We start from the raw sequence: 57,671 nt of genomic DNA on the forward strand, positions 1-57,671 counted from the left end.
CGTTTTGTACTGATCGGGGCCGGCAGATGCAAGCACGTTCGACGCAAACGGCCGGTTTGGCGCGGCAAAAGTTCAGGGTGCCATGGTAAGCTCGCCGCCTCTTTTGCTGCCAATACTGACTCACCGTGCCGCACTCAATCGCCCTTCCCGATGCTTGCCAATGGCTGACCCAGAGCCTTCTGAGCCCCTTGCCCACGCCCTTGACCCTCAACTGGCTATTTGACGAAGGCTCGCTGACGCGACGGCTGACGTGGCTGTCCAACGAGGGTTTCAGCGTGACGCCGCTGTTCGAAGGCTGGCAACCGTTGCGCGATGATGAATGCGCCGCCCTGGACCTGCCGCCGGCCAGTATCGGCTGGGTACGCGAGGTGTATTTGCGCGGGCACGGCCTGCCTTGGGTGTTCGCCCGCAGCGTGGCGGCCCGCAGTGCTTTGCAGGGCGATGGCCTGCACATGGACGAGCTGGGCAGCCGTTCGCTGGGCGAGTTGCTGTTCTGCGACCGCGCCTTCACCCGCCAGGCCATTGAAGTGTGTCACTACCCTCGTGCCTGGCTGCCGACAGCGGACCAGTCCGATAATCTGTGGGCACGCCGCTCGCGCTTCGACCGCGGAGCGCTGAGCGTGCTGGTGGCGGAAGTCTTTTTGCCGAGTTTCTGGCGCGCGTTGCACGATCATCCGGAGAACTGCTGATGTACCAACGTCTGCTCAAGTCCTTGAACCGCCTGAACCCCAGGGCCTGGGACTTCATTCAGTTGACGCGCATGGACAAGCCCATCGGCATCTACCTGCTGCTGTGGCCGACACTGTGGGCCCTGTGGATCGCCGGCAAGGGTTCGCCGTCGCTGATCAATATCGTGATTTTCGTGCTGGGCGTGGTGCTCACCCGGGCCGGCGGCTGCGTGATCAATGACTGGGCCGACCGCAAGGTCGATGGCCATGTGAAACGCACCGAGCAACGCCCGCTGGTGAGCGGCAAGATCAGTTCGAAAGAAGCGCTGGTGTTTTTTGCCGTGCTGATGGGCATCAGTTTCCTGCTGGTGCTGCTGACCAACGCCAGCACCATCCTGCTCTCCCTGGGCGGCCTGGCTCTGGCGGCGAGCTACCCGTTCATGAAGCGCTACACCTATTACCCCCAGGTAGTGCTCGGTGCTGCGTTTTCCTGGGGCATGCCAATGGCGTTTACCGCCGAGACCGGCCATTTACCTGCCACGGCGTGGCTGCTGTACATCGCCAACCTGTTGTGGACGGTGGGCTACGATACCTATTACGCCATGACCGACCGCGATGACGACCTGAAGATCGGGGTGAAATCCACCGCGATTTTATTTGGCGATGCCGACCGCGTGATCATCCTCACCCTGCAAGGCCTGGCGCTGGCGTGCCTGTTGCTGGCCGGCGCACGGTTCGAGCTGGGCGGGTGGTTCCACCTCGGGTTGCTGGCGGCAGCGGGCTGTTTTGTCTGGGAGTTCTGGTACACACGGGACAGGGACCGCATGAAGTGCTTCAAGGCGTTCTTGCATAATCACTGGGCGGGGTTGGCGATTTTTGTCGGGATCGTGGTGGATTACGCGGTTCGCTGAGGATTCTGTGGTGGCTGTTGGGACGCCATCGCAGGCAAGCCAGCTCCCACATTTTGACTGTATTCGCAGATCAAAAAATGGGGAGGGGCTTGCCTCCGATGGATTCAGCAGCGCCGCAGACTTAAGGCTTGATGATGTGCCAAACGCTACCCTTGCCATCACCGGTCTTGTCACCGGCTTTCTTGTCGTCCTTGTAGGTGTAGACAGGCTTGCCTTTGTAGGCCCACTGGCTGGTCTGGTCGTCGCGGGTGATCACCGTCCAATCGCCGGTCTTGGTGTCAGTGGACTCTGCCTTCAGCGGTGGCCAGTTGGTCGCGCACTGGTCCTTGCACACTGATTTGCCATCAGCGTCCTTGTCGAAGGTATAGAGCGTCATCCCCTTGTGATCCACTAACATCCCGTCTTGGGTCATCGCCGGCTCTGCCGCAAACGCCAGGCCTGGCAGCGTCAACACCGCAGATACCAGCAGGGCTTTCCAGGAAACAGTGCTGTAAGTCATCGGAACCTTCCTTTTGTGGTTGTCAGGATTCGGACCCAAAGGGTAGTCCAGAGTGCCGTTAATTGCCCAAGCGACTAAATTACTGTCACACGACTGCAATAATTCCGTTATCTAATGCGGCGCAAGACAGTTAAATGACAAGAGGATTGAGCATGGTTGGCAGGAGCATTCTGATCGTTGACGACGAAGCGCCCATTCGCGAAATGATCGCCGTCGCGTTGGAAATGGCCGGCTATGACTGCCTGGAGGCGGAGAACTCCCAGCAGGCCCACGCCATTATCGTCGACCGCAAGCCGGACCTGATCCTGCTCGACTGGATGCTGCCCGGCACCTCAGGCATCGAGTTGGCCCGCCGTCTCAAGCGTGACGAGCTGACCGGGGATATCCCGATCATCATGCTCACCGCCAAGGGCGAAGAGGACAACAAGATCCAGGGCCTGGAAGTCGGCGCCGATGACTACATCACCAAGCCGTTCTCTCCACGGGAACTGGTGGCGCGCCTCAAAGCCGTGCTGCGCCGCGCCGGCCCGACCGATGGCGAAGCGCCTATCGAAGTCGACGGCTTGATCCTGGACCCGATCAGCCACCGCGTGACCATCGACGGCAAGCCTGCCGAGATGGGACCGACCGAATACCGCCTGCTGCAATTCTTCATGACCCACCAGGAGCGTGCCTACACCCGTGGCCAACTGCTCGACCAGGTATGGGGCGGCAACGTCTATGTGGAAGAGCGCACTGTGGATGTGCATATCCGCCGCCTGCGCAAAGCCTTGGGCGATGCGTACGAGAATCTGGTACAAACCGTGCGCGGCACCGGCTATCGGTTTTCTACCAAAGGCTGAGCCAGTCCCTTCCTCCCTTAACAGCTGACAAGGACGCATGTTTAAGTGAACCAGAACTGGCACGGCACCCTGATCCGCCACATGCTTCTGTTGATCACTGCCTGCCTGCTGGTCGGGCTGATCAGTGGCTATTACGGCTGGAGCCTGGCCGCCGGCATCGCGTTGTACCTGGGCTGGACCCTCAAACAATTGCTGCGCCTGCATGAATGGCTGCGCCAGCACAAACCCGACGAAGCACCGCCCGATGGCTACGGCCTGTGGGGCGAGGTGTTCGACAGCATCTACCACCTGCAACGCCGCGACCAACGGGTACGCGGGCGCCTGCAAGCGGTGATCGACCGGGTGCAGGAGTCCACCGCCGCACTCAAGGACGCGGTGATCATGCTCGACAGCGACGGCAACCTCGAATGGTGGAACCGCGCCGCCGAGACTCTGCTGGGCCTCAAGACGCCCCAGGACAGCGGCCAGCCGGTGACCAACCTGGTACGCCACCCGCGCTTCAAGGAGTACTTCGAGCAGGACAACTACGAAGAAGCCCTGGAAATCCCCTCGCCCACCAACGACCGCGTGCGCATCCAGCTGTACCTGACCCGCTACGGCAACAACGAACACTTGATGCTGGTACGTGACGTGACCCGTATCCACCAGCTGGAACAGATGCGCAAGGACTTCGTCGCCAACGTCTCCCACGAGTTGCGCACGCCCTTGACGGTGATCTGCGGCTACCTGGAGACGTTGCTGGACAATGTCGATGAGATCAACCCGCGCTGGAGCCGCGCCCTGCAGCAGATGCAGCAACAAGGCTCACGCATGCAAACCCTGCTCAACGACCTGCTGTTGCTGGCCAAGCTTGAAGCCACGGACTACCCCTCGGACAACCACCCCGTGGCGGTGCAGAGCCTGTTGCAGACGATCAAGAACGATGCCCAGGCGCTCTCAGGCGAACGCGGGCAGCAGATCACGCTGGAGGCCGACCCAACCGTATTGCTCAAGGGCAGTGAAGGCGAACTACGCAGCGCCTTCTCCAACCTGGTGTTCAACGCGGTGAAGTACACCCAGGACAAGGGCAATATCCGCATTCGCTGGTGGGCCGACGAGCATGGCGCACACCTGAGTGTGCAGGACTCGGGTATCGGTATCGACGCCAAGCACCTGCCGCGCCTGACCGAGCGCTTCTACCGTGTCGATTCCAGCCGTAACTCCAATACCGGCGGCACCGGGCTGGGCCTGGCCATCGTCAAACATGTGCTGTTGCGCCATCGGGCCCGCCTGGAAATCAGCAGCGTGCTGGGGCATGGCAGTACCTTTACCTGTCATTTTCCGCCGGCGCAGGTAAACCGTTCGCGAGCGGTCGAGGCCGATGATTAAGTGGAAGTGAGCACGGCCCACTGTGGGAGCTGGCTTGCCTGCGATGGCGGCGGGTCAGCCAAATTATCGGTAGCAGGCAGACCGCCATCGCAGGCAAGCCAGCTCCCACACGGGTTCTGTGAGACGATTTTGCAGCCCCGCCCGGCAGCGGGCACTAGGCAAGCGCCCCGTCAGCCGCTACATTGGCCGACTTGCGCCTGCCTTTCAGGCCTACCTGTCACCCTTATTGAACACACGGAACCTGCAAAACCCCATCATGGACCCTTCCCCTGGCATTACCCTCGCTACACTCTTCGCCGATTTCGGCATGATTCTTTTTGCACTGATCCTGGTACTGCTCAACGGTTTCTTCGTTGCGGCGGAATTTGCCATGGTCAAACTGCGCGCCACCCGCGTCGAGGCCATCGCCCATAAGAACGGCTGGCGCGGGCAGATCCTGCGTACCGTGCACAGCCAGCTCGACGCCTACCTGTCGGCTTGCCAGTTGGGTATCACCCTGGCGTCCCTGGGCCTGGGCTGGGTCGGTGAACCGGCCTTTGCGCACATCCTCGAGCCGATGCTGGGCGCGGTCGGCGTGCAGTCGCCTGAAGTGATCAAGGGCGTGTCGTTCTTTGCCGCCTTCTTCGTGATTTCCTACCTGCACATCGTGGTCGGTGAGTTGGCCCCAAAATCCTGGGCGATTCGCAAACCCGAGTTGCTGTCGCTGTGGACGGCCGTGCCGCTGTACCTGTTCTACTGGGCGATGTACCCGGCTATCTACCTGCTCAACGCCAGTGCCAACGCGATCCTGCGTATCGCTGGCCAAGGCGAGCCTGGCCCCCACCATGAGCACCATTACAGCCGCGAAGAACTCAAGCTGATCCTGCACTCCAGCCGCGGCCAGGACCCCAGCGACCAAGGCATGCGCGTACTGGCCTCCGCCGTGGAAATGGGCGAGCTGGAAGTGGTGGACTGGGCCAACTCCCGGGAAGACCTGGTGACCCTGGACTTCAACGCCCCGCTCAAGGAAATCCTCGCGCTGTTCCGTCGCCATAAATTCAGCCGTTACCCGGTGTATGACGCGGTGCGCAACGAGTTCGTCGGCTTGCTGCACATCAAGGATTTGCTGCTGGAACTGGCGGCCCTGGACCATATCCCCGAATCGTTCAACCTGGCCGAATTGACCCGTCCATTGGAACGCGTATCGCGACATATGCCGTTGTCGCAACTGCTGGAGCAGTTCCGCAAAGGCGGCGCGCACTTCGCCCTGGTGGAAGAGGCCGACGGCAAGATTATCGGTTACCTGACCATGGAAGACGTGCTGGAAGTGCTGGTGGGCGATATCCAGGACGAACACCGCAAGGCCGAGCGCGGCATCCTCGCCTACCAGCCCGGCAAACTGCTGGTGCGTGGGGACACGCCGTTGTTCAAGGTGGAACGCCTGCTGGGCGTCGACCTGGACCACATCGAAGCCGAAACCCTGGCCGGCCTGATCTACGACACGCTCAAGCGCGTGCCGGAAGAAGAAGAAGTGCTGGAAGTTGAAGGCTTGCGGATCATCATCAAGAAGATGAAAGGGCCGAAGATCGTGTTGGCCAAGGTGCTGCTGCTGGACTAACTGCAGGCGCAGTGCTGCGTGTGGGAGCGGGCTTGCCCGCGATAGCGGTGGGTCAGCCAGCGCATCGTTGACTGAGAGATTGCTATCGCGGGCAAGCCCGCTCCCACATGGACTAAGCGTCGCCTTGAAGGGTCACGCACCCGGCACGAAATGCTTCTGCGCCGTGCCACGGGCGATAAGGCGGGAAATGTAGTCCAGCTTCTGCGCATCCTGGTCGATAAAGCGGAAGGTCAGTTGCAACCAGTCGCTGTCGGGCTTGGGCTCGTAGGCGACGATGGCGTGCAGGTAGCCGTTGAGCCGTGCGACTTCGGCGTTGTCGCCCTGCTCAAGGTCGAGCACGGCGCTTTCCAGCACCTGAGGCAGGACCTCGCCACGCTTTACCACCAGCAACGCTTCCTTGATGCTCAGGGCCTTGATCACGCATTGCTGGGTGCCGCTTGCGAGGCGCAACTGGCCCTGACCGCGACTGCCAGCCGGCGCCGCTGCGGCGGGGGCCTTGACTGGCGGTGTATTGAGCAAACCTTTGCTGGGCGCCGCCACCGGGGCCGGCTTGACCGCTTCGGGTTTGCCGCCGGTCAGGGCGCTCAGGGAGTCGTTGCCAAAGGCTGAGTTCATCTTGGTCGGCGCGCTGGCAATCAGCGCATCGAGGCGACCGATCTTGTGCAGGGCCTGCTTGACCTTGTTCAGCAACTGCTCGTTGGTGAATGGCTTGCTGACGTAGCCGGAAACGCCCGCCTGGATGGCCTGCACCACGTTTTCCTTGTCGCCACGGCTGGTCACCATCACGAACGGCATGGCCTTCAGGTGCGCTTGCTCGCGGCACCAGGTCAACAGCTCAATACCGGACATTTCCGGCATTTCCCAGTCACACAGCACCAGGTCGAAGGTTTCGCGCATCAGGATGGATTGCGCCTTTTTGCCGTTCACCGCATCTTCGATCTTGATTCCGGGGAAGTAATTGCGCAGGCACTTCTTCACCAGGTCGCGAATAAACGAGGCGTCATCCACCACCAACACACTGACTTTACTCATCGACCCTTCATCCTATAAAAACGTCTGCAAAACGCCTGACTGATGGCATTTTGCCAAAACTCGCGGGTCACAGAAGGACTTTATGGCGCCTGCTGTGCAAAAAATTCAGATGCCACAAACGAAAACGCCCGGCCAGAGGCCGGGCGTTAATTTCTCGGGCAACCTTACTTATCGTCAGATTCGCCCGAAACATTAGGGATTAGATCAGCAGTCCCTTCAACTTCGGCTTTCATGCGCTTGAGGCCCATGTGCCGCACATCGGTGCCGCGCACCAGATAAATCACCAATTCCGAGATATTGCGCGCGTGGTCGCCGATACGCTCCAGGGAACGCAGCACCCAGATAATGTTCAAGACCCGCGAGATCGAGCGCGGGTCTTCCATCATGTAAGTGGCCAACTCGCGCAGCGCGGTCTTGTATTCGCGGTCGATGATCTTGTCGTACTGGGCCACCGACAACGCCAGTTCGGCGTCAAAGCGGGCGAAGGCGTCGAGGGCATCGCGCACCATGTTGCGCACCTGATCGCCGATATGGCGCACCTCCACGTAGCCACGGGGGGCTTCACCCTCTTCGCACAGCTGGATGGCGCGGCGGGCAATCTTGGTGGCTTCATCACCGATGCGTTCCAGGTCGATCACCGACTTGGAAATGCTGATGATCAAACGCAGGTCCGAGGCCGCTGGCTGGCGGCGGGCAAGAATGCGCAGGCACTCCTCGTCGATATTGCGTTCCATCTGGTTGATCTGCTCGTCAATCTCACGCACCTGCTGGGCCAGGCCCGAGTCGGCCTCGATCAGCGCGGTGACCGCATCATTGACTTGCTTCTCCACCAGCCCGCCCATCGCCAGGAGGTGGCTGCGCACTTCCTCAAGCTCGGCATTGAACTGCGCGGAGATGTGGTGGGTAAGGCCTTCTTTGCTAATCATGTTGGCGTCCTTGGAGCGTCCGGTAAGGTGCGGAAAACCGCAGCGTCAGTGCAATCAGAACCACAGCTTCCTAGCCGTAGCGACCGGTGATGTAGTCTTCGGTCTGCTTCTTCGCCGGATTGGTGAACAGGGTGTCGGTGTCGCCGAACTCCACCAGCTTGCCCATGTACATAAACGCGGTGTAGTCGGAAACCCGCGCCGCCTGTTGCATGTTGTGGGTCACGATGACGATGGTGAACTTGGACTTGAGCTCGTAGATCAGCTCTTCGACTTTCAGGGTGGAGATCGGGTCGAGGGCCGAGCACGGTTCGTCGAGCAGCAGCACTTCCGGCTCTACGGCGATGGTACGGGCGATCACCAGACGCTGCTGCTGGCCGCCGGACAAGCCGAGTGCCGATTCGTGCAGGCGGTCCTTGACCTCGTCCCACAATGCCGCGCCCTTGAGCGCCCACTCAACGGCTTCATCGAGGATGCGTTTCTTGTTGATACCCTGGATACGCAGGCCGTAGACCACGTTTTCGTAGATGGTCTTGGGGAACGGGTTGGGCTTCTGGAACACCATGCCCACGCGGCGACGCAGCTCGGCCACGTCCTCGCCCTTGCGGTAGATATTGGTGCCGTAGAGGTTGATCGCGCCTTCCACACGGCAACCGTCCACCAGGTCATTCATGCGGTTGAAGGTACGCAACAACGTCGACTTGCCGCAGCCCGACGGGCCGATAAAGGCGGTCACACGCTGTTTTGGGATGTTCATGCTGACGTCGAACAGCGCCTGCTTGTCACCGTAGTACAGACTCAGGCCCGGTACTTCGATGGCCACGGTTTCCTGGGCCAGGCTCAGGCTCTGCTTGTCGCGACCCAGGGCAGACATGTTGATGCCGTGGGATTGGGTTTCGTGTTGCATGGGATGCTCCCTGTGCTACCAATTCATTCGTTGAACCGCCGGGGCGGCTTACTCAAATTCTGTGTCTGTGGGAGCTGGCTTGCCTGCGATGGCATCACTGCGGTCTTACTGATACACCGCGTCGTCTGCATCGCAGGCAAGCCAGCTCCCACATTGGATCGCATTAGCTGTCCAGCGCTTTGTATTTTTCGCGCAGGTGGTTACGAATCCACACTGCCGACAGGTTGAGCGTGGCGATCACCAGTACCAGCAGCAAGGCGGTGGCGTACACCAGAGGCCGTGCCGCTTCGACGTTGGGGCTCTGGAAGCCGACGTCATAAATATGGAAGCCCAGGTGCATGATCTTCTGATCCAGGTGCAGGTACGGGTAGTTGCCGTCCAGCGGCAGCGACGGCGCCAGTTTCACCACACCCACCAGCATCAGCGGCGCCACTTCACCGGCGGCGCGGGCCACGGCGAGGATCATGCCGGTCATCATGGCCGGGCTGGCCATCGGCAGCACGATCTTCCACAGCGTTTCCGCCTTGGTCGCGCCCAGTGCCAAGGAGCCTTCACGCACGGTTCGAGGGATCCGCGCCAGGCCCTCTTCGGTGGCCACGATCACCACCGGCACCGCCAGCAGCGCCAGGGTCAGCGAAGCCCAGAGCAGCCCCGGCGTACCGAAGGTCGGCGCAGGCAGCGCTTCAGCGAAGAACAGACGATCGACCGAGCCCCCCAATACATACACGAAGAAGCCAAGGCCGAACACGCCGTAGACGATGGCCGGTACACCGGCCAGGTTGTTCACGGCGATGCGGATGATGCGCGTCAAGGTGTTCTGCTTGGCGTATTCACGCAGGTACACCGCGGCCAGTACGCCAAACGGGGTCACGATCATTGCCATGATCAGGGTCATCATCACGGTGCCGAAGATGGCCGGGAAGATCCCGCCTTCGGTGTTGGCTTCCCGTGGGTCATCGCTGAGGAATTCCCAGACCTTGCTGAAGTAGAAACCGATCTTGGTCATCGTGCCCATGGCGTTCGGCTGGTAGGCGTGCACCACTTTGCCGATGCCGATTTCCACTTCCTTGCCGTTGCCGTCACGCGCCGTCAGGGCGTCGCGGTTGAATTGGGCATGCAGGTCGGCCAGGCGCGCTTCGATGTCCTGGTAGCGCGCATTCAGCTCGGCGCGGTCGGCGTCCATGTCGGCCTGAGCGGCAGCGTCGAGCTTGCCTTCCAGTTCCAGTTTGCGACCGTGCAGGCGGATGCGCTCCAACCCGGCGTTGATCGCGCCAATATCGGTTTTTTCCAGGCTCTTGAGCTGAGCGGCCAGCTTGTTCACGCGGTCCACGCGAGCTTGCAGCTCCGGCCACGCGGCCTCGCCTTCGGCAATCACCTTGCCGTCCTGCTTGACGTTGACCAGGGTGCCGTAGAAATTGCCCCATTCACGGCGCTCAATGGCCATCAGGTTGGTCGGTTTGGTCTGGTCCTTCAACCATTCGCCGACGATCCAGGTGAAGTCGTTGCCGTTCAAATCGCGGTTGCCGACCTTGATCAGCTCACGGGTCATGAATTCCGGGCCTTGGTCCGGCACTGGCAGGCCCGCGCTTTTCAGACGCTCACGCGGCACTTCTTCTTTCTGGACCACTTCGCCGATGACGATGTGGTTGGCCTGGCCTGGCACGTTGTAGTTGGCCTGGATCAGGTCGGCCGGCCAGAAATGGCCCAGGCCCCGCACCGCAATCACAGCCAGCAAACCAATGGTCATGATGACCGCGATGGACACCGCGCCACCGCTGATCCAGACGCCGGGGGCGCCGCTCTTGAACCATCCATTCAGGGAGTTCTGTTTCACAGACTTCTACCTTTCTTAAAGCGACGAGTATTTCTTGCGCAGACGCTGACGAATCAGCTCGGCGAGGGTGTTCATGATGAAGGTGAACAACAGCAGCACCAGCGCCGAGAGGAACAGCACGCGGTAATGACTGCCGCCCACTTCCGACTCGGGCATCTCCACCGCAACGTTGGCCGCCAGGGTGCGCAGGCCCTCGAACAGGTTCATCTCCATCACCGGGGTGTTACCGGTGGCCATCAGTACGATCATGGTCTCGCCCACGGCGCGGCCCATGCCGATCATCAGCGCCGAGAAGATGCCCGGGCTGGCGGTGAGGATGACCACGCGGGTCATGGTCTGCCACGGCGTGGCGCCCAGTGCCAGGGACCCCAGGGTCAGGCCGCGTGGCACGCTGAACACGGCGTCTTCGGCGATGGAGTAGATGTTCGGGATCACGGCAAAACCCATGGCCAGGCCGACCACCAACGCGTTGCGCTGGTCGTAGGTAATGCCCAGATCGTGGGAGATCCACATGCGCATGTCACCGCCGAAAAACCAGGTTTCCAGGTACGGGCTCATGTACAGCGAGAGCCAACCCACGAACAGGATCACCGGAATCAGGATCGCGCTTTCCCAGCCATCGGGAACGCGCAGGCGGATCGACTCAGGCAAGCGGCTGAAGACAAAGCCGGCGACCAGGATGCCAATCGGCAACAGCATCAACAGACTGAAAATGCCCGGCAGATGCCCTTCCACATACGGCGCCAGGAACAGGCCGGCGAAGAATCCGAGGATCACCGTCGGCATGGCTTCCATCAGTTCGATCACCGGCTTGACCTTGCGGCGCAGGCTCGGCGCCATGAAGTAAGCGGTGTAGATCGCTGCAGCAACCGCCAGTGGCGCCGCCAGCAACATGGCGTAGAACGCGGCCTTCAAGGTGCCGAAGGTCAGCGGGGCCAGGCTCATCTTGGGTTCAAAATCGGTGTTGGCGGCCGTGGATTGCCAGACGTATTTAGGCTCGTCGTAGTTCTCGTACCAGACCTTGCTCCACAACGCGCTCCACGACACTTCCGGGTGCGGGTTGTCGAGCAACAACGGTTGCAGCTTGCCACCCGCCTCGACGATCACACGGTTGGCCCGTGGCGACATGCCGAACAGACCCTGACCGTCGACCACCGGGTCCACCAGCAAGGTGCGATGAGCGGTGCTGTGGAACACGCCGAACTGGCCAGCAGCATCCAGGGCGGTGAAGCCTTTGCGGCGCTCTTCAGCGCTGATTTCGACGATGGGTGCAGTGCCCATCTGGAAGGTGCGGATCTGCTTCAGGCGTTGCTCGCCATCCGGGTCACGGGCCATGAACCACTGGGCCAGGCCGCCTTTGGAGTTACCCAGGATCAGCGAGATGCCGCCGACCAACTGGGTGCTGGCGGTGATTTCCGTGTCGGCGTCTTCCAGCAGCTTGTAGCGCCCGTTGAGGCTCTTGTCGCGCAGGCTGAACACGTCGGCCAGGGCACGGCCGTTGATCACGTACAGCCACTGCTGGCGTGGGTCGATGAAGATCGCCTTCACCGGCTCGGTCATCTGCGGCAGCTCGACACGCTTCTGCTCGCTGGTGACCTCACCGGTCATCATGTTTTCTTCGCGGCTCAGGGTCAGCACGTTCAAGTGCGAACCGGCGGAACCTGCCACCACCAGGGAGGTGTCGGTGGCGTTGAGCGCAACGTGTTCCAGGGGACGACCGGTGTCATCCAGCACGATCGGCGTTTCGCCGTAGGGGTACTCGATCGCTGGGGTGATGGTTTTCTTGCCGTCCGGGTACGACACCTTATAGGTGTGGCGGAACACCAAAGACTGGCCATTGGACAAGCCGAGAATCACCAGCGGGCTGCCCGGCTGATCTTCACCAATGGAAGCAACACTGGTACCGGCCGGAATCGGCAGGTCGACACGCTTGAGCTCGGCACCGGTGTCCACGGCAAAGAACAGCGCCTGGCCCTTGTCGGAAACCCGCATGGCGACCTGGTTCTGTTCTTCGAGGGAGATCATCAACGGCTTGCCGGCGTCCTGCATCCAAGCGGGCGTCAACGCGTCTTCCTTGGTCAACGAGGCGCCCTGGAACAATGGCGCAACCACATAGGCGAGGAAGAAGAAGATCAGGGTAATGGCGGCCAGCACGGCGAGCCCGCCGACCAGCACATACCAACGGGTGAAGCGATCCTTGAGCGCGCGGATTCGGCGCTTGCGTTGCAGCTCAGGCGTATTGAAATCAATGCGCTTGGGAGGGGAAGTCGTCGTCATGGTGGAATTGGCCAGATCATTCATGCGCACACCCTAGCGATCCTGTATGACAGAAAGATGACAGTGCAGTGACGCAACAAATCCGCCGCGAAGCAGGGCTGGCAGCGGATAAAAAATTAGGGATGCAGACTGCTTATGTGGGAGCAGGCTTGCCCGCGATGGCATCAACACGGTTTCAACGCTAAACCGCGTCGCCAGCATCGCGGGCAAGCCCGCTCCCACAGAAAAGCATGCGTCTACATCAGGTATCGCAGGCTTAGTTGCCTTCTTTCAGACCCAGGTCAGCCAGGGCCTTGGCGGCGACTTTGGCTGGCAGTGGGATGTAGCCGTCTTTGACCACCACTTCCTGGCCCTGCTTGGACAGCACCAGTTTCACGAACTCAGCTTCCAGCGGCGCCAGTGGCTTGTTCGGGGCTTTGTTGACATACACGTAGAGGAAACGCGACAGCGGATACTTGCCGTTCAGGGCGTTTTCTTCGGAGTCTTCGATGTAGTCAGTGCTGCCTTTCTTGGCCAATGGCACGGTCTTCACGCTGGCGGTCTTGTAGCCGATGCCCGAGTAACCGATGCCGTTCAGCGAGGAGCTGATCGACTGCACGACCGAAGCCGAGCCCGGTTGTTCGTTCACGTTTGGCTTGTAGTCGCCTTTGCACAGGGCTTCTTCCTTGAAGTAGCCGTAGGTGCCGGATACCGAGTTACGCCCGAACAGTTGCACTGGCTTGTTGGCCAGGTCGCCGGTCACGCCCAGGTCACCCCAGGTTTTCACATCGGCTTTGGCGCCGCACAGACGCGTCGAGGAGAAGATAGCGTCGACCTGTTCCATGGTCAGGTGCTGGATCGGGTTGTCCTTGTGCACAAATACCGCCAGGGCATCCACCGCAACCGGGATTGCCGTTGGCTTGTAGCCGTACTTCTGCTCGAAGGCCGCCAGTTCGGTGTCCTTCATCTTGCGGCTCATCGGGCCCAGGTTGGAGGTGCCTTCAGTCAACGCAGGTGGCGCAGTGGCAGAGCCGGCAGCTTGAATCTGGATGTTGACGTTCGGGTATTCCTTTTTGTAACCCTCGGCCCACAGGGTCATCAGGTTAGCCAGGGTATCGGAACCGACGCTGGACAGGTTGCCCGACACACCAGTGGTCTTGACGTAAGCCGGGATTGCCGGATCAACACCAGCGGCCACCGCGTTGGCGGTCGCAACGCCAGCAGCGACAAAAGTCATTGCCGCCATCAAACGTTTCAGTTTCATGCCTTGCTCCTAGCAGATAGGGATAATTGGATCGGGGCCAAGTATCGGCAGGCCGTGTGAACACTCTATGTCTGAAATATGACAATTAGATGAAAGGCCACTATCTGAATGTGCAGGCTTCAGCGACCGCGTTTCCACAGATACCCGCCCACCAGCATCCCCATCACACACAGGACGGCCACATAGTAAGCCGGGCCCATCGGGCTCTCCTTCATCAGCAGCGACACCGCCAAGGGCGTCAACCCGCCGAACACGGCATAAGCAACGTTGTAGGAGAACGACAGACCGCTGAAGCGCACCACCGGCGGGAAGGCTTTGACCATCACGTAGGGCACCACGCCGATGGTGCCGACAAACAAGCCGGTCAGGGCATACAACGGGAACAGCCAGTCCGGGTGGGCCATCAGGCTGTGATACAGCGTCCAGGAGGTCGCCAGCAGCAGTGCGCAACCGGTGACCAGCACGCGACCGGCACCAAAACGGTCGGCCAGCGCACCTGCGGCGATGCAACCCAGGCTCAGGGTCACGATCGCCAGACTATTGGCTTGCAGCGCAACCGTAGGGCTGAAGTGGTAGATGGTTTGCAGCACGGTCGGGGTCATCAGGATGACTACCACCACGCCGGCCGACAATAGCCAGGTCAACAGCATCGACAGCACAATGGCGCCACGGTGATCGCGCAACACGGCGCGCAAGGGCAGTTCAGCGGCCAGGCTCTTGCGTTGCTGCATCTCGGCGAAGATCGGGGTTTCATGCAGCCAACGACGCAGATACACCGACAGCAGGCCGAATACGCCGCCGAGCAGGAAAGGAATCCGCCAGGCGTAATCAGAGACCTGTTCCGGTGTATAGGCGCTATTGATGGCGGTAGCCACCAACGAGCCCAGCAGAATACCGGCGGTGAGGCCGCTGGTCAGGGTGCCGCAGGCGTAGCCGATGTGGCGCGGCGGCACGTGCTCGGAGACGAACACCCAGGCGCCCGGTACTTCGCCGCCAATCGCAGCGCCCTGGATGATGCGCATCAGCAGTAACAGGACCGGCGCCCACAGGCCGATCTGCGCGTAGGTCGGAAGCAAGCCCATGATCAGGGTGGGCACGGCCATCATGAAGATGCTCAAGGTGAACATTTTCTTGCGGCCCAGCAGGTCACCAAAGTGCGCCATGATGATGCCGCCCAAGGGGCGGGCCAGGTAGCCGGCGGCGAAGATGCCGAAGGTCTGCATCATGCGCAGCCATTCAGGCATGTCGACGGGGAAGAACAGTTTCCCGACCACGGTGGCGAAAAACACAAAGATGATGAAGTCGTAGAACTCCAGCGCCCCGCCCAAGGCAGACAGCGACAGGGTTTTGTAGTCGTTGCGGGTCAGCGGGCGCGAGGGTTGCGCACTGCTTGCAGGCACGGAGGACATGGCAAGGCTTCTCTTATAGTAATCATCGTAAAGGACTGCACGCCCGTGACTTGCGGCGGGTTTGGCAAGATAGCAAATCGCCTGAAAAAGCACAGCGCCAGGAGCACAGTTGCGCGCAAAAGCCCCGATACAGCGTCTATTTACCGACCAAATGAGCGTCGGAAGGTCGTCGTGGCGCCAGGGTCTCGATATACTCGCCGGTGCAAGCGCCAGACCCGCTGTCTTGAGGGGCTGCTGTGCCAAAACGCTGTTGGGTACCATCCAGCCGATTTGGCAGAGTTTCCCTTTAGTTCGCCTTACGAGAAACGCATCGAGCGGTGTATGTTGGTGCTGAAACGTTTTTCTGAGAAGACGGCTATCCACTTGAAATACCCATGAAGCGTCACGGGTCAGAGGCACCCTCGGCATGATCGAACTCGAACAAGAAGATCCTATCCCGCAAGGCGACCTCGCCCTGCAAATCACCGCGCTTCCGCGTGAAACCAACGGTTTTGGCGATATCTTCGGCGGCTGGCTGGTCGCGCAGATGGACCTGGCCGGCACGGCAATGGCCAGCAAGGTCGCCGGTGGGCGCGTGGCCACCGTGGCCATTGATCGCATGGCGTTCCTGGTGCCGGTAGCCGTGGGCGCGCAGCTTTCCTTCTATACCCAGGCCCTGGAAATCGGCCGCAGCTCGATCCAGATGATGGTCGAAGTGTGGAGCGACGATCCGTTGTCCAGCGAATGGCGCAAGGTGACCGAAGCCGTATTTGTGTTCGTCGCCATCGATGGCAGCGGCCGCACGCGCTCGGTACCGTCACGGGCGCGTTAAACCTCGCCGGGTTTTAACGGTCAATTGCCCCATTGCCTGCCACTAAGAGAGCTTTGTCATGCCTACGCCCCACGTTGAGACGGTAAAAATCGACGAGCTGGACTGCTGGCGCATCCGCCACAACGGCGCCGAGTTGATGGTGTCCCACCAGGGTGCGCATATCTTCAGTTACCAGCGCGAGGGCGAACAGCCGCTGATCTGGCCGAACCCTGAGGCCGTGTTCAAGCAGGGCAAAGGCATTCGTACTGGCGTACCGGTGTGCTGGCCGTGGTTCGGGGTGTTCGACCGCAACCCGCAAAGCGTCAAAGCCATGCGTCAGAGTAATCAGCCTGCCGGCGCCCACGGTTTTGTGCGCACCGCCCGCTGGGAATTGGCCGCCACCGAACTCGACGGCCAGACGCTGCGAGTGGACCTGGTTTTGCCGGTGCCGGCTGGCGGCTTTCCAGGCTGGCCCCATCAGGTAGACCTGACGCTGAGCCTGCTGTTGGATGACCAACTGCACATCCGCCTGACCAGCCACAACCGCGGCGCCGACATCGTGACCCTCAGCCAGGCATTGCACACCTACTTCGCCGTGAGCGATGTGCGCAAGGTTCAGGTCGAGGGCCTGGATGGCGTGGCTTACATCGATACCGCCGACGGGTGGGCCGAGAAACAACAAGCCGGGCTGCTGCACTTCAGCGCCGAAACAGACCGCATTTACCTGAATACGCCGGCACAGCTGAATATCGTCGATAGCGATTGGCAGCGCCGTATCCAGCTCACCAGCGAAGGCTCGAAAACCACCGTGATCTGGAACCCCTGGACCGAACGCGCCAAGGCTTTCGACGATATGGCCGATGACGGCTGGCAGGGGATGTTGTGCATCGAGACGGCCAACGTGCTGGACGATGTGGTGAACCTGGCGCCCGGGGAAAGCCACACCTTGGGCGTGAGCATCACGGCCCAGGCCTTGTAAACCCAACCCAATGTGGGAGCTGGCTTGCCTGCGATGCAGACAACTCGATGTGTCAGGAACACCGAGGCGCTGCTATCGCAGGCAAGCCAGCTCCCACAGGGGTTATGCTTTGGGCTTTAGAGATCAGACTCCTGCACCACCCGAACCTTCCCGGCCTCCAGCGCATACGCGGCATCCGCCAAGTCGTTATTGACCTTCTCCACCTTCAACGTGCCCGTGACCCACAGCGGCGTGTAGATATCATCCAGCTTCAGCCCCTTGGGATAGCGCACCAGCACCAGTTGATTAGGCGGCGGTGGCGGCACGTGTATGCAGGCGCCCGGGTAAGGCACCAGGAAGAATAATGTGCTGCGGCCCTTGGCGTCCGTTTCAAGCGGCACCGGATAGCCGCCAATGCGGATATTCTTGCCGTTCATGGCTGCGACGGTCTTGGTGGAATACATCACCGCAGGCAGGCCCTTGCTCTGCTTCAAGCCACCCTTTTCGGTGAACGTGCCTTGAGCTTCGGGAGAGTTATGGTCGATCTCGGGCATGGCTTCGAGAGCTTTCTGATCCGACAGCGGCATCAGGTCCAGCCAGTCGGTTTCCGGCAGTTCGCCAGCGTGCGCCAGGCCAGAGCCCAGCAGAAGAAGCGTTAACAGAAGACGGCGCATGGAGAGGCTCGGCAAATACAAGTGCCGAGCATTCTAGCCCTCTGCGCCTGCGCAGCGCAGAGGACTTTGTCGGCTGATTACTTCTTTTTGATCAGGCCGTAGATCACCAGCAACACGATGGCACCCACCAGCGCGCCGATGAAACCTGCGCCCTGGCCTGCCTGGTAGATCCCCAGGGCCTGACCGCCGTAGGTCGCGGCCAGGGAACCGGCGATACCCAGCAGGATGGTCATGATCCAGCCCATGCTGTCGTCGCCAGGCTTGAGGAAGCGCGCCAGAAGGCCGACGATCAAGCCGATAAAGATGGTTCCGATGATACCCATGGCATTTCCCTCTGATTGGTATGAGTCATGCCAAAGCCTAGTCAGGCTTTGGCATCCTGCAATCAGAGAGACGCAGAACCCCAATGGTTCCCGCCGTGGCCAGGCTTATTGTTCGGCGATCAGTGCTTCAACCTTGAGGATCTGCGCCTGCAGCGTCGCACGATCCTTGCAACGCAGGTTGACGTGGCCGACCTTGCGCCCGGCCTTGAAGGCCTTGCCGTAGTGGTGCACGTGGCAATCGTCGATCGCCATCACACGCTCCACCGGCGGTACAGAGCCGATGAAGTTGAGCATGGCGCTCTCGCCGACCTTGGCCGTGGAGCCCAACGGCAAGCCCGCCACCGCCCGCAGGTGGTTTTCGAACTGGCTGCACTCGGCGCCTTCAGTGGTCCAGTGTCCGGAGTTGTGGACGCGCGGGGCGATTTCATTGGCCTTGAGGCCACCGTCGACTTCAAAGAACTCGAACGCCATCACGCCAACATAATCCAGCTGCTTGAGCACACGGCTGGAATAGTCTTCGGCCAGGGCCTGCAGCGGGTGGTCAGTGCTGGCTACCGACACTTTCAGGATGCCGTTGACGTGAGTGTTGTGCACCAACGGGTAAAAGCGGGTTTCGCCATCACGGGCGCGTACGGCAATCAGCGAGACTTCGCCAGTAAACGGCACGAAGCCTTCCAGCAGGCAGGCAACGCTGCCCAGCTCGGCAAAAGTGCCGACCACATCGGCCGCGGTACGCAGGACTTTCTGACCCTTGCCGTCGTAACCCAGGGTGCGGGTTTTCAACACCGCCGGCAGGCCGATGCTGGCGACCGCGGCGTCCAGGTCTGCCTGGGACTGGATGTCGGCGAAGGCCGGCGTCGGAATGCCCAGGTCCTTGAACATGCTCTTTTCGAACCAGCGGTCGCGAGCGATGCGCAAGGCTTCGGCGCTCGGGTACACCGGCACGAACTGCGACAGGAAGGCCACGGTTTCGGCCGGGACGCTTTCGAATTCGAAGGTCACCAGGTCGACTTCATCGGCCAGTTGGCGCAGGTGGTCCGGGTCGCTGTAGTCAGCGCGCAGGTGTTCACCCAGGGCCGCAGCGCAGGCGTCCGGCGCCGGGTCCAGGAAAGCGAAGTTCATCCCCAGCGGCGTACCCGCCAAAGCCAGCATGCGGCCCAGTTGGCCGCCACCGATTACACCGATTTTCATCAATAACAACCTCAGGCGATGCGTGGGTCTGGATTGTCCAGCACGCTGTCTGTCTGCTCAGCACGGAATTTTTTCAGCACCGCATGAAACTGCGGGTGCTTGGCGCCCAGGATGCTGGCGGACAGCAAGGCTGCGTTGATCGCGCCGGCCTTGCCGATCGCCAGGGTTGCCACCGGAATGCCAGCCGGCATCTGCACGATGGACAACAGCGAATCCACGCCCGAGAGCATCGACGACTGCACCGGCACGCCAAGCACGGGCAGGTGAGTCTTGGCCGCGCACATGCCAGGCAAGTGCGCCGCGCCGCCGGCACCGGCGATGATCACCTCGATGCCACGGGATTCTGCTTCATCGGCATACTGGAACAGCAAATCCGGGGTGCGGTGGGCGGAGACCACCTTCACTTCGTACGGAATGCCGAGTTTTTCCAGCATATCGGCGGTGTGGCTAAGGGTGGACCAATCGGACTTGGAGCCCATGATCACGCCAACCAATGCACTCATCGTCGTGCCTCTTCTCTCTGGGCGCCCGCAGGCGCGTCAAAAAACAACAAGCCACGCGGGAGACCGGCGTGGCTTGGTGTACGAATTAAGGCCGGTTGGACCGGCCGAAGGCCGCGCAGTATACCGTAATAATCCAGATAAACAGCCCCTGGGATGACCATCTGTCTAGCGGCGCAAAGTGGCGGTTTTATTGACTTAAGAGTCAGCGAAAACACCACGAAATCCTGTGGGAGCTGGCTTGCCTGCGATAGCAGTGGATCAGCGCAAAATAGGTTGGCTGACACACCGCTATCGCAGGCAAGCCAGCTCCCACATGTGTTCTGCGCTGGGCTCAAGCGCTTTGCGCCGCCCCACCTTCAAGCTTCCTCCACAACAACCGCACATTCGCCTTGCGCACCAACGCGCAGCGATACAGACGAATCTCCAGCGGCACGTGCCATTGCGGCCCGCCACACACCACCAGTTCGCCGCGCGCCAACTCTGCACGTACGCTCAACTGCGGTACCCAGGCGATTCCCAAGCCTTCGAGCGCCATGCTCTTGAGGCTGTCGGCCATGGCGGTTTCATAGATGGTGGTAAAGCGCAGAGCCCTCTGGCGCAGCAGCAAATTCACCGAGCGGCCAAGGAACGCGCCGGCGCTGTAGGCCAGCAGCGGCACGCTGCCCTCGCCCTCCAGGTCGAACAGCGGCTTGCCCTCGGCATCGGCGGCGCACACCGGGAGCATTTCGGTGTTGCCCAGGTGCAGCGACGGGAAAATCTCGGCGTCCATTTGCATCGCCGCGTCCGGGTCGTAGAACGCCAGCATCAGGTCGCAACCGCCTTCGCGCAGGGCGTGCACGGCGTCGCCGACGTTGGTGGCCACCAGCCGCGTGGCGATATTCAAGCCCTCGTTGCGCAACTGCGCGATCCAGCGCGGGAAGAACCCCAAGGCCAGGGAGTGGGCGGCCGCCACTTGCATGACTTCGCCCTGCCCGCCTTCCAGGTGATGCAAATGGCGCAGTACTTCACCGAGCTGTTCGACCACGGTGCGCGCCGTCACCAGAAACAACTGCCCGGCCGCTGTCAGTTCCACCGGCGTGCGTGAACGGTTGACCAACGTCAGCCCCAACGCGGCTTCCAGGCTGCGGATACGCCGACTGAACGCCGGCTGGGTGACAAAGCGCCGCTCAGCCGCCTGGGAAAAACTACGCGTCGCCGCCAGGGCGCTGAAGTCTTCCAACCACTTGCTCTCAAGGTTCATCACTGCCTCCCACGGAATGCACCATTTTGGCACACACGCCCGCCAAGATAACCGGGTCACATCCACATTATGCCGTTTGTGCATAGGCCAGTGTTTAACAGCATTGGCCCAAAAAGTTCTACAAGCCTAGCATTCGCAGCGTTCCGGCCAGTTCCGGGTCCATATTGAGATGATTTCCGTCATGTCCTCTGCTGCATCATTCCGTACCGAAAAAGACCTGCTTGGCGTACTCGAAGTACCGGCTCAAGCGTATTACGGCATCCAGACCCTGCGAGCGGTGAATAACTTCCGCCTCTCGGGCGTTCCGATTTCGCATTACCCGAAATTGGTGGTCGGTCTGGCAATGGTCAAGCAAGCGGCCGCTGACGCCAACCGCGAGTTGGGCCAGCTCAGCGAAGCCAAGCACGCTGCCATCAGCGAAGCCTGTGCGCGTCTGATCCGCGGCGATTTCCACGAAGAGTTCGTGGTGGACATGATTCAAGGCGGCGCCGGCACTTCAACCAACATGAATGCCAACGAAGTCATCGCCAACATCGCGCTGGAGGCCATGGGTCACCAGAAAGGCGAATACCAGTACCTGCACCCCAACAACGACGTGAACATGGCGCAGTCGACCAACGACGCCTACCCGACCGCGATCCGCCTGGGTCTGCTGTTGGGCCATGACGCGCTGCTGGCCAGCCTCGACAGCCTGATCCAGGCGTTCGCCGCCAAAGGCGCCGAGTTCAGCCATGTGCTGAAAATGGGCCGCACCCAGTTGCAAGACGCCGTGCCGATGACCCTCGGCCAGGAATTCCGCGCCTTCGCCACTACTTTGGGTGAAGACCTGGCCCGCCTGAAAACCCTGGCACCGGAGCTGCTGACCGAAGTGAACCTGGGCGGCACCGCCATCGGTACCGGCATCAACGCCGACCCACGCTACCAGGCCCTGGCCGTACAACGCCTGGCCACCATCAGCGGCCAGCCGCTGGTACCGGCGGCCGACTTGATCGAAGCCACCTCCGACATGGGCGCCTTTGTACTGTTCTCCGGCATGCTCAAGCGTACCGCCGTGAAGCTGTCGAAGATCTGCAACGACTTGCGCCTGCTGTCCAGCGGCCCACGCACCGGCATCAACGAGATCAACCTGCCGGCTCGCCAGCCAGGCAGCTCGATCATGCCCGGCAAGGTCAACCCGGTAATCCCGGAAGCGGTCAACCAGGTAGCGTTCCAGGTCATCGGTAACGACCTGGCCCTGACCATGGCAGCCGAAGGCGGCCAACTGCAGTTGAACGTGATGGAGCCGCTGATCGCCTTCAAGATCTTCGACTCGATCCGCCTGCTGCAACGCGCCATGGACATGCTGCGCGAGCACTGCATCGTCGGCATCACCGCCAACGAAGCGCGCTGCCGCGAACTGGTGGAGCATTCCATCGGCCTGGTCACCGCGCTGAACCCGTACATCGGCTATGAAAACGCCACCCGCATTGCGCGTATCGCTCTGGAAAGCGGGCGCGGCGTGCTGGAACTGGTGCGTGAAGAAGGCTTGCTCGACGACGCCATGCTCGACGACATCCTGCGCCCGGAAAACATGATTGCCCCACGTTTGGTCCCGCTGAAGGCCTAAGCGTTTGTTGCACCGCTCACCAGGTTGAGGGACTAGACACCTCTCACCTTTTGAGGGCCTGAAGGCTCGTTCTTCAGGCCCTTTTTTTGGTTCATCGCGCTTTCCCGGGGAAGGCAGCCTTGATTTTCAGGAAAAAGTATTCCGAGTCCCGAAAACCATAGGCCATACGCTTGATCACCTTGATGCGGTTGTTGACGCCCTCAAGGACGCTGGTATGCATATGGAAGTTGGCACTGGCGAGGATGCCTCGGGCGTATTTGCGCAGGTTGCGAGCGAAGCGCTGTAGCGGCGCGAGGCCGCTGTCCCGGGCGTGCCGCAACCAGGTTCGCCAGCGGCGCCAGCCCTCTCGTACGCTGGGGGCGAACCAGACATCCTTCAGCGCATCCTTGAGGACATAGACCGTAGCCAGCGGCTGGTTGGCCGCGAGTAGTTCTTGAAGCTGCACGGCTTGTCCGTCCTTCAGGTTGTTGCGATTGCGCAGCAGCAGCCAGCGGCTTTGCTTGACCGCCTTTCGTGCCGGCTTGTCTTCGCGCAGGAGGTTGGCCTGGTCAACCCGGATACGGTCGATCACATCCCGACCGTAGCGCGCGACGACGTGAAACAGGTCGTACACCACTTCGGCTTGCGGGCAATGCTTCTTCACCTCCAAATCAAAAGCCGTGTTCATGTCCATGGCCACCGCCTCTATCTGCTGGCAGTGCTTGCCGAGCAATTCAAAGAACGGGCGGACCGCCTCGCGGCTGTTGCCGTGGCCGACCCACAATACCCGCGTTCGCTCGGCATCCATGATGACCGTGGCATAGCGATGCCCTTTGTGCAGGGCGAACTCGTCCATCACCAGGCGGCGGACACCGGTTGAATCGAAGTTGCCTACCTCGGCTTGAAGGCGTCGTTTATCGAGCGTTTTGAGGGTGTGCCAATGCAGGCCGGTGAGCTGGCTGACGTGGCTGATCGGCAGCAGCCGCAGCAAGCTTTCGAGCCATATCCGTAACCGCTGGGTCAGCCGAGATGCTGGCTCCAACCAGTCGATCCGCTCGGTCACCCGCCCACAACTCAGGCAATCGACTCGGCGCACTGGTAGTTGAAGCAGGACGCGCTGATCGAACAGATCACGATCACGCACCAGACGAATCCGGCGATCGTGAATCAACGGGCTGAACTGGCCACAACGCCCGCACTTAGGAAGAGAGCCGGCTTGAGGTTCAAGCTCAATGAGGAGGGTGTTATCGGTAGATGGGCGACAGGTAACGGCGTCGTAGCCTGGCCAGAAAGCGGCAAGATCAATAGGATGCACGGCGACAGCAGGGACAGGTGAAGGGTGTGTTTGGCGACTGCCAATTTACCTGCTTCCCTGACTGTCAACTCGCTCTTCCCCCAGACTCCGCGAAGAACCCTTTTTTTTGCCTTGAGGTTGCTCCATGACGCCCATAAAAAATCTAATATCGCACCGCAAACCTTCCTCGCCTTGCGCGACCGCGCTGAAACCTTTAATCGCCCCGTGCAGACGGATCACGCTCGCCTAGGTATAGTGCCGCCCCTCTTCGCGTCTGCGGCTGTCGGTAACGAGGCCCGGGAACCACGCGAAAGCGCATGAATAACAACACCCGCAAAAGGATGGGGATCGAGCGTCGTGCACTGCCTGGTGCCGAGCGATGCGTCGGACCGTCCTGCGTTTGCCATTAGAAAAATCAGCGAGGAACACTCCATGCTCGAAGTCATCAACGACTTCCTCTCAGGGAAAGTACTGATCGTGCTCATAGTCGGGCTCGGCGGTTATTTCACGATCCGCTCGCGTTTCGTGCAGTTGCGTCACTTTTTCCACATGTTCTCGGTGTTTAAAGACAGCCTCAAGAGCAGCGCCGGCCAACTCAGCTCGTTCCAGGCGCTGATGCTCAGCCTGGCCGGCCGAGTGGGTGCCGGTAACATCGCCGGAGTCGGCATTGCCGTGACGTTGGGTGGCCCGGGTGCCGTGTTCTGGATGTGGGTCACCGCGCTGGTGGGCATGTCTTCGAGCTTTATCGAGTGCTCCCTCGGCCAGTTGTACAAGCGCACCGACGCTGAAGGCACCTACCGTGGCGGCCCGGCGTATTACATCCAGCACGGCCTGCAGAAACGCTGGCTGGGGATGGTCATGGCGTTCCTGCTGCTGGTGACCTTCGGCTTTGCCTTCAATGGCCTGCAAGCCCACGCTGTAACACACTCGTTGAATAACGCGTTTGGCCTCGACACCACCTACACCGGCCTGGCGCTGGCGGTGTTGCTGGGCCTGGTGTTCATTGGCGGGATCAAGCGTATTGCCTCGATTGCCGACCTGCTGGTACCGGTCAAGACTCTGGTGTACATCGCCGTGACCCTGTACGTGATCGTGCTGCAATTCGACCACGTACCGGCCATGCTCGCGACCATCGTCAAGAGCGCGTTCGGCCTCGACCAAGCCTTCGGTGGCCTGGTGGGCAGCGCGATCATCATGGGTGTAAAACGCGGCGTGTTCGCCAACGAAGCAGGCTTGGGCAGTGCGCCTAACGTGGCGGCAGTGGCGTCGGTAGAACACCCTATCGCCCAAGGCGTGGTGCAAGCGTTCAGCGTGTTCCTCGACACCTTCGTGATCTGCACCTGTACTGCGTTGCTGATCCTGCTGTCGGGTTTCTACACCCCAGGCTTTGAAGGCGACGGCATTGCCCTGACCCAGAACTCCCTGGCGGCGGTGGTGGGTGACTGGGGCCGCATGTTCATCTCGGTGGCCCTGGCGTTGTTCGTGTTCACCTCGATCATGTACAACTACTACCTGGGCGAGAGCAACCTGCGCTTTCTGGTCGGCAATAACCGCAAGGTGCTGATGGGCTATCGCGCCTTGGTGCTGGTGCTGATTTTCTGGGGCTCGATCGAGAACCTGAGCACCGTGTTCGCCTTCGCCGACATCACCATGACCATGCTCGCGTTCGTCAACCTGTTTGCCCTGGCGTTCCTGTTCAAGATTGCCATGCGCATCCTCAATGACTACGACAACCAGCGCGCAGCGGGCATCAAGACCCCGGTGTTCGACTCCAGCCAGTTCCCCGACCTGGACCTGGACCGCAAGGCATGGCCAGCCAACCCGGTGAAAACCGAGGCGGCTCCGGCAGCTGAACTGAGCGCTCAAGCGCAACGTTAATCACGGCTAGATGACACGCCGCCCGGCCTTGGGCATGCTCTGGGCCCGGCGGCGTTTTTCGTTCAGGAGATTTTCGATGCAATCAGCTAACAACGTCATGGTGCTCTACACCGGCGGCACCATCGGCATGCAGGCCAGCGCCAATGGCCTGGCGCCCGCGTCTGGTTTTGAAGTGCGTATGCGAGAACAGTTTGCCGACGCAGACCTGCCCGCGTGGCGCTTCCGGGAAATGTCACCACTGATCGACAGCGCCAACATGAACCCCGCCTACTGGCAACGCCTGCGCAGCGCCGTGGTCGAGGCGGTAGACGCCGGCTGCGATGCCGTACTGATCCTGCACGGCACCGACACCCTGGCCTACAGCGCAGCGGCCATGAGCTTCCAGCTGCTGGGCCTCCCGGCGCCGGTGGTGTTCACCGGTTCGATGCTGCCGGCCGGTGTGCCCGACAGCGATGCCTGGGAAAACGTCAGCGGTGCGTTGACGGCCTTGGGCGAAGGCCTGAAGCCGGGTGTGCACCTGTACTTCCACGGCGCGCTGATGGCGCCGACTCGCTGCGCGAAGATTCGCAGTTTTGGGCGCAACCCGTTTGCCGCACTGCAGCGCAACGGCGGTGTCGCCCTGGCAGACAGGCTTCCCGCCGCGCTGGCCTACCGCAACGACAAGGCCCCGGCCAACGTTGGCGTCCTGCCGCTCGTTCCGGGCATTGCTGCCGCGCAACTGGATGCATTGATCGACAGCGGCATCCAGGCATTGGTACTCGAATGCTTCGGCAGCGGCACCGGGCCAAGTGACAATCCGGCCTTCCTCGCCAGCCTGCAACGTGCGCAGGATCAAGAGGTGGTAGTGGTTGCAATCACCCAATGCCATGAAGGCGGCGTGGAACTGGATGTCTACGAAGCCGGCAGCCGCCTGCGCGGCGTGGGTGTACTGTCCGGCGGCGGCATGACCCGAGAAGCGGCCTTCGGCAAGCTCAACGCCTTGATCGGCGCGGGGCTGGACAGCGGAGAAATCCGCCGCCTGGTGGAATTGGACCTGTGCGGCGAGCTGAGCTGACCGGCATGTAACTTGCTCCACTTCCAGCCATCCCCTGGCTGGAAGTTCCCATGCTGCATTCCCACCTCACCACCCTCAATGCCGTGTCCCTGGTGCTGCGTACCTTCGAGGCCGAAGGCTTGCCCCACGAAGCATTGCTGGCGGGCAGCGGCATCTGTGCGGCGGATTTGAGCCGCGCCGACACGCGTATCGCCACACATCAGGAGATGCAAGTGTGCGCCAATGCCGTGGCCCATCAGCGTGATATCGGCTTGATCGTTGGGCGGCGTATGCATGTTTCCTCGTACGGCCTACTGGGCTATGCCCTGCTCACCAGTGCCACTTTCGGTGACGCTTTGCGCCTGGCCCTGCGGTATCCGGCGCTGTTGGGAACACTCTTTGAACTGAGCCTGGACGAAGACGGCGAACGCATCTGGTTCACGGCCGGCGACTACCGCGAAAACCCGGCACTGACTGCCTTCAATGTCGAGCTGTGCCTGGGATCACTGAAGGTCATTTGCGACGACCTGCTCGGCCATCCCCTGCCGTTGTTGGGCGCTCGGTTCGAGCACGAGGCGCCGGATTATCAGGCCCGCTACGCCGAGAGCTTCGACTGCCCGCTCCAGTTTCAGGCGATAGCCAACGCGTTCGCCTTTGATAAACGCTGGCTCGCCCAACCTTTGCCCCTGGCCGACGCGGTCACCCACCAGGCCATGGTCGAACGTTGTCGCAAACAGAACACCGAATTCACCGGGCGCGAGGCCTGGCTGGGGCGAATCCGCCAGTTGCTGGCTGCACAATTGCACGCCGCACCTGGGCTCGATGGCCTGGCCCAGCAGATGAACTGTTCGGCGCGCACCCTGCGCCGGCACCTGCACAACCTGGGTTGCAGCTATCAGGAACTGCTCGATGAGCTGCGCTTCGAACGCGCCAAACAGTTGTTGGCTAACGACCTGTGGCCAATCCACCGGATTGCCGAGACGCTGGGGTTCAGCGAAACGGCGAGCTTCAGGCATGCGTTCGTGCGCTGGAGCGGCGTCACGCCGAGCCAATTTCGAGCATGACGCGCCAATAAGGGGCGAATTGCGGACACACACTTTGGCCATATTTATCTCCTTTTGGCCGCTCCTGTCGTTCTCATAAAGCGCGTGCGCCGCAAGACTGCACTCACGAATACAGCCTGCGGAGAACAACAAATGCTGACGATCTACTCGGACGATCACCACCTGCACCATGGCCGCTGTGAACTGATGGACGGGCAACTGATGCCCTGCTTCGAAATGCCCTCGCGTGCCGATCACGTGCTGCAACGGGTCAAGGACCGTGAACTGGGCCCCGTGCAGGCCCCTCAGGACTTCGGCCTGGCGCCGCTGCAACGTATTCACAGCCGCGACTATCTCGACTTCTTCAAAGGCGCCTGGCAACGCTGGACCGAGTATGGCCAGGACGGCGACCTGTTGCCCTACACCTGGCCCGCTCGTACGTTGCGCCGTGTGCTTCCCACCAGCCTGCACGGCCAATTGGGCTATTACAGTTTCGATGGTGGCGCGCCGATCACCGCCGGCACCTGGCAAGCGGCCTACAGCGCGGCGCAAGTGGCCCTTACCGCGCAGGCCGCCATCGCCCAAGGCGCCCACAGTGCCTTCGCCCTTTGCCGCCCGCCGGGGCATCACGCCGCCAGCGATTTGATGGGAGGTTATTGCTACCTCAACAACGCGGCCATCGCAGCCCAGGCATTCCTTGATCAAGGCTGCAAAAAGGTCGCGATCCTCGACGTGGACTACCACCACGGTAACGGCACGCAGTCGATTTTTTATGCGCGCAGCGACGTGCTGTTCACCTCGATTCACGGCCATCCGGAGGCAGAATTTCCGTTCTTCCTTGGCTACGCCGATGAGCATGGCGAGGGCGCCGGCGTTGGTTTCAACTTCAACTATCCGTTGCCGGCCGGGTCCGGCTGGCAGGCCTGGAGCGCGGCGCTGGAACAGGCCTGCGCCGAGATCGAGCGCTACGCCGCCGATATCATCGTGGTGTCCCTGGGCGTGGACACGTTCAAGGACGACCCTATCTCGCAGTTCAAGCTCGACAGCCCGGACTACCTGGCCATGGGCGCGCGCATTGCCCGTCTGGGCAAGCCCACGCTGTTCGTGATGGAAGGCGGCTACGCGGTGGAGGAAATCGGCATCAACGCCGTCAACGTGCTGGAAGGTTTCGAGGAAGCAGCCCAATGAACATACTCAAGTCGCTCGCCCTGTGCGCCGTGGTTGTCAGCGGCGCAGCCCAGGCCGAAGAAAAAACCCTGAAGGTCTACAACTGGTTCGACTACATCACGCCCAAGGCGCTGGAAGACTTCAAGGCCCAGCACCCGTCGATCAAGCTGGTGTACGACATCTTCGACACCAACGAAGCCCTGGAAGCCAAACTGCTCACCGGCAACTCCGGCTATGACGTGGTGGTACCCTCCAACGTGTTCCTGGCCAAGCAGATCGAAGCCGGTGTGTTCCAGCCCCTGGACCGCAGCCAGTTGCCGAACTGGAACCATCTTGACCCCAAACTGATGAAGCTGATCGAGGCCAACGACCCCGGCAATCAATACGCCGTGCCCTACATGTACGGCACCATCCTGATCGGCTTCAACCCAGCCAAGGTCAAGGCGGCCCTGGGCGACAACGCCCCCGTGGACAGCTGGGACCTGATCTTCAAGGAAGAGAACATCAGCAAGCTCAAGCAATGCGGCGTCGCACTGCTGGACTCGCCCTCGGAGATCCTGCCCCTGGCGTTGCAGCACTTGGGCCTGGACCCCAACAGCAGCAACCCCAAGGACTACGACAAGGCCGAAGCGCTGTTGATGAAGATCCGTCCGTACATCACCTACTTTCACTCCTCCAAATACATGGCGGACATCGCCAACGGCGATATCTGCGTGGCGGTGGGCTACTCCGGCAGTTTTTCCCAAGCCGCCAACCGCGCCAAGGAAGCCAAGAATGGCGTGACCGTGGACATGCGCTTGCCCAAGGAAGGCGCGCCGATCTGGTTCGACATGCTCGCCATTCCCAAGGGCGCTAAAAATCCGGGCGACGCCTACACCTTCATCAACTATTTGTTGCAACCCGACGTCATCGCACCGGTCAGCGATTTTGTCGGTTATCCCAACCCGAACAAGGACGCTACCGAGCGGGTCGACCCGGCCATACGCAACAACCCCAACCTGTACCCGACCGACACGGCCATGACCACGCTCTACACCCTCAAACCCCTGGACAGCAAAGCCGAACGCGCCAGGACAAGGGCCTGGACCAAGATTAAGTCCGGGAGGTGAAGCGCTGTACTGGCGTACGTGCATTTAACAGCAGGCCTATGTAAGCACCGCCTACCTGTCTGGCCGAGCCCTAGCATGGAAATTCCGAACCTATACCTCGGGCTATCTCCATCAACCGGTCAGACAGGGAAGCCACTCTATGACCTCACCCGCTGCAAATAACCACACGAACGCCAAACGGCTGGATGAGCGCTCAGCGCTGTTCACCCAACTCTATGTCGGCCCTTCATTCAGGGAGACCGCATCGGCTCTGTTGCGCCAGTCACTTCGGGAACAGTACCCGACGCTGGATATCAACCCGGACATCGCCATGGTCGGCACGCCGACCTGGCGACTGATTGACGACGAGATTGTCGCGGGGCCCACGGAATATCAGGCACTCAGCGACATCCTCGCTCAACAGGCAGTTCTGTCAGTGCCGACCCTGTACATCGAGGGCGAACACTTTCTCACCCAGCAACCGATCGTCGAGCCGACGGTTCACTTGCCCGTGCGTATCTGTGAAATCGCCAAAACCCTCAACCTGCTGGCTCCTGTCATGCTGCGGGCCTTCCAGCAACAGTTGGTCGCCTACTGGAATCAAACCAACGGCAGCGGCCCGCATTGGCACGAGTTGTCGAGCATGTTGCGGGCAGTCTGGAATGTCGAGACCGCAGACGACTGGAGCGCCACCGAGTGCGCCATGGCGCGCACCCTGTTCACCCACCCCGATAAAGCCGACAGGAAGGGCAAAGACCCTTACAACCTCAAGGCCTGCCTGATCGATATCGACCGCGTCGACGCTGACCACGTGACGCACCAGAATGAAGTGGTGATCGCGGTACTGCTCGGCGAACATGAAGGGCAGCGTTCGATCCTCATGTATTCACTGCTCAAGGGCTATGAAAAATTTCCTTCGCTGGAGCACCTGGGCAATTCATTGTCGTTGCACCTGCCAGCCTCTGCTTCGAACCAGGAAATTCATTGGCGGCTGTTCGAGCCTGATGGCGACTTTTTTGATCATCAGGCCTGCGCAATGGTGTCCGTGCTGGTCGAGGCCGTGGGTGCAATCGACTTCTCGGACCTGCGCCAGACCCATAACGCCGATGTCGTCCTCGGCACGCCGCCAGCCATCGCCCCGCTTGCCCCTGAAAAGGGCCCAGGGCTTGCCTGGTATCAGAACCAGTTGCCCGACTGGCTGACGAAGGCGTCCGTCGCCGACCAGAACTTCTTTGCCCGGCACTTGAAGGACCTCGCCGCCCTGCACAACCAGAACGCCGGCCGCTCTTACCTCGACGACGTTCCCTCCATCGAGGCTTACGCGTTGAAGGTGATCAAGGCGCAAATGATCAAGGATCATCCTGCCAGCGCCAACGTTCCCTTGGATAAAATCCGCCTGACGGTGAAAAGCCCGGTCATCTGGGGCACCTTCGTGGTGCCGGGTCAGTTCGAAACCACCTCTTTGAGCGTGGTAGAACTGGCCTTGCAAAACCTGATTGCGCTGCCGACCGGCAATCGATCTGTCGAGATCGATAAGGGGTTCAGCCTGCCTGGATGGATGACCTCTGGCTATTTTGTAGACTTGGTCACCGATGCCGATATCGGCAGTGCCTATCCCGCGTTGATCAAACAAAAACTGCTGGACGACCCGCAGGAGTCATTACGCCGTAAAACCCTCTATAGCCAGCACCTGCGTATCCAACTGCCTATGCAGGCCTTGCAAGCCAAGATTCGCCAGCAAGAAGGCATTGACGAGCGAGGCTACCGCTATGTGGCGGCGGTGTTACAAGACGAGGCCACTGACCGCCAGGTTGACGGGCAAACCATTGTGCTCAGGCCATTGGCGTTTCGGCCCCTGCGGCGCGCGGAAGCGACATTGGACACCGTTGCCAACATGTACGTGATCGGCCCCGAGGACATGACGGCCGGCCCATGCCTGTTGTATCGACCGATGTTCACACCGCCCCTGATGCAGTTCCCGACTCCGACCAATCTGATCTATGGGATTTCGCAATCGAGCACCCTGCGCGAGTCGGTACTGGCCTGGCTACCGGATGCGGTGCGTAACGACTACGCCAATTACGTATTCCCCGGCGCACTACCTACGCCTTGGCAGGTGGCCGATTACCTGATCGAGCCTGACAAACTATGGACCATGAGCGGCCCCATGGCGCTAGGTGAACAAGTGCTTAACGGCGACCGATTTTCCACTCTGTTCAAAGCCAACGCCAATGCCTTGATCGAACTGTCGGATCGGCAATCGGTTTCCAATGCCGAAAACCGTTGGGCCACGTTCAAGCAAGCCGGCTGGCTGATATTCAACGCCGTGCTGCCCTTTCTCGGTCGTACCGTGGGCACGGCGGTGTGGATCTGGCAGGTGGTCGATCAACTGCAAAACTTTATCGAGGCCCAGGAGCACGGTGAGCAGCAAGCCGAGTGGTCGGCGCTCACCGATGTCCTGCTCAACCTTGGCATGGCCATCACCCTGCATGTCGCCAGCCGCAGCCACCGTCCAGGCTACCCACGCAAGGCCCAGCCAACCCTGCCGCAGCCGACAAGCGCCACGGACGTCACCGTCAAACAACAGCCGTCCCTGACCCAGGCGTTGGCGTCCAAACATTCACCTCACTTGCACATCAGTGGCGCAATCAAGCGCGCCCCTGGCGAACTTGCCACCCTGCTCGACAGCTTCAAAATCAATAAGCCCGACGGCCTGGGCCCCGCTGAAAACGCGGCAGGCCAGCACCAGCACCTATTCCGGCATGCACAGCGCTACTACGCCCCCGTGGGGGAGCGCTGGTTTGAGGTGAACACCGATGACGATGAAACAGTGGTCATCATCGACCCCAAGCAACCGGAGCGCACAGGCCCGACGTTGATTCACAACGCCCAGGGCCAATGGTTCATCGACACGCGTCTGCGTCTGCGCGGCGGCGGCCCGAAAAAACAACAGCAAAGGTCCAAATCCGAAGCGGACGTCAAGGCAGTGGAAGCCCAGCGGCGATTGTCAGAATTTGAGCGAGACAAGAGCGCCACGCAATTGGAGATACAGGCGGCCCGCGCTGAGATGGAGGACCCCCAGGCCAGCACTTCGGCCGATGCCCGCCGTGAGATCTACCTGCAAAAGCTCGAGGCCCAGCGAAATAACTACGAAACGGCGCTGCAACAACTCAAGATCTTGAATGTGTTTGCCCCGACTGCGAATTATCAAGAGCAAGTCGTGCGCTACGTCGGCGCCCAGTTGGACCTGACGGAAACCGGTATACGCGAAGCTCAAGTCACGTTCACACCGAAGCTTAAAACCGTGCTGGACCAGATTGAGCGCCAGGCCAGCCATCCCGAGGAGCGTCATATCGAGGACGCCCAAACCTTGACCGAGATGAGCCAGGACATGATCGCACGCCTGAACTACACAGAGTCGCGGTTCGCTCAACTTAGAACGATGGGGCGATCCGGCTTCAAGGCTATCTGCCAACACCGCAAAAGCTTGCCGATTTACACGGCCCGCGACCTCAGGTTCCTGCAAGTGACCCTGGCGCGCAATCTGTGCGTGGACGAAAACAGCATGACCACGGCTCCGGATGCCTGGAACGCCATCGACCGTATTGTCGACAGCGCCAATCTGTCGATTCAGACCTTGCGTGAAACCCTGTTCGAACGCAGCGAGTCGCGTCTGGACGAACGCATCGAAACCGTGGGCAGCCTGGTCGAACAGTTCAATGTCCTTGATGAACGCCTGCAGGACTTTCCAGCGGAATTTACCAACGTTGCACTGACCACCCCCCTTACGCGCCTGCGTGAAAAAATCCGCAGCTTCTACAACGAAACCGTTGGCCACCTGGAGCTGCTGCACAGTGACCGGGACGCCATCAGAAACCGGCCAACTCCGCCGCCGACCCCGCCTAAAGCCAGGAAAAAAGTCATTTATACGCGTTACAACGGTGTGCTGGTCGGTGACCCACGCCTGTCAGCAACAGGCGAGGAAACCGGTCTGGTAGATATCAGATCTCCACTGACTCAGGACATCATGGCGACCTTCCACGAAAAGCCCGCAGGCGTCTGGGTACAGCGCGTAACGCCCGCCGAAACACAACCCAGTGTTGTCGTGGACGTTGCCACCCGCATCAAACAGGCACAGGACCTGTTGGACGCACTGGAGACTTTCAAGCAGCGGACCGCCGAACAAGCGGCCAAGCCGGAGCGCACGGCCATCGGCATAGAAACGTTGTTTCACCAGCACGCATTGGCGCTGGAACAGGCGTCTTCGAATATTAAAGAGGCCCTCACCCAAGGCAACGCAACCGAGAGCCACAAGGACTCGGCTGCGCTTGTGGACAGAAAGCTCAACGAGGCGGCCCAAGCCCTCTACAAGGAGGCTTCACGCTACAAGTCGTTGTTGTTCAAAAAGCATCCACCCACCGTGCATGCTCTGGAATGGCTGCTGAGAAACCAAGAGGTCGTCATCAAGAAAACCGTCACGCGGCGACGGCTCAAAGGCCCGGAGAAGGACTATCTGGACGAGTACACCATCCACAACCGCGAAGACCATAGCGTGCTGTGGTATGCCCACTTTCATTACTCAACCGACTGGGTGCCCGCCAAGGCATTCCTGCGCGCGCGCCTGAAAACCCCGCAGGAGCACGCCCGTGGCGCGGAGTCCGACACCCTCAACGGCCTTGGCGAGAAGCAGAAAACCGCGGTGTATCTCAGTGACATCAATCTAGACCAGGCCCGGCGGTTGTTTTTCACGGTGAAATGACTCCCCCTGAGGCGGGGGCGTTCGCGCCCTCGACTCATGACCGCAGCCAGCCGCAGCGCGACGTATCTACCACCCCTGCGGTAACGTCGCTCGCTACCTTGCGCGTTCCTTAAAGCCCGTACGGGCCATTGAATGCAAAGGAGCTGCGCATGCCCAATGACACTGTCAACAATCACCGTCCACCTACTACCTATGAACTGCTGACCCAGTTAACCAGTGGCCCCACTATCCGCGAAGTGGCCGCAACGGCATTGCGCTCAGCTATCAAGGCGCTATATCCCACGCTGGATATCGAACCCGACCTGGCCATGGTCGTCAGCCCTCAATGGGTGGTGGTCGGCGACGACGTCGTGCGTGCGCCGGCCACTGTCGAATCGCTCACCTCAGTGCTGGCCCGCCAGGCACTGTCCAGCGAGAGAGTGACCTATATCGACGGCCAACATTTCCTCACCTTGCAGCCGTACGCTCTGATTCCTGTGCATCTGGCAGTGAAAATCGATGCCATCGCACGCCTGATCAACGAGCTATCCGACCTGCTGTTCACTGCATTCCAGGAACAGCAACTGGACTTCTGGAACGCGTCCAATGGCACCACCGGTCCGCGCTGGCAATCCTTATCCAGCACACTGAGGAAGGTGTGGAACATCACCGAAGAGCAAGGCCTGAGTGAGCACGAAAGCGCGATGGCACGTGCATTTTTCCAGGAACCCGACCTGGCCAGACGCTCGCTGAAAGACCCTTACAAGACCCACGCGTACCTGGTCGACGTGGACATTCTTGAAGCCGGCCGGTCCACCCATGCCAGCTTCCTGGATATCACCGTATTGGTGGGCGAGCACGCCAATCGCCCGATGATCCTGACGCACTCGTTGGTGAGCGGGTATGAAACGTTCGAGTCACTGGCACAATTGGGTGCCGCGCTGCCTGCGCGAATGAGTGCGCCCGCCAGCGACGCCACCTTGCAATGGCGCTTGTATGAACCCGACGGCAACTTCTTCGATACGCTGGCCTGCAATCTGATCTCGTTGCAAATCTACGCCATAGGCAGTTATGGCGAATCCGGCCTGGGTAACCTGGCCGAAGCAAAGGTGCCCGCGACCACGGTTGCCCGCATCGTGCCCAGTATCGAAGAAATGAGCGATCAACAGCTGTCGAATATCCGCGATATTCACCGACAACTTCCAGACTGGCTGGCTTCGGCAACGGACTCCGATATCGCCGCCTACGGCCGCTATATGATCAACCTGGCCCAACTGCACAGCCATTATCACGGCGAAACGTTTCAGGACGGCATTCCAGCCATTCGTGACTACGCCCGGACACAGCTGCAAAACCTTATCCGCTCCCCCCAAGCGGGGGCGCGCCTGAACCTGGATAACATCGAAATCGTTATCGAGAGCCCAGTGCTGTGGGGCACGTTTATCGTCCCCGGAGCCGTGGACACCACACGACGCAGCCTGATCGACCTGGCCTTGGAAAACCTCACCGGCCTGCCCACCGGCAACGTGACAGTGCACTACAACGGCAGGGGCGGTGACGTGCCCGCATGGCTGACCTACAGCTACCTGAAAGACGTGATCGAGGACATCGACATCGGTCAGCGCTACCCCGCGCTGGTCAAACAGCAACTGCTCGATGACCCCACCCAGTCGAGTCACCGCCAACAGCTCTACATCCGCCACCTGCAGATTCAACTGCCGTTGCTGGCCCTGCAGATGAAAATCCGCAGCCAGGGCGGCTTCGATGAGCTGGGTTATCGCTACGTCGCCGCCGTCATGCATCCCGATGAACATGCGCGCCGTGTCGACGGGCACCCCATTGTCATCCGCCGCCTGGCCTTCGTGCCCAGTCTGCGCCCCGGGCCTGAGCAAGACGTGGTCACCAATATGTTCGTGATTGGCCCGAAGCATTCCGGCAACGGTCCCTGCGTACTCTATCGGCCATTGCTGGAGCCGGCCCTGATGCAATTTGCGTCGCGGCAAAACCTGCTCTATGCCATCAAACATGAGCGCTCCTTGCGCGAGTCGGTGTTGGCCTGGCTACCTGAACCGCAAAGATTCAACTACGCCCAATACGTTTTCCCCGACACCCTTCCTTCGCCCTGGACCGTGGTGCGCGCACTGGTCGAACCGCTCACCGTGCTGTACATGAGTGGCCCGGTGACGTTGAGCGATGAAGAAATGGGCAATGACATTTTTGCCACGCTGTTCAAGGCCAACGCCAATGCCATGGTCGAGTTGGCGACACGCCAGTCGGTGTCCAACGTACAGAAACGCTGGGCGACCTTTCGACAGACCGGCTGGCAAATTTTCAACGCCGCCCTGCCCTTCCTGGGCCGCACCCTTGGCATCGCCGCTTGGGTCTGGCAAATCATGGACGACCTGCAGGCCGCTGAGGAGGCCGTGAACAAGAGTGACCAGCCCGCCTCCTGGACAGCGTTGGTGGATGTCTTCCTCAACCTCGGCATGGCCCTAACGCTGCACATCGCCCTGCGCCACCCTCGAGCGTCCAAGCGATCCGCTTCCCCCAGGGTCGGCACTGAACCCACGAAAACGACGATTGAAACGGTAGGCAGGCCGTCCGTTACCGAGAAGACATTTACTTCAGTCCAACAGGCCACTATTTCCGACAGCCAACTTTCAGCCAAGCATCAAGGCCCCGTGCACACTCGCGGAGCCCTCAGTCACAGCCGCCTCGGACTGGCCAAGACGCTCGACAGCTTCAAGGTCGCCAAGCCCGAAAAACTCGGTGAACAAAATAAAAACCCCGGTCACCATCTCAATCTCTATCCGCTTGCAGATAAGTGGTACGCACCGGTCAGCGAGCGTTGGTTCGAGGTCACGGTGGATGACAACGACAGCGTCGTCATCATCGACCCGAAGGAACCTTCGCGTACCGGCCCACCGCTGATCGGCAACCTCGCGGGGCAATGGTTTGTCGATGTCCGTTTGCGGCTACGCGGCGGCGGTCTTCGAAACCGGCGGCGTGCGGTCAAGATCGATCAGCCGGCGCGCATTGCGGCACTTATGACTCAACTCAACGCCTTCGACGCGGTCGCCGCCCGCCAACAGCTGGACGTGCTTGAGGCAAAGCCTGCGCTGGACGCTGCCCCTGGCCCGTCCACGGACCTGCGACGTACAACGTTCATCGGTAAAGTCGACAGCCGGCTGGCGGCGTATGACGAAGCGATCAGCCAACTGAAGTCCTTGAGCATCATCGACACGGTGCCCACCTACCAGAGCACTATGAGCGGTTACCTGAAACAGCAATTGCAACTGACTCAGATCGCTTTGGAGCAACAAGTGATGAGTTATAGGGAGGCCCTGAAGTCGTCGTCCCCAATCCTCGACGCCGAGGTGGACATCGACTATAAAAACCAGGCTCGCAGCGCCCAAGACCTGTCCACCCTGAACCAGGCAATCATCAAGCGCCTGCAGTTCATCAACGACCGTTTCAACGATCTCAGAGCATTGGGAGATGAGGGTGCAGCCGTCATTCGTAAAACCATCGGGGAGTTGCCACAGCTGACCCTCACTGAACTCAAATCCCTGGAGATCATCCTGGGCCGCTACTTGTGTATCGATGAAGAGCAACGCCAGATCCCCGCCACGCTGCGCGAGCGGATGGGCCAGATCGTCGATAGCGCCGAACTGAACGTCGAGAGTTTCAATGAGATTGTGGAACGCGGTAATGGCGCATCGCTGGATGAGCGCATCGATGTACTCAACAGCCTGGTAGAGCAATTTTCCAGTGCCGACCAGCGCCTGCTCGATCTTCACGCCGATTACCCACAACACTTGCACAAAAGCCGCCTGGAAAGTTTCCGCCAACAGATTGGCGAGTTCAGCCAAAGGGCCGTGCACGACCTGGCGCAATTGCTGCGAACGAAGAAAGCCCTGGAGCCCAAGCCCGGCAGCTCGAAGACCGAGCCCCGCCCGCGGCGCAAAGTAATCAAAACACGCCATCACGGCTTGGTAATGGGTGAACCGCGTGAAACCGACAGTTCCCTGGTAGACGTCAGGGCCGGCATGACCGGCAAGGTGATCGCCACATTCCATGAAAAGTCGCCAGGGGTGTGGGTCACACGGCACAAAACTGCGCTGCACCCACCCGTGCCTGTTTCGGTGGACCTGGACACCAGCATCAACGCTGGGCAAACGCTATTGGAGGGCGAACACGCCGAAATTCGCAAATACAAGGGTTTCTCAACAAAGCCCTGGCATGCTCCGCAAGACATTCAAGATATGTTCGATGACTATGCGAAGACGCTGGAAGACGCGTCGAAGAACATCGAAGAAGCACTGACCCAGCGCAATCTCACAGAAAGCGAACATACCTCCGCTGCTGTGACCAATCGTCATCTCAAAGACGCGGCACAACGTTTCTATCGGCAGGGCAAAGAAACCTACATCGACATGATCAAGCGCCAGCCCCCAACCGCGGAACGGGTGAACTGGCTGCACAGCCAGGGGCTGATCACCATCGTCAAGGTCATCACTCGGCGTGCCCTCAAGGGGCCCAGAAAGGACTTTCTGGACGAGTACGAGATTCGCGATAACGAGAATGGCACGGCGCTGTGGTACGCGCACTTTCACTATGAAACCAAGAACGCTGCATTGGAGAATTTCACCAAGGATCATCTCAAGACCCGCGAACAACATCGGCTCGGCGGCGCCCACCAACGTACCGGGCCCAGTGACTGGGACATCATAGAAATCCACCGCCGCAGTATCGGTGAGCAACTGGCCAAGTCGCTGTTCTTCAAGAACTGATCGGCTACGCCTTCCACGCTTGACGCAAACGCGCCAGCGCCTGCGCAATGGCCGCCTCCGGCACGGCGGCAAACCCCATCACCAGGCCAGCATGCTGGTCCGGTGGCGGGCGTGTGCCAGCCAGCCAATAGCTGCTCAAACCATTGATCTCGACATCCACTGCACGGGCCTGAGCGAGCAACGCCTGCTCCCGGGCCAGGCTGTCCACCCGCACCGTGATGTGCAAACCCGCCGCGGCATTTGGCAACGCGCCGACCCCGGGCAACCCGGTGGGCCATCCGGCCAACAACGCATTGCGCCGGCTGAGCGCGGCGCGACGCATCCGACGAATGTGGCGCTGGAAGTGCCCCGCCGCCATGAACTCGGCCATCACCGCCTGGGTGCTGACTTCGGAGTGACGCACGTCCACGGCGCGGCGCCGGGTGAAGGCTTGCACCAGGCCCGGTGGCAACACCAGATAACCCAGGCGCAACGCCGGGAACGCCACCTTGCCGAAGGTGCCCACATACAGCACGCGGCCACTGCGATCCAGCGCGGCCAACGGTGACAGCGGCGCGCCGCTGTAGCGGTACTCGCCGTCGTAATCGTCTTCCACGATCCAACCGCCTGAACGTTCGGCCCAGGCCAGCAATTCCAGGCGCCGAGCCAGGCTCATCACCACGCCCAGCGGGTACTGATGGGAAGGCGTGACATACGCCACGCGGCAATCATTGAGGGTACTGAGCACCTGGCAATCCATGCCCTCGCCGTCGACCGGCACGCCATGCAGTCGCCCGCCGGCCAAAGCGAATGCATGGCCGGCCGCGCGATAGCCAGGGTTTTCCACCGCCACGCCATCCCCAGTCTCCACCAGCAACTGTGCACAAAGGCTAATGGCCTGCTGTGCGCCGCTGGTGATCACAATTTGTTCAGCCGTGCATTGCATGCCGCGCGAGCTGCGCAGGTACGCGGCGATCAAACCGCGCAGGCGACCGTCACCGGCCGGGTCGCCATAGCACAGCTGTTCCAGGTCGGGTTTGCGCCAGAACGCCCCATTCAGCTTGGCCCATACCTCAAACGGGAACAGATCGAAGGCGGGTACGCCCACGCGAAATGCCCGGGGCGGTCCCAACGGCGGCTGAGGCAGATGATGGTCTTTTACCCGTGCCAAACCGGCGCTGTGGATAACTTCGTCATCTAAATCCTCGGGCATATTCGCCCATTTTGTGGATAAGCCTGGGGATAAGCCTGTTGACAACCCTGTGGATACTTTTGTGGATAGTTTTTCGGCCATCGGCAATTGGGCAACATAGGTGCCATCACCGACCCGGCTTTCGATAAACCCCTCCGCGTACAGCTGATCGTAGGCGCGCACCACGCTGTTGCGGGAAATCGACAAGGCCGCCGCCAGATCACGGGTAGCGGGCAGCCGCGTGCCACTGACCAATCGCCCATCCAATACCCGCTGGCGCAGGGCCTCATACAGCTGGCGCGTGAGGCCCTGGCGGCGGTCCAGCTCGATACCGGCGGGGTTGAAGGACAACGGTGGCGAAACAGGCGGCATATTGGACCTATAAAAATAGCGCTAGATGGCTCTTACAACGAACCAATAGCCTGCCTAGGATGCAGGCATTCGCCAAGGAAAATCTCCATGTACACACCCCGCGCCTTTGCTCTCGATGACTTGCCCGAAATCCAGCAACTGATCCAGCACACCCGTCTGGCGCAGTTGGTAACCGTGGGTGAAAACGGCCTGCAAGCCAGCCACTTGCCCTTGCTGCTCAACCCCGATGAAGGGCCCAATGGCACGCTGTACGGTCACTTGGCCAAAGCCAACCCGCAATGGCGCGAGCTGCAAAATGGCGGTGAAGCGCTGGTGATCTTCGCCGGTGCCGACGCCTATATCAGCCCGGCGTTTTACCCCGCCAAGGCCGAGCACGGCAAAGTGGTCCCGACCTGGAACTACATCGCCGTGCACGCCTATGGCACGCCTGCGGTATTCAGCGACGCCGAGCGCTTGCTCAAGGTGGTCACCGCCCTCACCGACCGCCATGAAAGCGGCCGCGCCCAACCCTGGCGTGTCAGCGACGCACCGGCGGACTACATTGACGGCATGCTCAAGGCCATCGTCGGCTTTGCCCTGCCGATCAAGCGCCTGGTGGGCAAACGCAAGCTCAGCCAGAACCGCAGCGCCGCCGACATGGCCGGTGTGCGTGACGGCCTGGCCGCCAGTGCCGATGTACGTGACCAGACCCTCGCCCGCTTTATTCCCCAAGGAGTTTCAGAATGAGCTTGATCGACATTCGCCAGGTTACAGCCGCCGACCAAGCCGCCTGGCTGCCGCTGTGGCAGGCCTACTTGGCGTTCTACAACACCGAACTGCCGGACGCCGTCAGCCAAAGCACCTGGCAACGCCTGATCGACCCCCGCGAGCCGACCCATTCGGCACTGGCCTGGCAGGACGGCAAGGCGGTGGGCATGGTCAACTTCATCTACCATCGCTCCAACTGGAGCATCGAGAACTCCTGCTACCTGCAGGATTTGCTGGTGGACCCGACCCAACGTGGCACGGGCGTAGGTCGCAAGCTGATCGAATTCGTCTACGCCACCGCCAAGGCCGATGGCTGCTGCAAAGTGCACTGGTTGACCCACGAGACCAACGCCACCGCGATCCAACTCTACGAGCGCATCGCCGAACGCCCAGGCTTCATCCAATTTCGCAAAGGTCTTTAAGGAGCACAGCATGATCACTTCCCTCGCTGATTGGAAAGGCGTCCCGGCGCCGACTGCGCAACTGCTTGAAGGGCGTTTTATCCACCTGGAAAAGCTCGACCCGGCGCGCCATGCCGATCAACTGTGGCAAGCCCTTGAAGGCCCAGGGGCCGACCCGAAGCTGTGGGATTACTTGCCCTACGGCCCGTTCACCGAGCGCAGTGCCTTCGACGCCTGGTTGAACAACCACGCCGCCCACAGCGACCCGTACTTTTTCAGCGTGATCGACCGCGCAACGGGCCAGGTTCAGGGCATCCTCAGCCTGATGTCCATCGTCCCGGCGCAAGGCCGTATCGAAATCGGCCACGTCACCTTCGGCGCACCGATGCAGCGCTCGCCGAAAAGCACCGAAGCGGTGTACCTGCTGGCCAAATATGCGTTCGAGCAGGGCTACCGTCGGCTGGAGTGGAAGTGCAACAACGGCAACGCGCGGTCCAAGTACGCAGCCGAGCGCTTGGGGTTCAGTTTTGAAGGAGTGTTCCGCCAGCACATGGTGGTCAAAGGGCAGAACCGCGATACGGCGTGGTATTCGATCCTGGATTCGGAATGGCCGAAGGTCGGTGCCGGGTTTGAGGCGTGGTTGTCGCAGGCGAACCAGAGTGGGTCGGGCCAGTTGAAGACACTCACAGAGTGTCGGGGTTAATACTCACATGTGTGGGAGCTGGCTTGCCTGCGATACAGACACCTCGGTGTATCAGGCAAAACCAGTTGATGCCATCGCAGGCAAGCCAGCTCCCACAGGTTTGACTAGCGGTGAATCAGTCGGTCAGGCGCTGCGCCAGCACCGCAATATGCTCCGGTCCGATGCCGCAGCATCCACCCAGATGGCTAGCGCCGCGCGCTTGCCAATCGGCCGCCCATTGCAAGTAGCCGGGTGGGTCGAGGTCATCGCGCAACGGGTCCAGGCCATCGTTGGCCGTGGCTTCCTTGGGTTGCGGCGGGAAAGCGTTGGCGTAGGCGCCGATCTGAATCGCTACACCCAAACGGTCGAAGGTCTGGCGGGCAGCGTCAATCGCCGCGCCGATCACTTCCGGCTGGCTGCAGTTGAACAGCAATACCTGCACCCCCAGTTGCGCCGCCGCCTCGGCTGCGTCCGCCACCGGTTCGCCGGAGCGCAGGCGCGGCACCTCGTCGGTGTCTTCGTCTTTCAAGGTAAACGACAGCCAGAACGGCTTGCCATCCTTAGGCAGCCCGGCATGGATCGCCCGTGCTTCAGCGATTGAGCTCTGGGTTTCCGCCAGCCACAGATCGACATGCGGGGCCAGGCCGTTCACCAAGGGGGTGAGCAACTCACTGACGCGCTCGGCCTGGAACAGATCTGGGCGATAAGAGCCAAATAGTGGCGGCAGTGAGCCGGCTACCTGCACGGCTTTACCGGAGGCCTGCACCGCCCGTCGCGCCAACTCACCGGCCAGGGCGGCGAGCGCCTGCCCTTCTTGGGCGAACCGCGCTTCGCCGATATGGAACGGCACCACCGCGTAACTGTTGCTGGTGATCACATTGGCGCCGCTGTCGATGTAGGCCGCGTGCACCGCCTCCACCGCTTGCGGCGCTTCGCTCAAGGCCAGTGCCGACCATTCCGGCTGACGGAACGGCGCCCCACGGCGTTGCAGTTCACGGCCCATGCCACCATCGAGAATTACTGTGCTTACTGCGCCCATATGCTTTTTACTCATATGCTTATGAAAATAACTCACTATGAGAGTCGTTCTTATAACTATTTAATGCGTACCGTTCGGTTAATAACAACCTCTTTTTTATTCAGGTGTTCGATTTTGAAATTCAGACCGCTGTTGGCCCTGGGCCTGACGATGTTGGCTGCTTCAACCCAAGCCTTTGGCGGTGCCACGCTGGATCGTGTCGAGCAGAAGAAAGAGCTGGTCGGCGTGCTGATGGAAAGCTATCCACCGTTTTCATTTCTCAATGACCAGAACCAGCTCGACGGTTTCGACGTGGACGTGGCCAAGGCCGTGGCACAAAAACTGGGCGTGAAGTTGCGCCTGGAAACTCCGTCCTGGGACGTGATCGCCGCCGGCCGCTGGAGCGGGCGCTACGACATCTGCATCTGTTCCATGACCCCAAGCAAGGCACGCGCCGAGGTGTTCGACTTCCCGGTGGAGTACTACGCCTCGCCCGCCGTGATTGTGGTCAATGCCAAGGACGACCGCATCCACGACGCCCGGGACCTGAGCGGCAAGAAAGTCGGCCTCACTAGCGCCTCTAGCTACGAAAGCTACCTGAACAAGAACCTGGTGATCGAAGGCGCCGAAGACACGCAGTTGCAGTACCCGTTCGAGGAGGTGCAGATCGCCCCGTACGACACCGACAACGTGGCGTTCCAGGATCTGGGCCTGGGCGCTGGCGTGCGCCTGGATGCGATCCTCACCAACCTGGTCACCGCACAGCCGCGCCTGAGCCAGGACAAGCGTTTCAAGCTCGCCGGTGTGCCGCTGTACTCGGAGCCCAATTCGGTGGCCATCGAGAAAGGCGACCCGCAGTGGGACAGCAAAGTGCGTGAGGTCTTCGCCCAGCTCAAGCAGGACGGCACCTTGAGCGCGCTGTCGCAAAAATGGATCGGCGCCGATATCAGCCGATGAGTTTTCGCCTACGGCTTTACCTGACCTGGGCGGCACTGTTCGCGCTGTTTGCGAGTTTCTTCCTGAGCTTTGACCTGAAGTTCTCGATCATCCTCGACAAGCTGCCCAACCTGGTCGGCCTGCACCTTGCGCCCAATGGCTTCCTGCAAGGCGCGGCGCTGACGCTGTTCTTGTGCCTGTGCGCCATTGTCGCGTCGTCGGTGCTGGGCTTTATCACCGCGTTGGGGCGCCTGTCCAAAAGTGCCGTGGCGTTCGGCATCGCCAGTTTCTACGCCTCGTTCTTTCGCGGCACGCCGCTGCTGATCCAGATCCTGTTGATCTACCTGGGCCTGCCGCAATTGGGGCTGGTGCCAGGCGCCATCGTCGCCGGGATCATCGCGTTGTCACTGAATTACGGCGCCTACCTGAGCGAGATTTTCCGCGCCGGCATCCTCGGCGTGCCCCACGGCCAACGCGAGGCCGCGCTGGCCCTGGGCATGCGCGACAGGGCGATCTTCTGGCACGTGACCCTGCCCCAGGCCATGCGCACCATCATCCCGCCGGCCACCAACCAGTTCATCTCGATGCTCAAGGACTCCTCCCTGATCTCGGTGATGGGCGTGTGGGAAGTGATGTTTCTGGCGCAGTCCTATGGCCGCTCAAGCTACCGCTATATCGAGATGCTCACGACGGCGGCGATCATTTATTGGGTGATGTCCCTGGGGCTCGAATTGATCCAGGCGCGGATGGAGCGGCATTTCGGCAAGGGCTACGTGCGGCGCGGTTGACGGTCAGGGCCTGTTGCGCCGCACCTTGACCACGCCCATCTGCAAACCGAAGGGCCGAAACACGGCATTCAGCGATTTCAGGGTTGGGTTGCCATCGCCATGTTCGATATGCACCAGGGTACGCACCGAAATTTTGCACATTCTGGCGAACTGGCTTTGGTGCAGGCCGGTCACTTCGATGCGCAGGCGGCGTACGGCGGAGCCCAGCTCGAGCGAGCCACCGGCCAAGCCTTGTTCGACGCTGTCGATCAACAACGCACGAGCATCCATGCTAATCGTCATCTCAACCCCCACTGCCTGAGACGCAGGTCCAGTTTCCCTAATGGGATGCTTGGGTGATTCAAGGTCACAGCGGGCACGCCACTGGCCACCAGAAGATCCGGTAATGCACGCAGGTGCTCGGCTGTTTGTCGCAGGCGTTCAAAGCTTTGCTCGGGGTCGACGAGGTCGGCCAGAGCCTCGCATACCGCTCGCCAATTGATATCCCCGGCGATTTCCAAGGGTTTGGGCCATTTGGTGGTTCGAGTGACGGCTTCAGCGTCCATTACCATGGGTGCCAAATCATAAATGGGGGCCAGGCGCAGCGCCTTGGGCTCGCGGATGATCGATGTATTGCGGCCGTGGTTATCCGAATTACCCAGCACTTTATTCAGCAAATCCCGGCGCAGGTACTCTGCGACCAGATCTGCGACGTGGTCCTCTTGTCCCACTGCTCGCCATTGATCGACCAACAGCCTCACCACCTCCAGATGATCCATGTAGCTGCCAGGGGTGGTCACACCGGCCAAGGAATAGATCGACTCGACGGCCAGCCGTTCAACACCGCCCTCACCCAGCCTGCGATCAAAACGATGCATCCACAGGCTGGGTTTTGTCGCCTCTTCCAGCGCCAGCCCTTGGGTGGCGACCGTTTCGATGCCAAGAGACTCAAGCGCCCGGTAATAGTGGTACTCACTTCGCAGGATATCTTGATCAGTCTGCGTAGCCTGGTTGCGCGCGAACTTGATGAACCAGTGCTGAGCGACGTCAGCGTCATTCAGGATCGCGTCTGGATACAGCAAGCCATCTACGCCTTGGGTCATCAACAATTTCGGTGCCTCGCCCCCTGCTCCGGTAGCACCGCCGATGGCAGCACCTTGTTCATAGGCATATTCCAGGAAACGGCTATCGCGACTGACGACCTCATGTCGTGCAAACCCCATCGGGGTTTCACCGCCCAGGGCTTGGATGGACTCCTTGATCCGCATGTTGCCAATCGGCGCCGACGTACTGCGCCCCAGCAAGAACAAGTCGTCATCGATGGCCTGGGGTTTCTCACGACCAAGACGCTGCATCAAAAAGCGCTTGGCCGCGCCGGCTGGCGCGATATCGTGCAAAAAAGCGGGGGCTGACTTGAGCACCGTAACGTCCCAATCCAGCGGGAACCGGGCACTGGCCGCGTAGCAAAAAGGCTGCTGGATCTCTTCGAGGTGATCGGCCAGATAATCCTGGCGGTAATGAAACCTGCAGGGCCCGACAAAACCCCGTTGCGGTTCAGGAAATTCAAGCCGCATAGCATCATGCCAGTGCCCGGCGGTGAAAATTTGCAGCGTCAAAGAGTAAGCGGTGTCTTTCTGCAATTTAGTGCACCTGCTAAGCAGTGATGAGAGCAATACATGCAATATAGTGCATTTTTCACTCATAGAGTGTCTTTATATATGCATTAAAATGCAGATATGGAGGGGAAAGACCTGGAGATATGCAATTTAATGCATACGACTTGACCGTCATCACTGCGACACATTTCTGCAACGACCTTGCGCTATACCAGTCGACTCGCTTGCCATAACAAGGTCGCCCAGCATGCCCCCGTGTCCACAACGCCTCGCGCTCGCCATCACCCTGTTGGCCAGCGGCGGTTTCATTGAAGCAGCCGCAGCCAAGACCCTGCAGATCGACACGCCTACGACACAGGGGCAAACCCTGGGTGGCAGTGATACGTTGACCACGTCGGCGCCTGGCAGCATTACAACCTCCGGGGTGGCGGTGACGCTCAAGGACGGCACCCGCGGTGCGGGGGTGGTGGTGACTAACGCGGGCAAGCTGGTCTCCAGTGGCGGTCGGGGTATCGACAGTTCGGGGAACGTCAGCGGGGAGCGCAGGTACAGCATTTACAACCTTGCCGGTGGGGTGATTCAAGGTGCCAATGATGCGTTGCGCATCAACAGTAACGTTGTCAGCGGCAGCGTGCTGATCGACAACAGCGGCACCCTTCGCTCGGCCACCGGCCAAGGGCTGGACCTGGATGCGCTGCGCAGCAGCAACGTCACCACCACGATCATCAACCGTGCCGGTGGCTTGATTCGCGGGGAGGCCAGCGACGGCATGAAGACTGGCGCCAACGCCTCTATCACTAACTACGGTGAGATCTCCACCGGCAACACCTTCTCCCGCGATGACAAGTTCGATGGCGTGGACATCGACTCCGCCAGCGACGTGACGGTGACCAACTATGGCCTGATTTCCGGTGGCCGCCATGGCATCACCACGGACGAGGGCGCCACGCTGACCAACTACGGCACGGTGGTCGGCCGCAACGGCTCGGGCTTTGGTTCCGATGGCGACGGCACTGTGATCAACCACGGCACCATCACCGGCGCGTTCTCCGGGCTGCAACCGGATGGCGACGGTGACGGCGTGGACATCGACAAGATCGCCCATATCGAAAACTACGGCGTCATCCAGGGTGTCGGCGCCGGGGGTGTCGACAAGAACGGCTTTGCCAACGGCAGCGAAGGGATCGCCCTGGGCGGTGGCTCTCTCTACAACGCCAAAGGCGCGTTGGTCAGTGGTGCCAACAATGCCATCCTGGTGGACGACGGCAGCGACGGGCCGGGGCTCGCGGCTACCATCCTGGAGAACCACGGCACGATTCAGGGCCTGGATGGCTTTGGCGTGAAGTTCGTCGGCAACTATGCCGACACGGTTATCAATAGCGGCACCATCAGCGGCAGTAATGGCCTGGCCCTGGATTTGGGCGGCGGCGATGACCAGCTGATCTTGCGCAACGGCAGCCGCTTTATCGGCACGGTGGACGGCGGCAGCGGTTACGACCGACTGACCCTGGACGACGTCGCAGGGGGCAGTTTTGGCAACAGCCGCAACCTTGAATGGCTGGCGGTCAAGCAAGGCACCTGGACGTTGACCGGCCAGGGTGATTTCAGCGACGGCGGCAAGATTTCCAGCGGTGCCAAGTTGGTCAACCAAGGCGGGATTACCGGTAACGTGACGGTCGACACAGGCGGTGTGTATGCCGGCGGCGGCTCGGTGGGCAGCCTGGTAGTGAACGGCACCCTGCAGACCAACACCGCGTTGGGCACCGCCACCATCAACCGCGACTTGCGCATGGGCAGCGGCTCGACCCTGGCCTATGGCGTCAACGCCGACGGCAGCAGCGCGCCGATCAAGGTCGGCGGCACCGCTTACCTCAATGGCGCGACCCTGGCGGTCAACCCCGGCGAAGGCACCTACCCCTGGCAAAGCCATTACAGCGTGCTGCAAGCCGGCAGCATCAATGGCACGTTTGGCAAGGTCACCAGCGACTACGCCTTCCTGACCCCAACCCTGGATTACAGCGCCACTCAGGTCGGCCTTACATACACCCGTAACGACATCGCCTTCAACCAATTCGCCAGCACCGGCAATGGCGCCAGCGCCGCCAACAGCCTGGCAGGCCTGGGCACGAACAACCCGCTGTACAACGCCCTGCTCAATACCACCAGCGCCACAGCCGGGGCAGCCATCGAGCAACTGGCGGGCAGTAGCACCGCCAACCTCACCAGCGCCACCCTCAATGCCAGTGCGCAAGTGGGCCACAGCATGCTCGCCGCCATGCACCAGGTGGGTGGCGGTGCGGGACTGCTGGTGGGGCTCAATGACCAAGACACGCCGGTACTGGCCGCCACCGGCGTACCCGCCGAGGTGCGCAACCTCAATGACCCGAACGCGCGCGGCCGCCTGTGGCTGCAAGGCATCGGCAGCTACGGCAAGCTCGATGGCGAGCACGGCAGCAACGGCTTGACCCAACGCACCAAAGGCACAGTGCTCGGCGCCGATTGGGCGCTGGATAGTGACTGGCGCCTGGGTGTGCTGGGCGGTTACTCCAAGACCGACCTGGACACCACCGGTGTGGACGGCAGCGTCGACAGCTGGCACGCCGGCGTCTATGCCCTGCGCCAGAGCGGCCCACTGGCCTTGCGCCTGGGTGCGGCCTACAGCGGGCATCAGGGCGACAGTAAACGCACGGTGGCCTTCAACGGTTTTAACGACCGCCCCAAGGGCGACTATGACGCCAACAGCCAGCAGGCTTTCGCTGAACTGGGCTACGCCATGGGTAGTGGCCGCTTGAGCGCAGAACCGTTCGCCAACCTCGGCTACCAGCGCTACCAACGCGACGGCTATCACGAAAAAGGCGGCGCCGCTGCGTTGCATGTCGAGGGCCAGACCCAGGACAACTTCAGCAGCACCTTCGGCCTTCGCCTGGCGCACCTGAGCCAGCTGGACAACGGCGTCAGCCTCACACCTCGTGCCAGCGTTGGCTGGAAGCACACCTATGGCGATGTCGACAGCACCACACGCCAGGCTTTCCTGGCCGGTGGCACCGTCTTCAATGTGCAAGGCAGTGCGCTGGATCGGGACAGCCTGTTGCTCGAAGCGGGCCTGGACGTAGGCTTATCCGTCCGTCATCGCCTGGGCCTGGGCTATACCGGCGAAGTGGGCAGCAACAGCCGCAACCATGCGCTGACCGGCCAATGGCAGATGAGTTTTTAATCGCACCGTACTAGAGACAACTCCCGCAAAACGGTGGTCGATAGCCTGACAGTTATCCCCCCGCACCTCGCCTAAATTCCCGGCCTCATTCATCAGAGGTTGGGAATTCATGCCCTTTACACTTCAAAGAACCGCAATCGTCATCGGCCTGGCAGTGGCCGCGAGTTTTCAGCCCGCCCACGCGCGAGGCGATATCGAATACAAGCCCTATGAGAACCATCCCTACGACGCCACCGACTATAGCGGGGCGTTTATACCCAAGTTCGAAGCGCCGCCCATTCCACCGCCCTTCGACGGATTCCTCACCCAGCAGGCCACTTCGCACAACGGCCTGCAGGTCGCCAAGGTGCTGGAGCCGGCAGTGATTCAACTGGTGGCCTCCGGCGAGTTGGACTCGGAAGACCTCAAGGAGCTGCAAAAATCACTTGAGCAATTGAGCAAGCAACCCGGAGGGATCGGCGCAGCCCTTGAGCAACTGGCCGCCAGCCAAAACGCCAACCTGGCCACCGCAACCCAGGCCACCACCCAGCACCTGAGCCGCCAATTGCTCGCCACCCTGCGCACACTGCCTACTGACGACGACGGCCACTTCTGGGTGCAAGGCCTGGGCAACGGCGGCAGCCTAGACGCACAACACGGCAGCGCCGGCTTGAAGCACGATACCCAAGGCCTGTTGCTGGGCGCCGACTGGGCGCTCGACCATGCCTGGCGGGTGGGTGTCATGGGCGCCAAGACCTCCAGCCACTTCGATGCCCCGCGTTATGCCGCCAACCTGGACAGCTGGCACTTGGGCGGCTACGCCGTGCGCCAGGACGGCCCCTTCGCCCTGCGCCTGGGGGCGATCTACAGCAACCATGCCGGGCAGAACAAACGCAGCGTCAGCCTGCTCAATTACCACGACTCGCTCAAAAGCAAATACAACGCCAGCAGCCAGACACTGTTCTCCGAACTCGGCTATCAATTGGGCAGCGGTGATTCCACTGTCGAACCCTTCGTCGGCCTCGGCTACCAACGCTATCAGCGCGACCGTTTCAAAGAGAGCGGCGGCGTAACCGCATTGAACGTCGGCCCACAAACCCAGCGAAACTTGAACAGCACCTTTGGCCTGCGCCTGGCAACGCTGTATCGCTTCGACAACAACATGAGCCTCACGCCTCACCTAAGTACGAGCTGGAAGCACCTGTATGGCGACGTCAATAGCCAGGTCCGCCAAACCTCGCGCTATGCGCCAGGCCTGATCGACGGTTACACCATCACTGGCACCGCCCTGGACCGCGATAGCTTTGACTTGCAAGCAGGCCTGGACCTTGCCTTGTCCACCCAACACAGCGTCGGCCTGACCTATACCAGCCAAGCCGGCAACCATGGCCACGAACAAGGCCTGATGGGCCAGTGGAAAATGAGCTTCTAAGCCCGGGAACGCCTGAATTTCAGGCGAAAAAAAAGGGGAGCACCTGCCCCCCCGAGGATTAAACGTCAGTCTCGAAGGCTGTGATCAGCCTTCGATCTCAATCAGGATTTCGCCAGGATTCACCCGGTCGCCCTTGGCCACATGTACAGCGCTCACCTTGCCGGCAATCGCTGCCTGCACTTCGGTTTCCATCTTCATGGCTTCGGTAATCAGCACGGCCTGGCCGGCCTTGACCACGTCGCCGACCTTGACCAGCACATCGACGATATTGCCCGGCATCGCCGTGCTGACATGGCCCGGTTCGGTGGCATGCTTGCGCTTGCTGCCGCCGCTGCTGACAAACTCGTTGAGCGGTTCGAACACCACTTCTTCCGGCATGCCGTCGATGGACAGGTAGAAGTGACGCTTGCCTTCGGCCTTCACGCCGACACCGGTGATATCCACGCGGTAGCTTTCGCCGTGCACGTCGATAACGAATTCGGTCGGTACGCCTTCGCCGCCAGCACGGGCCACGCCGCCCGCTTCAGGGATCGGCAACAGCACTTCAGGAGCCAAGGTGCCGGCGTCGCGCTCTTCGAGGAACTTGCGCCCGATGTCCGGGAACATGGCGTAGGTCAGCACGTCTTCTTCGGACTTGGCCAATGCGCCGATTTCACCGCGCAGCTTGGTCATTTCCGGCTTGAGCAAATCCGCCGGGCGCACGTCGATCACGTCTTCGCTGCCGATGGCCTGGCGACGCAGTTTTTCGTTCACCGTGCCCGGCGCCTTGCCGTAACCGCCTTGCAGATAGAGCTTCACTTCGTTGGTGATGGTCTTGTAGCGCTCACCGGCCAGCACGTTGAAGAACGCCTGGGTACCGACGATCTGCGAGGTCGGCGTTACCAGCGGCGGGAAGCCAAGGTCTTCACGCACTCGTGGAATCTCGGCCAACACTTCACTCATGCGGTTAAGAGCGCCCTGCTCTTTGAGCTGGTTGGCCAGGTTGGAGATCATCCCGCCCGGCACCTGGTTGACTTGCACACGGGTGTCGACGGCGGTGAATTCGCTCTCGAACTGGTGGTACTTCTTGCGCACGGCGTAGAAGTACAGGCCGATCTCTTGCAGCAGTTCCAGGTCGAGGCCGGTGTCGAACTCGCTGCCTTTAAGGGCCGCTACCATCGACTCGGTGCCCGGATGGCTGGTGCCCCAGGCAAAGCTGGAGATGGCCGTGTCGATATGGTCGGCACCGTTTTCGATGGCCTTGAGTTGGCACATCGCGGCCAGACCGGCGGTGTCGTGGGAGTGGATGAAGATCGGCAGATTCTGCTCGGCTTTGAGTGCCTTGACCAGTTCGCCAGTGGCGTAGGGCGTGAGCAGGCCGGCCATGTCCTTGATCGCGATGGAGTCGCAGCCCATGGCTTCCAATTGCTTGGCCTGGGCCACGAACGCTTCCACGGTGTGCACTGGGCTGGTGGTGTAGGCGATGGTGCCTTGTGCATGTTTGCCAGCGGCCTTGACCGCTTCAATGGCCACGCGCAGGTTACGCACATCGTTCATCGCATCGAAAATGCGGAACACGTCGATACCGTTGACCGCCGCCTTGGCCACGAAGGCCTTGACCACGTCGTCGCTGTAATGGCGGTAGCCCAGCAGGTTCTGGCCGCGCAGCAGCATTTGCAGGCGCGTGTTGGGCAGTGCGGCGCGCAGTTGGCGCAGGCGCTCCCACGGGTCTTCCTTGAGGAAGCGCACACAGGCGTCGAAGGTTGCGCCGCCCCAGACTTCCAGGGACCAGTAGCCGACTTTGTCGAGCTTGTCGCAGATCGGCAGCATGTCGTCGGTGCGCATGCGGGTGGCCAGCAACGATTGGTGGGCGTCGCGCAGGATGGTGTCGGTTACGAAGATCTTCTTGCTCATTGTTATATTCCTCACAGGCCTGCGTGGGCGGCGATGGCGGCGGCGATGGCCAGGGCCAGCTCTTCGGGTTTGCGCTTGATCGAGTAGTTGGTCAGCTCAGGGTGGCTTTCCACAAAGCTTGTATTGAACTGGCCGCTACGGAATTCCGGGTTGCGCAAGATTTCCTGGTAGTAGGCGGCGGTCGTCTTCACGCCTTGCAGGCGCATGTCGTCCAGGGCACGCAGGCCGCGGTCCATGGCTTCTTCCCAGGTCAACGCCCACACCACCAGTTTCAGGCACATGGAGTCGTAGAACGGCGGGATGGTGTAACCGGTGTAGATCGCCGTGTCAGTCCGCACGCCGGGACCGCCGGGGGCGTAGTAACGGGTGATCTTGCCGAAGCTTGGGAGGAAGTTGTTCTTCGGGTCTTCGGCGTTGATACGAAACTGCAACGCGAAACCCCGGTGCTGGATGTCTTCCTGCTTGACCGACAACGGCAGGCCGGAGGCGATGCGGATTTGCTCGCGAACGATATCGATGCCGGTGATTTCTTCGGTGATGGTGTGTTCCACCTGCACCCGCGTGTTCATCTCCATGAAGTACACCTCGCCCTCGGCGAGCAGGAACTCCACGGTACCGGCGTTCTCGTAGCCCACAGCCTTGGCCGCGCGCACCGACAGGTCGCCGATGTAGGCGCGCTGTTCGGGGGTCAGCTGTGGGCTGGGGGCAATTTCGATCAGCTTCTGGTTGCGACGCTGGATCGAGCAATCACGCTCGAACAGGTGCACCACGTTGCCAAAGCTGTCACCGAGGATCTGCGCCTCGATGTGCTTGGGATTGACGATGCATTTTTCCAGGAACACTTCCGCCGAACCGAAGGCCTTGGTGGCTTCGGAAATCACGCGGGGGAAGGCTTGCTCGAGTTCTTCGCGACTGTTGCAACGACGAATGCCACGGCCGCCACCACCGGAGGTGGCCTTGAGCATCACCGGGTAACCGATACGGTCGCCTTCGGTGAGGGCTTCATGGATGTCGGCAACGTTGCCTTCGGTGCCCGGCGTGACTGGCACACCGGCCTTGATCATGCTGCGGCGCGCTTCGGTCTTGTCGCCCATGCGGCGAATCACTTCTGCCGACGGGCCGATGAACTTGATGCCGCGCTCGGCACAGATATCTGCCAATTCGGCGTTTTCCGACAGGAAGCCGTAGCCGGGGTGTAGCGCATCGCAGCCGGTTTCCACCGCCAGGTTCACCAGCTTGCGCGGGTTCAGGTAACCGGCCAGTGGCTCGGCACCGATGCTGTGGGCTTCGTCGGCACGCTTGACGTGCAACGCGTGGCGGTCGGCATCCGAATAAACCGCGACCGAGCGAATGCCCATCTCGGCGCAGGCACGCACGATTCGTACGGCAATTTCACCACGGTTGGCGATCAGGATCTTTTTTATCACTTGGAAATTCCCTTGAGCCGATTGCTGCGTTCTTCGACCCGCTTGAGGCGGGTCGGCGCGTGACCAAATGTTTCATGACAGTCGCGAGACACACACTATGCGCACAGGAGAATTAACAAAAATCAATAATTATTGGGTTGTGTATAAGTAAAGACTTATAGTTGGCCGGACGACCGGAGAGCTAAGGGCTTATAAAATGCGTAAGTCATTGATGCGTATGACATTGCGTCAACTGCAGATCTTCAATGAAGTGTGTGATTTGCGTTCCTACAGCCGTGCCGCCGAGGAAATGTCACTCACCCAACCGGCGGTCAGCCTGCAAATTCGCCAGCTGGAAGAACTGGTCGGCCAGCCGCTGTTCGACTATGTCGGCAAAAAACTCTACATGACCGAGGCCGCCGAAGCCTTGCAACGGGCCAGCCGCGATATTTTCGGGCGCTTGGAAAACCTCGATATGCAGCTGTCGGACATGCAGGGTTCACTGCAAGGCCAACTGAAACTGGCGGTGGAGTCCAGCGCCAAGTATTTCGTGCCGCACCTGTTCGCCGCCTTCAAGCGCCAGCATCCGGAAGTGCAATTGCAGCTCACGGTGGTCAACCGTGCCCAGGTAATCCGCCGGCTCTCGGACAACCGTGATGACCTGGTGATCATGTCCATGGTGCCCCAAGACATGGGCCTGGAGTTCCTGCCGTTTCTCAACAACCCGATTGTGGCCGTGGCATTGCCGGATCATCCCTTGAGCCTGCAAGGGCCGCTGCGCCTGCAAGACCTGGAGCCTTATACCCTGCTCATCCGCGAACCGGGCTCTGGCACGCGGCTGGCCTGCGAAGAATACTTCAAGGAAAAACGCGTGCACTTCACCCAAACGGTAGAGGTGGCCTCGGCGGAGGCGCAGCGTGAGTGTGTGGCGGCAGGGTTGGGCGTGGCCCTGCTGACGCGCCACGCCTTGAACCTGGAGCTGGCCACCGGCGGGCTCAAGGAGCTGCCGGTGGAAGAACTGCCGCTGTACCGCAGTTGGTGCCTGGTGCAGGCCAAGGCTAAACGCCTGTCACCGGTGGCCCATGCGTTCCTGGGCTTTATTCGCAGCGAACGGGTGCAGATCAGCGCGTTGGCTGAGCGTTTCGCTGGGCAGCCACGGGTGCCTGCCAATGCAGTTCCGGGTAGTCACTGATGCTCTGGAGCAACTGGCGCTCCTCGCAACGGTCTTCGATGGCGCGACGGAACGCCATGCGGCGCTGGTCTTCCTGCTGACGACGGGTCTTGACGGTGCTGTTGCTGTCTTCGTAGGGCCGGGTCATTTGGAGTCTCCCAATGCGAGTACGGGGAGTACAGGATGGGCGCGGGGGATGACGGTTTGGCGGCGCGGGGGTTACAGGATGATGAATCTTGCGAAGCTGGCGCAAATCCATGTGGGAGCTGGCTTGCCTGCGATGGCGGTGTATCAGGCAATGAAGAGGGTAACTGGCAGACCGCTATCGCAGGCAAGCCAGCTCCCACAGACCCTCAGTCGTCGAGGGCTTTGACGGATTTTGGCGAGAGGCGAAGGCTGCGCAAACTGCGCTTCACGCTCTTGAGGTGGTTGACCAGGCTCGGGCCACGGGCCATGGCCACGCCCATTGCCAACACGTCGATGACCACCAGGTGGGCAATGCGCGAGGTCAGCGGCGTGTAGATTTCGGTGTCTTCATGCACGTCGATCGCCAGGTTCACCGTGGAGAGCTCCGCCAATGGCGTCTGGCTTGGGCACAGAGTGATCAGCGAAGCGCCGCTTTCACGCACCAGGTTGGCGGTGATCAGCAGGTCTTTGGAACGACCTGATTGGGAAATGCAGATGGCCACGTCTGTGGGCTTCAAGGTCACCGCCGACATCGCCTGCATGTGCGGGTCGCTGTAGGCCGCGGCGGTCAGCAGCAGGCGGAAGAACTTGTGCTGGGCATCGGCCGCCACCGCGCCGGACGCACCGAAGCCGTAGAACTCGACGCGCTGGGCCTGGGACATCGCGGTCACGGCCTTTTGCAGCTCCACCGGGTCGAGCTTCTCGCGCACTTCCATCAAGGTGTGCAAGGTGGTGTCAAAGATTTTCAGGCTGTAGTCGGCGACGGAGTCGTCTTCATGGATTGCAAACTGGCCGAAGCTCGCACCAGCAGCCAGGCTTTGCGCCAGCTTGAGTTTCAGATCCTGAAACCCGGAGCACCCAATGGCGCGACA

At 60.8% G+C, this 57,671-nt stretch carries 45 protein-coding genes (1 of these 45 only partly in view); 23 read left to right on the plus strand and 22 right to left on the minus strand.

From position 1 onward, the window contains the following. Nucleotides 1-125: 125 nt before the first annotated feature. The gene (locus tag AC4PS6_RS10215; RefSeq protein WP_058410132.1) at nt 126-689 is read left to right on the plus strand and encodes a chorismate--pyruvate lyase family protein; all 564 of its coding nucleotides are present in this window, start codon (nt 126-128) and stop codon (nt 687-689) included. After that, a complete protein-coding gene (ubiA, locus tag AC4PS6_RS10220) occupies nt 689-1,579 on the plus strand; it encodes a 4-hydroxybenzoate octaprenyltransferase (RefSeq protein WP_014720511.1) in 891 nt (296 codons plus the stop codon). The genes AC4PS6_RS10215 and ubiA overlap by 1 nt, the downstream gene beginning before the upstream one ends. 121 nt (nt 1,580-1,700) lie before the next feature. Here the strand turns inward: ubiA and AC4PS6_RS10225 are convergent, their stop codons facing one another. After that, nucleotides 1,701-2,078, minus strand: a complete 378-nt coding sequence (locus AC4PS6_RS10225; protein ID WP_014720512.1) for a COG4315 family predicted lipoprotein — start codon at nt 2,076-2,078, stop codon at nt 1,701-1,703. Nucleotides 2,079-2,230: 152 nt separating this feature from the next. Here AC4PS6_RS10225 and phoB point away from each other — a divergent pair, with 152 nt between their 5' ends. The 3 genes from phoB (at nt 2,231) to AC4PS6_RS10240 (ending at nt 5,885) form a co-directional block, all read left to right on the plus strand. Next, entirely contained in the window at nt 2,231-2,920 is a 690-nt protein-coding gene (gene phoB, locus AC4PS6_RS10230) for a phosphate regulon transcriptional regulator PhoB (RefSeq protein WP_003195617.1), read from the plus strand. A gap of 81 nt (nt 2,921-3,001) precedes the next feature. Next, nucleotides 3,002-4,288, plus strand: a complete 1,287-nt coding sequence (gene phoR / locus AC4PS6_RS10235) for a phosphate regulon sensor histidine kinase PhoR (RefSeq protein ID WP_178123077.1) — start codon at nt 3,002-3,004, stop codon at nt 4,286-4,288. Nucleotides 4,289-4,544: 256 nt separating this feature from the next. Then, complete coding sequence (locus AC4PS6_RS10240) at nt 4,545-5,885, plus strand: hemolysin family protein (protein WP_003195620.1); 1,341 nt, start codon at nt 4,545-4,547, stop codon at nt 5,883-5,885. Between the two features lie 132 nt (nt 5,886-6,017). Here the strand turns inward: AC4PS6_RS10240 and AC4PS6_RS10245 are convergent, their stop codons facing one another. The 7 genes from AC4PS6_RS10245 to AC4PS6_RS10275 all read right to left on the minus strand — a co-directional run bounded on the left by AC4PS6_RS10245 (nt 6,018) and on the right by AC4PS6_RS10275 (nt 15,510). Continuing rightward, nucleotides 6,018-6,917, minus strand: a complete 900-nt coding sequence (locus AC4PS6_RS10245; protein WP_014720514.1) for a response regulator — start codon at nt 6,915-6,917, stop codon at nt 6,018-6,020. A gap of 164 nt (nt 6,918-7,081) precedes the next feature. Continuing rightward, the gene (gene phoU, locus AC4PS6_RS10250; RefSeq protein WP_003195624.1) at nt 7,082-7,843 is read right to left on the minus strand and encodes a phosphate signaling complex protein PhoU; all 762 of its coding nucleotides are present in this window, start codon (nt 7,841-7,843) and stop codon (nt 7,082-7,084) included. A 70-nt stretch (nt 7,844-7,913) separates the two neighbouring features. Then, nucleotides 7,914-8,747, minus strand: a complete 834-nt coding sequence (gene pstB / locus AC4PS6_RS10255; protein ID WP_003195626.1) for a phosphate ABC transporter ATP-binding protein PstB — start codon at nt 8,745-8,747, stop codon at nt 7,914-7,916. Between the two features lie 163 nt (nt 8,748-8,910). After that, on the minus strand, nt 8,911-10,581 hold the full coding sequence (gene pstA, locus AC4PS6_RS10260; protein WP_020302831.1) for a phosphate ABC transporter permease PstA: 1,671 nt from the start codon (nt 10,579-10,581) through the stop codon (nt 8,911-8,913). Between the two features lie 15 nt (nt 10,582-10,596). Beyond that, nucleotides 10,597-12,630 carry an ABC transporter permease subunit gene (locus tag AC4PS6_RS10265; protein WP_181004880.1) on the minus strand — a complete coding sequence of 678 codons (2,034 nt, stop codon included), beginning with the start codon at nt 12,628-12,630 and terminating at the stop codon, nt 10,597-10,599. Between the two features lie 484 nt (nt 12,631-13,114). After that, a complete protein-coding gene (locus tag AC4PS6_RS10270; protein WP_003195633.1) occupies nt 13,115-14,101 on the minus strand; it encodes a phosphate ABC transporter substrate-binding protein PstS in 987 nt (328 codons plus the stop codon). A gap of 119 nt (nt 14,102-14,220) precedes the next feature. Continuing rightward, nucleotides 14,221-15,510 (minus strand): MFS transporter, encoded by a 1,290-nt coding sequence (locus AC4PS6_RS10275; protein WP_014720517.1) that lies wholly within the window; start codon nt 15,508-15,510, stop codon nt 14,221-14,223. Nucleotides 15,511-15,916: 406 nt separating this feature from the next. Here AC4PS6_RS10275 and AC4PS6_RS10280 point away from each other — a divergent pair, with 406 nt between their 5' ends. Both AC4PS6_RS10280 and AC4PS6_RS10285 read left to right on the plus strand, forming a co-directional pair. Next, the gene (locus tag AC4PS6_RS10280; RefSeq protein WP_003176975.1) at nt 15,917-16,321 is read left to right on the plus strand and encodes an acyl-CoA thioesterase; all 405 of its coding nucleotides are present in this window, start codon (nt 15,917-15,919) and stop codon (nt 16,319-16,321) included. Nucleotides 16,322-16,379: 58 nt separating this feature from the next. Next, nucleotides 16,380-17,279, plus strand: a complete 900-nt coding sequence (locus AC4PS6_RS10285; RefSeq protein WP_336827106.1) for a D-hexose-6-phosphate mutarotase — start codon at nt 16,380-16,382, stop codon at nt 17,277-17,279. Between the two features lie 116 nt (nt 17,280-17,395). On the opposite strand, the gene AC4PS6_RS10290 is transcribed toward AC4PS6_RS10285, so the two are convergent. From AC4PS6_RS10290 to AC4PS6_RS10310, 5 genes are all read right to left on the minus strand, one after another. Continuing rightward, entirely contained in the window at nt 17,396-17,932 is a 537-nt protein-coding gene (locus tag AC4PS6_RS10290) for a DUF3299 domain-containing protein (RefSeq protein ID WP_014720519.1), read from the minus strand. 77 nt (nt 17,933-18,009) lie between these two features. Further along, nucleotides 18,010-18,255, minus strand: a complete 246-nt coding sequence (locus AC4PS6_RS10295) for a GlsB/YeaQ/YmgE family stress response membrane protein (protein ID WP_005792540.1) — start codon at nt 18,253-18,255, stop codon at nt 18,010-18,012. 105 nt (nt 18,256-18,360) lie between these two features. Further along, nucleotides 18,361-19,446: a 5-(carboxyamino)imidazole ribonucleotide synthase gene (locus tag AC4PS6_RS10300; RefSeq protein WP_014720520.1), complete on the minus strand. Its 1,086-nt coding sequence runs from the start codon at nt 19,444-19,446 to the stop codon at nt 18,361-18,363. An 11-nt stretch (nt 19,447-19,457) separates the two neighbouring features. Continuing rightward, nucleotides 19,458-19,949 (minus strand): 5-(carboxyamino)imidazole ribonucleotide mutase, encoded by a 492-nt coding sequence (gene purE, locus AC4PS6_RS10305; RefSeq protein ID WP_003195648.1) that lies wholly within the window; start codon nt 19,947-19,949, stop codon nt 19,458-19,460. 331 nt (nt 19,950-20,280) lie between these two features. Further along, nucleotides 20,281-21,189 carry a LysR substrate-binding domain-containing protein gene (locus AC4PS6_RS10310; RefSeq protein WP_019818139.1) on the minus strand — a complete coding sequence of 303 codons (909 nt, stop codon included), beginning with the start codon at nt 21,187-21,189 and terminating at the stop codon, nt 20,281-20,283. Nucleotides 21,190-21,370: 181 nt separating this feature from the next. On the opposite strand from AC4PS6_RS10310, the gene aspA reads away from it, so the two are divergent. Continuing rightward, nucleotides 21,371-22,795, plus strand: a complete 1,425-nt coding sequence (gene aspA, locus AC4PS6_RS10315) for an aspartate ammonia-lyase (protein ID WP_003195657.1) — start codon at nt 21,371-21,373, stop codon at nt 22,793-22,795. A gap of 91 nt (nt 22,796-22,886) precedes the next feature. Here aspA and AC4PS6_RS10320 read toward each other — a convergent pair whose 3' ends face one another. Beyond that, a complete protein-coding gene (locus tag AC4PS6_RS10320; protein WP_003464938.1) occupies nt 22,887-24,089 on the minus strand; it encodes an ISL3 family transposase in 1,203 nt (400 codons plus the stop codon). A 411-nt stretch (nt 24,090-24,500) separates the two neighbouring features. Between AC4PS6_RS10320 and AC4PS6_RS10325 the strand changes: the two genes are divergently transcribed. From AC4PS6_RS10325 to AC4PS6_RS10355, 7 genes are all read left to right on the plus strand, one after another. Beyond that, complete coding sequence (locus tag AC4PS6_RS10325) at nt 24,501-25,946, plus strand: alanine/glycine:cation symporter family protein (RefSeq protein WP_019818140.1); 1,446 nt, start codon at nt 24,501-24,503, stop codon at nt 25,944-25,946. Nucleotides 25,947-26,022: 76 nt separating this feature from the next. Further along, a complete protein-coding gene (locus AC4PS6_RS10330; RefSeq protein WP_014720536.1) occupies nt 26,023-27,000 on the plus strand; it encodes an asparaginase in 978 nt (325 codons plus the stop codon). Nucleotides 27,001-27,050: 50 nt separating this feature from the next. After that, nucleotides 27,051-28,043 (plus strand): AraC family transcriptional regulator, encoded by a 993-nt coding sequence (locus AC4PS6_RS10335; RefSeq protein WP_014720537.1) that lies wholly within the window; start codon nt 27,051-27,053, stop codon nt 28,041-28,043. Nucleotides 28,044-28,175: 132 nt separating this feature from the next. Further along, nucleotides 28,176-29,210: a histone deacetylase family protein gene (locus AC4PS6_RS10340; protein WP_020302826.1), complete on the plus strand. Its 1,035-nt coding sequence runs from the start codon at nt 28,176-28,178 to the stop codon at nt 29,208-29,210. Continuing rightward, on the plus strand, nt 29,207-30,298 hold the full coding sequence (locus AC4PS6_RS10345) for a polyamine ABC transporter substrate-binding protein (RefSeq protein ID WP_019818144.1): 1,092 nt from the start codon (nt 29,207-29,209) through the stop codon (nt 30,296-30,298). The genes AC4PS6_RS10340 and AC4PS6_RS10345 overlap by 4 nt, the downstream gene beginning before the upstream one ends. Nucleotides 30,299-30,437: 139 nt before the next feature. Further along, nucleotides 30,438-35,036 carry a hypothetical protein gene (locus tag AC4PS6_RS10350; RefSeq protein WP_492180781.1) on the plus strand — a complete coding sequence of 1,533 codons (4,599 nt, stop codon included), beginning with the start codon at nt 30,438-30,440 and terminating at the stop codon, nt 35,034-35,036. A gap of 149 nt (nt 35,037-35,185) precedes the next feature. Further along, nucleotides 35,186-39,808 (plus strand): dermonecrotic toxin domain-containing protein, encoded by a 4,623-nt coding sequence (locus tag AC4PS6_RS10355; RefSeq protein ID WP_336827107.1) that lies wholly within the window; start codon nt 35,186-35,188, stop codon nt 39,806-39,808. 4 nt (nt 39,809-39,812) lie between these two features. Here the strand turns inward: AC4PS6_RS10355 and pdxR are convergent, their stop codons facing one another. After that, the gene (pdxR, locus tag AC4PS6_RS10360) at nt 39,813-41,351 is read right to left on the minus strand and encodes a MocR-like pyridoxine biosynthesis transcription factor PdxR (protein WP_336827108.1); all 1,539 of its coding nucleotides are present in this window, start codon (nt 41,349-41,351) and stop codon (nt 39,813-39,815) included. A gap of 87 nt (nt 41,352-41,438) precedes the next feature. Here pdxR and AC4PS6_RS10365 point away from each other — a divergent pair, with 87 nt between their 5' ends. Genes AC4PS6_RS10365 through AC4PS6_RS10375 form a run of 3 tightly spaced genes read left to right on the plus strand, consistent with a single transcriptional unit; the run spans nt 41,439 to nt 43,202 of the window. Continuing rightward, entirely contained in the window at nt 41,439-42,077 is a 639-nt protein-coding gene (locus tag AC4PS6_RS10365; protein ID WP_014720542.1) for an FMN-binding negative transcriptional regulator, read from the plus strand. After that, nucleotides 42,074-42,520, plus strand: a complete 447-nt coding sequence (locus AC4PS6_RS10370; RefSeq protein WP_014720543.1) for a GNAT family N-acetyltransferase — start codon at nt 42,074-42,076, stop codon at nt 42,518-42,520. The genes AC4PS6_RS10365 and AC4PS6_RS10370 overlap by 4 nt, the downstream gene beginning before the upstream one ends. A 10-nt stretch (nt 42,521-42,530) precedes the next feature. Further along, a complete protein-coding gene (locus AC4PS6_RS10375; RefSeq protein ID WP_014720544.1) occupies nt 42,531-43,202 on the plus strand; it encodes a GNAT family N-acetyltransferase in 672 nt (223 codons plus the stop codon). 115 nt (nt 43,203-43,317) lie between these two features. On the opposite strand, the gene AC4PS6_RS10380 is transcribed toward AC4PS6_RS10375, so the two are convergent. After that, entirely contained in the window at nt 43,318-44,220 is a 903-nt protein-coding gene (locus AC4PS6_RS10380; RefSeq protein ID WP_014720545.1) for a homocysteine S-methyltransferase family protein, read from the minus strand. 114 nt (nt 44,221-44,334) lie between these two features. Between AC4PS6_RS10380 and AC4PS6_RS10385 the strand changes: the two genes are divergently transcribed. Together AC4PS6_RS10385 and AC4PS6_RS10390 are read left to right on the plus strand one after the other, a co-directional pair. Then, nucleotides 44,335-45,156 (plus strand): ABC transporter substrate-binding protein, encoded by an 822-nt coding sequence (locus tag AC4PS6_RS10385; RefSeq protein WP_103452131.1) that lies wholly within the window; start codon nt 44,335-44,337, stop codon nt 45,154-45,156. After that, nucleotides 45,153-45,923, plus strand: coding sequence for an amino acid ABC transporter permease (locus AC4PS6_RS10390; protein ID WP_014720547.1), 771 nt, complete (start codon nt 45,153-45,155; stop codon nt 45,921-45,923). The genes AC4PS6_RS10385 and AC4PS6_RS10390 overlap by 4 nt, the downstream gene beginning before the upstream one ends. A gap of 3 nt (nt 45,924-45,926) precedes the next feature. On the opposite strand, the gene AC4PS6_RS10395 is transcribed toward AC4PS6_RS10390, so the two are convergent. Beyond that, complete coding sequence (locus AC4PS6_RS10395; protein ID WP_014720548.1) at nt 45,927-46,205, minus strand: helix-turn-helix domain-containing protein; 279 nt, start codon at nt 46,203-46,205, stop codon at nt 45,927-45,929. Then, the gene (locus tag AC4PS6_RS10400) at nt 46,202-47,542 is read right to left on the minus strand and encodes a type II toxin-antitoxin system HipA family toxin (protein ID WP_038452025.1); all 1,341 of its coding nucleotides are present in this window, start codon (nt 47,540-47,542) and stop codon (nt 46,202-46,204) included. The genes AC4PS6_RS10395 and AC4PS6_RS10400 overlap by 4 nt, the downstream gene beginning before the upstream one ends. Before the next feature lie 223 nt (nt 47,543-47,765). On the opposite strand from AC4PS6_RS10400, the gene AC4PS6_RS10405 reads away from it, so the two are divergent. Continuing rightward, nucleotides 47,766-50,732 (plus strand): autotransporter outer membrane beta-barrel domain-containing protein, encoded by a 2,967-nt coding sequence (locus AC4PS6_RS10405; protein ID WP_336827109.1) that lies wholly within the window; start codon nt 47,766-47,768, stop codon nt 50,730-50,732. Nucleotides 50,733-50,841: 109 nt separating this feature from the next. Further along, nucleotides 50,842-52,143: an autotransporter outer membrane beta-barrel domain-containing protein gene (locus AC4PS6_RS10410; RefSeq protein ID WP_014720551.1), complete on the plus strand. Its 1,302-nt coding sequence runs from the start codon at nt 50,842-50,844 to the stop codon at nt 52,141-52,143. Between the two features lie 84 nt (nt 52,144-52,227). On the opposite strand, the gene oadA is transcribed toward AC4PS6_RS10410, so the two are convergent. Both oadA and AC4PS6_RS10420 read right to left on the minus strand, forming a co-directional pair. Beyond that, the gene (gene oadA / locus AC4PS6_RS10415) at nt 52,228-54,036 is read right to left on the minus strand and encodes a sodium-extruding oxaloacetate decarboxylase subunit alpha (protein ID WP_003195730.1); all 1,809 of its coding nucleotides are present in this window, start codon (nt 54,034-54,036) and stop codon (nt 52,228-52,230) included. A gap of 11 nt (nt 54,037-54,047) precedes the next feature. Then, nucleotides 54,048-55,463, minus strand: coding sequence for an acetyl-CoA carboxylase biotin carboxylase subunit (locus AC4PS6_RS10420; RefSeq protein WP_003195732.1), 1,416 nt, complete (start codon nt 55,461-55,463; stop codon nt 54,048-54,050). A 196-nt stretch (nt 55,464-55,659) separates the two neighbouring features. Between AC4PS6_RS10420 and AC4PS6_RS10425 the strand changes: the two genes are divergently transcribed. Further along, complete coding sequence (locus AC4PS6_RS10425) at nt 55,660-56,634, plus strand: LysR family transcriptional regulator (protein WP_014720552.1); 975 nt, start codon at nt 55,660-55,662, stop codon at nt 56,632-56,634. On the opposite strand, the gene AC4PS6_RS10430 is transcribed toward AC4PS6_RS10425, so the two are convergent. Next, nucleotides 56,564-56,761: a PA3496 family putative envelope integrity protein gene (locus AC4PS6_RS10430; RefSeq protein ID WP_020302818.1), complete on the minus strand. Its 198-nt coding sequence runs from the start codon at nt 56,759-56,761 to the stop codon at nt 56,564-56,566. The two genes, AC4PS6_RS10425 and AC4PS6_RS10430, sit on opposite strands and share 71 nt — an antisense overlap. Before the next feature lie 205 nt (nt 56,762-56,966). After that, nucleotides 56,967-57,671, minus strand: the 3' portion of a protein-coding gene (gene hexR / locus AC4PS6_RS10435; protein ID WP_003177007.1) for a transcriptional regulator HexR. Its footprint extends 162 nt past the window's final position; 705 of the gene's 867 nt are visible here — the last part of the coding sequence; the start codon falls outside the window, past its right edge; the stop codon is at nt 56,967-56,969.

The sequence above is a fragment of the Pseudomonas sp. DW-iso17 genome, assembly GCF_058725345.1.

Coding starts and splice junctions, on each gene's coding strand:
- AC4PS6_RS10245 (WP_014720514.1), bottom strand. CDS start 6,917: ATGAGTAAAGTCAGTGTGTTGGTGGTGGATGACGCCTCGTTTATTCGC.
- AC4PS6_RS10340 (WP_020302826.1), top strand. CDS start 28,176: ATGCTGACGATCTACTCGGACGATCACCACCTGCACCATGGCCGCTGT.
- AC4PS6_RS10325 (WP_019818140.1), top strand. CDS start 24,501: ATGCTCGAAGTCATCAACGACTTCCTCTCAGGGAAAGTACTGATCGTG.
- AC4PS6_RS10350 (WP_492180781.1), top strand. CDS start 30,438: ATGACCTCACCCGCTGCAAATAACCACACGAACGCCAAACGGCTGGAT.
- AC4PS6_RS10335 (WP_014720537.1), top strand. CDS start 27,051: ATGCTGCATTCCCACCTCACCACCCTCAATGCCGTGTCCCTGGTGCTG.
- AC4PS6_RS10270 (WP_003195633.1), bottom strand. CDS start 14,101: ATGAAACTGAAACGTTTGATGGCGGCAATGACTTTTGTCGCTGCTGGC.
- phoR (WP_178123077.1), top strand. CDS start 3,002: ATGCTTCTGTTGATCACTGCCTGCCTGCTGGTCGGGCTGATCAGTGGC.
- AC4PS6_RS10405 (WP_336827109.1), top strand. CDS start 47,766: ATGCCCCCGTGTCCACAACGCCTCGCGCTCGCCATCACCCTGTTGGCC.
- phoU (WP_003195624.1), bottom strand. CDS start 7,843: ATGATTAGCAAAGAAGGCCTTACCCACCACATCTCCGCGCAGTTCAAT.
- AC4PS6_RS10295 (WP_005792540.1), bottom strand. CDS start 18,255: ATGGGTATCATCGGAACCATCTTTATCGGCTTGATCGTCGGCCTTCTG.
- pstB (WP_003195626.1), bottom strand. CDS start 8,747: ATGCAACACGAAACCCAATCCCACGGCATCAACATGTCTGCCCTGGGT.
- AC4PS6_RS10290 (WP_014720519.1), bottom strand. CDS start 17,932: ATGCGCCGTCTTCTGTTAACGCTTCTTCTGCTGGGCTCTGGCCTGGCG.
- AC4PS6_RS10275 (WP_014720517.1), bottom strand. CDS start 15,510: ATGTCCTCCGTGCCTGCAAGCAGTGCGCAACCCTCGCGCCCGCTGACC.
- AC4PS6_RS10370 (WP_014720543.1), top strand. CDS start 42,074: ATGAGCTTGATCGACATTCGCCAGGTTACAGCCGCCGACCAAGCCGCC.
- phoB (WP_003195617.1), top strand. CDS start 2,231: ATGGTTGGCAGGAGCATTCTGATCGTTGACGACGAAGCGCCCATTCGC.
- oadA (WP_003195730.1), bottom strand. CDS start 54,036: ATGAGCAAGAAGATCTTCGTAACCGACACCATCCTGCGCGACGCCCAC.
- pdxR (WP_336827108.1), bottom strand. CDS start 41,351: ATGCCGCCTGTTTCGCCACCGTTGTCCTTCAACCCCGCCGGTATCGAG.
- AC4PS6_RS10330 (WP_014720536.1), top strand. CDS start 26,023: ATGCAATCAGCTAACAACGTCATGGTGCTCTACACCGGCGGCACCATC.
- AC4PS6_RS10240 (WP_003195620.1), top strand. CDS start 4,545: ATGGACCCTTCCCCTGGCATTACCCTCGCTACACTCTTCGCCGATTTC.
- AC4PS6_RS10375 (WP_014720544.1), top strand. CDS start 42,531: ATGATCACTTCCCTCGCTGATTGGAAAGGCGTCCCGGCGCCGACTGCG.
- AC4PS6_RS10300 (WP_014720520.1), bottom strand. CDS start 19,446: ATGAAAATCGGTGTAATCGGTGGCGGCCAACTGGGCCGCATGCTGGCT.
- AC4PS6_RS10430 (WP_020302818.1), bottom strand. CDS start 56,761: ATGACCCGGCCCTACGAAGACAGCAACAGCACCGTCAAGACCCGTCGT.
- purE (WP_003195648.1), bottom strand. CDS start 19,949: ATGAGTGCATTGGTTGGCGTGATCATGGGCTCCAAGTCCGATTGGTCC.
- AC4PS6_RS10380 (WP_014720545.1), bottom strand. CDS start 44,220: ATGGGCGCAGTAAGCACAGTAATTCTCGATGGTGGCATGGGCCGTGAA.
- aspA (WP_003195657.1), top strand. CDS start 21,371: ATGTCCTCTGCTGCATCATTCCGTACCGAAAAAGACCTGCTTGGCGTA.
- AC4PS6_RS10425 (WP_014720552.1), top strand. CDS start 55,660: ATGCGTAAGTCATTGATGCGTATGACATTGCGTCAACTGCAGATCTTC.
- AC4PS6_RS10265 (WP_181004880.1), bottom strand. CDS start 12,630: ATGCAGGACGCCGGCAAGCCGTTGATGATCTCCCTCGAAGAACAGAAC.
- AC4PS6_RS10225 (WP_014720512.1), bottom strand. CDS start 2,078: ATGACTTACAGCACTGTTTCCTGGAAAGCCCTGCTGGTATCTGCGGTG.
- AC4PS6_RS10395 (WP_014720548.1), bottom strand. CDS start 46,205: ATGACGATTAGCATGGATGCTCGTGCGTTGTTGATCGACAGCGTCGAA.
- AC4PS6_RS10285 (WP_336827106.1), top strand. CDS start 16,380: ATGCCTACGCCCCACGTTGAGACGGTAAAAATCGACGAGCTGGACTGC.
- AC4PS6_RS10410 (WP_014720551.1), top strand. CDS start 50,842: ATGCCCTTTACACTTCAAAGAACCGCAATCGTCATCGGCCTGGCAGTG.
- AC4PS6_RS10345 (WP_019818144.1), top strand. CDS start 29,207: ATGAACATACTCAAGTCGCTCGCCCTGTGCGCCGTGGTTGTCAGCGGC.
- AC4PS6_RS10280 (WP_003176975.1), top strand. CDS start 15,917: ATGATCGAACTCGAACAAGAAGATCCTATCCCGCAAGGCGACCTCGCC.
- AC4PS6_RS10355 (WP_336827107.1), top strand. CDS start 35,186: ATGCCCAATGACACTGTCAACAATCACCGTCCACCTACTACCTATGAA.
- AC4PS6_RS10365 (WP_014720542.1), top strand. CDS start 41,439: ATGTACACACCCCGCGCCTTTGCTCTCGATGACTTGCCCGAAATCCAG.
- AC4PS6_RS10390 (WP_014720547.1), top strand. CDS start 45,153: ATGAGTTTTCGCCTACGGCTTTACCTGACCTGGGCGGCACTGTTCGCG.
- AC4PS6_RS10310 (WP_019818139.1), bottom strand. CDS start 21,189: ATGAACCTTGAGAGCAAGTGGTTGGAAGACTTCAGCGCCCTGGCGGCG.
- ubiA (WP_014720511.1), top strand. CDS start 689: ATGTACCAACGTCTGCTCAAGTCCTTGAACCGCCTGAACCCCAGGGCC.